A 57671-nucleotide genomic window follows, 5' to 3' on the forward strand; every position below is an offset into this window, starting at 1 on the left:
GCCGGAGGCGTTTGCCTGGTGAGGAGAGGGGCCTTTGAGGACGGCTGCGGTCACCGTCAGCGCAGTTGTTTCGGTGCTGTCGGGTTCGGGAGCACCGGGTCGCCGTAGCCGTCGACGGCCGTACTTGCCGGGTAGCGGGCGCATTCGGCGGCGGCACTGATGACGAGCGGCCCGCCCGCGTAGGACTCGACGTTGATCGTGTCGCCGCTCTCCGGGGACTCCATGGTCAGCGAGAGGTGACCGCCGCCGTACGAGACGGTTCTCCACCCCTGGCGGGTCAGATCCTCGCGTACGCGTTCGGCCGCGGTCACCGCCGCCGCCTGGGAAACCCCTTCCAGGGCCCATTTGTTGTGCACCTGCACCACATGCGGTTCGTAGTGCGGGTAGGTGCTCCAACTGTCCTCCCAGTTCCGCAGGCCCCGGCGGTGGCAGGAGTCCCCGTAGGCCTCGGCGCCCTGCCCGGACCAACCGGTGTCGAGTCTGGCGTGCGGCAGATCCAGGGACTCGTAGACGGTCTGGGTGTGATCGTCCAGGCGCAGGGCCGTGGTGGCCGGATCCGCCTCGGGGTAGGGCTCGCCCACCCAGACCCCCTCGCACCACCGGCCCAACGCCACCACCCCGGCCAGGGCGAGTACGGCGGCCACGGTGACCAGAACTCCCCGAAGCCACCCGGGAATTCGATGGGTCCAGGCAACCGGGGCGGAGGGGAGTAGTTGGCTCATGAACAGCAGCCTGCCCCGCGCACCAGGGGGTGGGCATGAGCATGCGTACTCAACCGGGCAAGCGCATGCGTATGGCGAAGGCATTTCGAGAACCTGCCGCACTGCCTGGACGTCACCGGTGCCACCTTGAGGGCGTGGCCAGGCTCAACTCCTTGTTCACCGCACGCCACAACACCCCCTACTTCGTCGGGCGTTGGTCATCCGTTCATGCTGACAGGTCATCATAAAAGGTACAGGGTAGGATGTTTCATATGCTGAGCGCCTTGAGGCGATGAGGCAGTGGCAGATACGGAAGCCAGACCAACTTTCGTACGAGCGGAAAGACGCATATGAGATTCCTCGGAAAGACGTGCACTACGGCTCTCGCCTGTGCAGTTGTTATCAGCATCGGGGGAACGGGAGTCGCCTCGGCGGCCGTTACGGATCCCAAAATCTCAACTTCATCATCCGATGGAGGAGTTGCCGAAGCGGAACAGGTACTCGCCAAGTACCTAGAGGCGCTCCACACCGGCAGTCTCACTGATGGCGATGGAAACATTGATAATGCAGCCATAGAGGACCAGTTCGGTCCAGAAATAGCCGCGGCAGTTGCGGAAAAGTTGGCAGAGCAAAGTGGCGTCAGTCAGGCCCTGCCGAAAATGAGTGCAGGTGCCGCCAGTGGGGAAAAATCTGCGCAGAAAGGTAAGCTGCCCGACTATGCCAAGTGTGTACTCGCCGAGATCGGCTTGGGTGCGCTCACGGGTGCAAGTGGCACTATGTCGGCCAAGTTTGCCGACCTGATAGCGGACAAGAAATGGACTACGCTCGCGAAGCTTCTTACCAAAGAAGGTCTCAAGGCCGGTATCAAGGTTGGGGCAAAGGGCGGGCTCGCGGGCTTCGTGAGCACGATTACCGTGGCGGCTGTCAGTTGCAAGTTCAAGGGTATTAAGGACATCTTCTCCTGGTAGAGGGGTGCTTATGAATCCCAAGAAGGAGCTTGACTGACTCCTTCACCCGGTGCAACGCTGACGTTTCGGCCCTGGATCGAAACGTCGGCGTTGTGTCATCAACTCTGAATCTGTCTTCCCACCACGGCCTGTAGTTGGGTCAAATAATCGGCGAAGCGTTCCCGCCCGTCGTTCGAAATGCGCACGTGAGTGGCGGCGACTCTTTTCACTCGTAATTTCGCGACGTCCACCAGGCCCTCTTTCTCCAAGATGGCGATCTGGCGCGAAAGTTCGGCTGCGGTCAGTTCCAGGCTTTCGCGCAGGTCTGAGAACGCGACATGTTGAACTCGGTTGAGTATTGCGAGAATAGCCAGACGTGTGGGGGAGTGAATAACGTTGATCAACGCCTCGCGCGGCTGACGAGCATTTTTGTTATCATTCACTGCTTACCGCCTCCAGCGCAGTGCGAGGTAGACGACTCCGGCGGCAGCGGGGAAGGTTGGAGTCAGTAGGTCACCTGTGAGGCCGTCCGAACTTGCACCGAAAATCAAGTAGCCGCCGGGGATTGCCAGCAAGCTTGTCGCAACAGTGTGAGTTGTCTTCTCTGTGCGTGTGTGCGGGTGCCTTCGGGCGAGCTGTATCTGGTGATAGTACAAGGCAATAAGAATTGCGAAACATCCAACGAATACGCCGATTCCGGCGAATCGTGGCAGGTCGAACTCCAGGGCCGCAACAAGACTCATGTACAAGCCGGCTATGGCAGCGAGACCGCCGATGCGTTCCTTGGTCGTAGCAGGTTGAGAAAGGTCAGGGGCGTCGCCCACCAGGTCGAACTGCTCGGCGGTGCTGAGGTGTTGGGAATCCCGAGTCATAGTCGTGATTCTCACATCCAGTTGCGTAAAGTGCAACTGGATGTGATGTTCGCATACTTGCAGCTGGATGCTCGTGGAGCGGTCCCGGGAAGGGCAAGGTGCCTGAACTAGGCGGAGACATCAGGCGCAATCCGCGACGGGCCTCCGAACGGTGAGGCCCCGGCGTCTCCGTGACGGAACGCCGACCCTCTGCCCCGGTGCACGTTCAGTAGGACAGGATCGCCCCATGACCGAGACCCACCTCACCCACATCCCCACCCCCGACGGCCTCGCCCCCGGCAACGGCTACTCCCATGTCGTCATGGGCACCGGCAAGTTCATCGCCCTGTCCGGGCAGGTCGCCCTCGACGCCGACGGCAAGGTGGTCGGCGAGGGCGATCCCGGTGCCCAGGCGCGGCAGGTCTTCGAGAACCTGCGGCGCTGCCTGGACGCCGCCGGTGCCACCTTCGAGGACGTGGTCAAGCTCAACTTCTTCGTCACGGACGTGGCCCATCTGCCCACTGTGCGGCCGGTGCGGGACGCGTACGTCAACACCGCGCGGCCACCTGCCAGTACGGCGGTTCAGGTCTCGGCGCTGTTCCGGCCGGAGCTGTTGCTGGAGGTGGAGGCGTACGCGGTACTGCCGCAGTGGCGGGAGTGAAGGGACGGGAGTGAAGGGCCCGGAGGGAGGGGCTGCCCTTGAGGGGCCGGAGGGCCCGAGGGCGCGGGGCGGCTGTGGGTCGGCAAGGCGAGTCGCCGAGTCGGCAGGTCGGCAGTCCGTCGTCGGATCCGGCCGTTCCGTCGGTTCTGTCGGTTCCGTCGGTCAGACTCCGGGGCGCGTAGCGGCAGCAGCCAGGGATTCGGCAACCAACTTCCCTGCCTGGCAGGCGTGTTCGGCAACCGCAGGGACGCAGCGGTTCTCGGCCGGGTCGTACTCGGTCGTGATCACGCCCGCGTGGTCGGTGTCCGGCTCCTGGAGAGTCACCGTCCGGCCCGCCGCGCGCAGGGCGTTCGCCATGTCGTGCGAGTGCCGGGCGGGCGCGACCGAGTCGCGGCTGCCGTGTACGAGGTGGACCGGCACGAGCGGAGCCAGACCCGCGGCGAGATCGGCCAGCGGAACGGTGCCCGTGGTACGCGCGGGGACGTCGTAGCGGCCTGCCAGACCCACCACGGCCTTCGGCCGCCATCCCGCCGCGACCTCGGGCCGCTGCGTCACCGCGACGGCGGCTCCGGCCCCGGCGGACCACCCGGCCAGTACGCACGAGCGCGCGTCGCCACCGAGTCCGCCCGCCTCCCGCCGGGTGAACGCAAGCGATTCCAGCAGGTGGGACCGGCCGCTGTCGGAGGCGTCCGAGCGCCAGTCCGGAACGAGTACCAGCAGACCGTGCGCCGCCACCGCGCGGGCCAGCGGCTCCAGTACATCCCGCTCGTCCGGCCCGATGCCGTGCCAGAGGAGGACGGTCGGCAGTAGCCGGGAGGTGGTGTACGGGCGGTAGAGGTCCAGCTGTTGGCCGCTCGGTCCGTAGACGAGCCCGTGTTCCGTCCGCAGTGCCGCCTCTGTGCCGGGGGTTCCGGACGTCTCGGAAGTCATGGTGAGACGCTATGGCCTGTCCGGCGGATCGTGCCGGGCAGGCTGCTTGTCCGGCGCCGAATCGCTGGAACCACCCGCCGGACAATGAGCCTGGCGGAGCGGGTTGGTGGCCCGTCGTCGAACCTCAAATACCTCGACACCGGTCGCGGTGATCGGGGACGCTTCGCGCGATGACCAGAATCGAAGACACTCCCTCCGCGTGGGACGAGCGCACCCAGCTCACCACGTTTCTCGACTACGCACGTGACACCGCCCGCGCCAAGTGCGAGGGCGTCTCCGCGGAGAACGCCCGCAAGGCGCTCCTGCCGGGCTCACCGCTGATGACCATGAGCGGACTGATCAACCACCTCCGCTGGGTCGAGTACTACTGGTTCCAGGTGGTCTTCCTCGGCGAGGAGGACCGGGGCCCCTGGACCGAGGAGGACCCCGACCGCGAGATGCGCATCGCCGTCGACTTCCCGCTCACGCAACTGCTCGACGAATACGCGCAGCAGAGCGCCCGCTACCGCGAACTGGTCGCCGGGAACGGCCTGGACAAGCAGGCCCAGCGCGCCGTCCGCGACGGTCTCCGGGTCGACCTGCGCTGGATCCTCCTGCACCTCACCGAGGAGACGGCCCGCCACAACGGCCACCTGGACATCCTGCGCGAGATGCTCGACGGCACGACCGGGGACTAGGTGTATTGATCACGAGCGTTGTTGACAGTCGCCTGGGCTTGATCATGGCGAAGACCTCCGGTGTGGTGGAGCTGTCTCGGAACGCACAGCCCGGAGGTCTTCGTGTCCCACCGTAACGCCGGGCTGACCGTCCACGGCAGGCAACTGCTCGTGTGGTCAAGGCCTTCAACCTCTGCCACGAGGACGTGTGGCGGATGCGGCCGCCACACGTCCTCGACGGACGTCCGCTGGCCGTTCCGGTCTGCGGGGACGACGAGGAATCCCTCGCGCGCGTAACGGAGTTGGTGCGCGACGTGGGCTGCGAACCCGTGCCCGGCGGCGGTCTCGAGGAGGCGTAGGGCAGGCGTAGGGACAAGACCTCAGGTCGGGATTCCGTCGGTGGTCGCGGGCCGCCGTCCCGTATCCCCTCGGCGGTCGCGGGCCGCCGTCCCCGGGTTCACCCTGGAAGGGAGGGGTGCGCCCCGTACTCCGTCGTGCCGTGGGACGTGCCCCCGTGAGGAAGGTGATGTGTCATGACGGCCGCGACAAGAGAACAGACACCCGTCGTCATCGAAGGCGGGGGAGTGGAGTTGCGGAGGCAGTCCATCGGCCCCGACGTCTCCGTGGCCTTCGCCCGTCTGCCCAAGGGCACGGACATGAGGCCCGCGCTCGCGGGACTGCCCGACGACATGTGCCCCTGCCCGCACTGGGGGTACCTGTTCAAGGGGCGCCTGAAGATGCACCGTGCCGACGGCGAGGAGATCTACGAGGCCGGGCAGGCCTTCTACTGGGAGCCCGGCCACGCCCCGGAGGCCCTTGAGGACTGCGAGTACGTCGACTTCTCGCCGACCATGCAGTTCAACGAGGTCATCGATCACGTGAAGGCGCATCTGGCCTGAGAGGCCGTGCTTCTCGGGGCGACCCGTGTTTCTCGGGTCGATTGGGTACGACTTCGTCTCGCGCAGGGCGGACGCAGGGCTGTGTGGAGGCGCCCGCGTCCGCCTCCACGCGCGCTCGTGCCGGCGGCCGTCTGGACGCCCGCTCACGCCCGCTCACGCCCGCTCAGCTCGGACAGCCGGAGATCTGCGCATAGTTGCACGTTCCAAGCTGCAATCAAGCACGAAAATGCACTGACCTCTTGACGCTTCAATCAGGGGCCGGTTTTATCTCCGTACACCCCCCACGGGACCCAGGCCCATGCTTCCGGCCGTTGCCGGACCGGCGGTCTGCGGGGCTGCGGGCCGTGCCCGGGGCGCCGTCGCGTGCGCCTTCGCCCGGCTGCCTTGCTCGTGGTGCGTGTCGATCACTGCGTTTGTGCGTGTGAACAAGATCCTTTGCTGTTGAGCGACTTGGTATCACCGGTGGCGGTTCTGCCGGGTTTCAGGTGGATCGGCCGTCGCCCTCGCATGTGCCTTCCGCTCGGCCCCGGTTCCGACGAAGCGGCCACCGCACATGTACGGCGACCCGCCGGGCCGTCCTACCCGACCGGAATGAGGTACGACGATGACCGCACTGCCCCCTGCCCGCACTCCCGGACAGCTGTCCTCCCTCAGACCCCTGCCTCCCAGACCCTTGTCCCGTCGGTCGCGTTCCCATGGACCGCGTTCCCGTTCCCGCGGACCGCGCTTCCTCGCCCTGGCGAGCGCGGCCGCGCTCTCGCTGTCCGTGGCCACCGTCCTGACCGGGGCCGGGGGCGCGGCGGCCTCCGACACCCCGGGCACGTACACCAACTACGGCTTTCCCGCCGGTACGGGAGGCCTGAACAGCGTCACCTTCCGCACCACGGTGACCAAGGACGCGGGCCCCGCCTCCAACATCTTCTGGAGCCACCAGTTCGGCTTCACGGCGGGCAGCGGTGCCTACACCGGGATGCAGTCCAACGGCCCCGGCCAGACGCGTACCTTCCTGTTCTCCCTCTGGGACGCGACCGAGGCCAAGCCCGGGACCTCCGGCAGCTACTGCGTGGACTTCGGCGGCGAGGGCGTGGGCAAGAGCTGCCGTCTCAAGACCGACTGGAAGGAAGGGCACACCTTCCGTACCCGGGTCGCCCACGAGGGCGACCGGTGGTTCGGGGTCACGGTCACCAACGAGACCACCGGCGCCTCCTTCAAGCTCGGCAGCATCCGCGCCGGATCGACCCAGATCTCGCCCAACGGGATGGTCGACTGGGCCGAGTACTTCGAATGGAACAACCCCAAGGCGTCCTGCAACGACCAGCCGTACTCCCAGGCGAAGTTCGGCCTCCCCGTCGGCAACGACGGCGCGGTCACCGCGCAGGTCTCGGGGACGAGCACCAGCTCCACCTGCTCCAGCTACAGCCGTGTCGAGCAGGTGTCCGGCGGCACCGTTCAGACCAACGCCCTCGGCAACTCGCTGCGCGGCCCGATCACCGGCCTCGGCGGGAAGGTCGTCGACGGCTCCCGGAATGTCAGCGGTGACCCCGCGATCCTCTACGGCCCGACCGGCGGCGCCAACCAGGCGTGGGTGCTCGGCAAGGACGGCGCGGCGCATCTGATGGGCCAGGGCCTGTGCCTGGACGTCCAGGGCGGCGGGACGGCGAACGGCACGCCGGTGATCGTGTACACCTGCGGCGGGGGCGCCAACCAGCAGTGGCGGTACGAGAACGGCGCACTGCGCAACCCGGCGTCCAACCGCTGCCTCGACGTGCCGGGCGGCGACACGGCCAACGGCACCCGGCTCGTCATCTGGGACTGCACCGGCGGCGCCAACCAGAAGTGGAGCGTTCCGGCCCGGCCCTGAACCCGTTCCTACCGCACCAGTTCGGGCGGCGGTTCGGTCGCCAATCCGGTGCCGTAGACGCGTATCTCGCCGTCGGCGGGGTCCCAGTGCTCGTCGAGGACCCGCAGGCTGACGGCGAGATGGCGGCCGTCCGGTGACCAGGCGGTCGCCACGGCCTGGCACAGGCGGCCCTCGCGGTTGCGGTGGTTGGTGACGACGCGGTGGTCGCCGACCCGCCGGATGGTGACCTCCGCGAACTTGCCTATGACGGCGAGCAGTTCACCGTCCGGGCTCACCCGCACGGACTGGATCGTGTCGTGGTGCCGGATCACGTCCAGGGTGCGGCCGTCCGCCGGGTCCAGTACGTACACCCGCTCGCCGCAGGCGACGAACATCCGCGACTCGTCGGCGGTGAAGGTGACTCCGTGGAACTGATCGACGGAGCCGTCGGGGGTGCCCGCACCCTCGCTCCCCGCGCCCAGGGGTATCTCGCGCATCCCGCCGTCCCCGCCGTCCGGTGTCAGCAGGGCGACTCGGGGGCCGGAGGCGTACGTGGTGCGGTAGCGGCCCGTGGCGGAGCGCAGACGGCCCGTCTGGGCGGGGGCCTGGACGCGGGCGCCCGAGCCCGTGTCGTACGCGAGTTGGGGGAGCGCCTCCTCGTAGTGGCGCAGGACGACCACGGGTTCGCCGGGGACCCAGGACAGCCAGGGGCAGACGTAGTCGTCGGGGTTCTCGGCGCTCGCGCGCAGGCACTCGTTCCAGTCGGCAGTGTCGTAGACCGCCAACTCGCCCTGTTCGCTGTGGGATACGGCCAGCCGACGGCCGTCGTCGGAGAAGGCGAGGTGGTGGGACTCGGCGGTGCCGAACGGCTTCAGTACGGCGCGGGGGCGGCGCAGATCGGGGACCCGCGGGGCCTCGCCGGGGAGCGGCATGTCGGCGTGCGTGGGGTAGCTGGCGGTGCGCCACCAGTCGCCCTCGGACAGGTGCCGCATCCAGCGGGCGTCGGTGACCACCACCTCGTAGTCCGCCCCGACGCGCATCTCCTCGGCCTGGACGAGCTCCGCCGCGGCCCCGGGTTTCATGTCCTGGAACCTGACGTCCTCCTCCCAGGGGAACCCGATGTACCCCTCCCAGGGAAGCTCGTCGTCCTCGTCGTACTCCGCTTCCGCTTCCTCGTCTTCCTCGTCGAACTCCTCGTCCTCGTCGAGGAGTTCCTCGGTCCCCGGCCACGGGTGGTTGCGGGTCGCAAGGCGTTCGGCGCGCTCGACGAACCAGCGGGTGTGCAGGTCCACCCACTCCTCGTCGAGGTACTGGTCCCGGGTGGTCACCTCGCACAACGGGGCGTCGTCCCAGGCCGTCTCGCGCAGGATGCGGTAGAAGAAGCTGGGGTCGTCGGTGAGCGGGGCGTGCGAGTCGGTGTCGTAGTAGAGGACGGAGACCCGTATCCGTAAGGTGCGGGCCGCGTGGTCGGCTGCCAGTACCCGGACTCCGTAGAGATCGGTCATGAAGGTGTTCCCCCGTTGTCGCGTCGTGCCGGTGCGTCCTGTTGCCGAGTCCTGCCTGCCGGTACGGATCATGCTTGCACCGCCCTCTGACAACGCACGCTGAGCAGGCGCGATGGCAACGACCATGGCAACGACCACGGACGGGGCCCGCCGACAACGGCCACTGACCGGGCCAGCACTGCCCGGGCCACCATTGACCGGGCCCGCACAGCACAGTGCGCCGGCCCGTCCCGTGGACGTTCCGGCGCACTGTGCTGCCGTATCGCTGCTGTACGGCTGCCGTATCTCTGCCGTGCGCGCGGGACTCAGCCCTTCACGCACACCACCTGCTTGAGCTTCGCGACCACGGCGACGAGGTCCCGCTGCTGGTCGATGACCTGCTCGATCGGCTTGTAGGCGCCCGGGATCTCGTCCACGACGCCCGAGTCCTTACGGCACTCGACGCCCCGGGTCTGGTCCTCCAGGTCCTTCGCCGTGAAGCGGCGCTTCGCGGCGTTCCGGCTCATCCGCCGGCCCGCGCCGTGCGAGGCGGAGTTGAAGGACTTGTCGTTGCCGAGGCCCTTGACGATGTACGAGCCCGTCCCCATCGAGCCGGGGATGATCCCGTAGTCGCCCGAACCGGCCCGGATCGCGCCCTTACGGGTCACGAGCAGGTCCATGCCGTCGTAGCGCTCCTCGGAGACGTAGTTGTGATGGCAGCTGATCTCCTGCTCGAAGACCGGCTTCGCCTTCCCGAACTCCTTGCGGATCACGTTCTTGAGCAGGCCCATCATCAGTGCGCGGTTGTGCTTCGCGTACTCCTGCGCCCAGAACAGGTCGTTGCGGTACGCCGCCATCTGCGGGGTGTCGGCGATGAACACCGCGAGGTCGCGGTCGACCAGGCCCTGGTTGTGCGGCAGACCCTGCGCGACGCCGATGTGGTGCTCGGCGAGTTCCTTGCCGATGTTGCGCGAACCGGAGTGCAGCATCAGCCAGACCGCGCCCTCGGTGTCCGTGCAGACCTCGACGAAGTGGTTGCCGCCGCCCAGCGTGCCCATCTGCTTCCCGGCGCGCTCGGCACGGAACTTCACCGCGTCGGCGATGCCGTCGAAGCGGGACCAGAAGTCGTCCAGGCCCGCCGTCGGGAAACCGTGCAGCTTGGCCGGGTCGACCGGGTCGTCGTGCATACCCCGGCCCACCGGGATGACCTGCTCGATCCGGTTGCGCAGCCGGGACAGGTCGCCGGGCAGGTCGTTCGCGGTGAGGGAGGTACGGACCGCCGACATTCCGCAGCCGATGTCCACGCCGACGGCGGCCGGGCAGACCGCGTCGCGCATGGCGATCACGGATCCGACGGTCGCGCCCTTGCCGTAGTGCACGTCCGGCATCACGGCCAGGCCCTTGATCCAGGGCAGCGTGGCGACATTGCGGAGCTGCTGCATCGCCGCGTCCTCGATCGAGGCAGGATCGGTCCAGATCCGGATCGGTACCTGCGCTCCCTGAACCTCGGTGTACGACATGGCGTCCTCATTCCCCCGTGGCGCGCGGTCCTGCCGCGCGGTTCGTGTGCGTGTGTTTCGTGTGGCGTGTGCGGTGGGTGTCCGTGGCCGGTGGCGCGCGGACGGTGTGCGGCGGTACTGGCCCGTGGCCACGTCTCCGCGGCACAACGGCACCGTAAATACCGGTGTCAAGCAGGTCGAATCAGACAGCGAACCGGCGGTCACCGCAGTGCGTGCGATAGACATTGTGTTCACTGCCCGCCAGGTTGCGGCAATTGATTAAGTAGGCCGGGCCGCCGGTCCGGACGCCTGGGCCGGGCAGGGTCGGGCAGTGAACGACCGGCGATCGACCGGCGATCGACCAGCACGAACCAGCACGACAAGCAGCACACGACAAGCAGCAACAGCAAGCAGCAACGACAATCAGCAATCAGCAACAACGAGGCGGGTCGAGCGGTTCTCGATCCGGACGAGAGGGGTCGGCGCCGTGCGGCGGAGGATGGGTGCAACCGGCGCTGCCGTGCTGCTCGGGGTGCTCCTGTCCGCCTGCTCCGGCGGGTCGGACGACGACGGCGGCCAGGCCAAGCCCGGTCAGCCGGAGACGCCCACCCAGGTGGCCGAGCCCGGCAAGTACGACTCCCTGCCCGAGGCCTGCTCGTCCGTGGACCAGGACGCCCTCGACAGCCTGCTGCCCGGGATCCAGGCGATCACCGACGAGGTGCAGCGCGAGCGCGCCTACGCGGGCGCGGCCACGGCCACGTACGACACGGACCGGCGGGTCGGCTGCCGCTGGAAGGCCGAGTCGGCCCGGGCCACCCACCATCTCTCGGTGGACTTCGAGCGGGTCGTCTCCTACGACGCTGCGGTGAGCGACGACGACCGCGCCGAGGACGTGTACGCCGAGAAGGCCGTCGAGGCCGGGCTCACGCCCGCCGCGCCGAGTGGCGGGGTGTCGGGCGAGGTGGCCGGCAGCAGCGCGTCGCCCGAGGAGCCCGGAGCGTCCGGGGAGTCCGGGGAGTCCGGGGCCGAGGGTGGGTCCGAGGACGGCAAGTCCCGGGACGGCGGATCCAAGGACAAGGGATCCCAGGACGGCGGATCCCAGGACCGCGACTCCGACGACGAACGCGCCAACCGGGGCGGCGTCCAGGAGTCCACGGGCCGTGCGGACGTCGACCCCTCGCCGGAGCCCGGCGGCGACGACACCCCGACCGGTGACGCGAGCCCGCCCGCGGGCGGCGGCGACCCGGGCCAGGGCGGCCAGGAGGGTGCCGAGGGGCTCGCCTCCCGCATCCTGGACGACCTCGGCGACTCGGCCTTCCTGGACGACCAGGTCTCCCAGTCCACCTCGACCTCCCACAACCGCACCGTGACTGTGGTGTTCCGCACGTCCAACGTGATCGTGACGATTCAGTACGACGATCAGCCGATGGGGGCCATGCAGACCCCGGACGGCAAGGAAATGCAGGACAGGGCGCGGCAACTGGCCGACCGTCTGGCCGACAAGCTGGACGGCTGACGGGGGCTTTGTCCTTTTTGGCGCCCTGCGGTCGACGTCGCTCGTCGGGCCGGGGCAGCCGGAATCACAGCCGCCGTGTCCGGGCGCCGCGTACCGTGACCCCTCGGACCGACCGTCCCGGGCCTCCGGGACACGGGCCGTGCGGCCGGGGAGAGCCGTCCGGTCCGGAAGGACCTCGCTTGGCCGTAAGGCCCGAGCGACCGTGATGAGTGAAGGAACCATGCACCGATCTGCACAGCGACTCACCCGCCTCTTCGCCGGTGCGGCGGCCGTACCGGTGATCCTCCTGGCCTCCGCCTGCTCCTCGGACGACTCCGGCTCGAAGGAGGACAGCAAGCCGAGTGCCACGCCCTCGGCCCGTCCCACGGTGGAGAAGGAGCGCTTCGCGACGCTGCCCGACCCGTGCAAGGTCATCAAGAAGAACACCCTCGACGACCTGGTGCCCAAGACCGAGGACGAGTCGGGCAAGGCGGGCGGCTCGGACGACTCCTCGATCCGTGGCACCTGCGCCTGGACCAGCCTGGACAACAAGGGCGTCAAGGGCTCGCAGTTCCGCTGGCTGAACGTCTCGCTGCTGCGCTTCGAGTCTGACCAGGCCCGCGGCAACGGCGACAAGCTGGCGCACACCTACTTCCAGAAGCAGGTCGCGGGCGCGCAGCGCACCCCTGGTGCGAAGGGCGTGCAGACCGCGCCGGTGGCGGGCGCCGGTGAGGAGGCGACCGTCGTGAGCTACGAGCTGAAGAAGAAGGAAGGCACCTTCAAGCAGCAGACCGTGGTCGCCCGTACCGCCAACGTCGTCGTCACCATCGACTACAACGGCGCCGGTCTCGCCGGTGACAAGTCCCCCGACGCCCAGGACCTCGTGTCCGACCTCAAGCGCGCGGCCAAGGACGCGGTGGCCGCCGTCGAGGCCGCCAACTCCGGTTCCTCCGGCGGCGGTTCCACCGACGGCGAGTCCCCGAAGGACGGCGCCGAGTCCCCGAAGGACGGCGCGTCGAAGGACAGCGGCAAGGCCTGAGGCACTGACGGCCCGGCTCGTACCGCCGGTACGGGGCCGGGCCTCAGAGGCCCAGATTCCGGATGCATAACGGCCTGCCGCCCCTCCCACGACCCTCCGGCGCGGGGCAAAGCGGGACCGAGGTGACCCAACAGCCCTGTGGGCGTGGGGAGATGGGACGGCCCGTGGTCGCGGGCGGCCGGATCGGCCGCCGTGGTCCGCGCGTTCCGGCCCCCCGTTCGCCATGTGCGTGTGCCAGTCTGTTGCGCGCATGTGCCGGATGCGCGGGCGCCCCGCTGGGGGTGTGCCCGCCGCGCAGGGCAGCCGTACGTGAACGGAGGGCAGACCGGTGGCCGCGCCACTGCAGCTGACTCGGACGCACCGGATTCTCATCGGCGTGGTGGTGGCCGGTGCGGTGGTGATCGCGGGGATCGGTTTCGCGGGTTCGTACGCGGCGGTGCGTGAACTCGCGGAGAAGAAGGGCTTCGGCGACTTCTCGCTGGTCTTCCCGATCGGTATCGACGCGGGTATCTGTGTGCTCCTCGCGCTCGACCTGCTGCTGACATGGATCCGTATCCCGTTCCCGTTGTTGCGGCAGACGGCGTGGCTGCTGACGGCGGCGACGATCGCGTTCAACGGTGCCGCGGCCTGGCCCGACCCTCTCGGTGTGGGGATGCATGCGGTGATTCCGGTGCTGTTCGTGGTCGCGGTGGAGGCGGCCCGGCACGCGGTCGGGCGGATCGCGGACATCACCGCCGACAAGCACATGGAGGGCGTACGGATCAGCCGCTGGCTGTTGTCCCCGGTGCCGACCTTCCTGTTGTGGCGGCGGATGAAGCTGTGGGAGCTGCGTTCCTACGAGCAGGTGATCAAGCTGGAGCAGGAACGGCTGGTGTATCAGGCGCGGTTGCGTTCGCGGTTCGGGCGGGCGTGGCGGCGCAAGGCGCCGGTCGAGTCGTTGATGCCGCTGCGGCTGGCGAAGTACGGAGTACCGCTCGCCGAGACCGCACCCGACGGACTCGCCGCCGCGGGGATCGAGCCGCGGTTGCTGCCGGGACAGCCCGCCGCGCCTGAGCTGGAGTCCAAGTCCGCCCAGGAGAACCCGGAAACGGCTCCCGAGGAGGCCCCGAGCCAGTGGTTCGCCCCGCCGCAGAAGGTGCGGTACCAGGGCGACTACGACCCGAACTACGAGCCGCCCACGTACACCCCTCCGCAGGAGCACCAGTCCTGGTACGACGGGCAGCCGCAGCAGATACCTGTGCCACAGCCGGGCGCGGCGGAGTCGGGGCAGGAACCGGGGTCGGGGCAGGGATCGGGACCGGCATCGGAGCAGCAGCCGGTCGTGGAGGTGGCGCCCGAGCCGACCATGGACGAACTACCGGCATCAGCACCGGAGTTGGTATCGGAACCGATCCCGGACGAGGAGCCGGAGCCGCGGGTCCAGGTGCCGAACGGGGCGGGCGGTATGCGGCGCCTGGGCGAGGGCGTGCAGGAGGCGGAGCCGTCGGACGAGGACCTGTACCAGGTCTTCCGGTACTCGATAGACGGCGAGGGCATGCCGACGCCCGGTGCCTTCGCCGCCAACGTCGAGGCCACGTACCAGTTGCGCCTCCAGCCGCGCGAACTGAACCAGTACATGGGCCAGTTCACGGCCCGGCTCACCAACGAGCTGCTGGAAGACCACATCGCGTAGGGCTGGGAAATCCGCCCGCGTAGGGCTGGGAAACCCCGCACACATCGCCTGAACACTTCGGGCTGGTCCTCTGAACTCGGCCTGAACGCACGGCAGTTGGGGGACGGTGACTTCCGGCCCCCGCATGCCACGGCCGAAAAGTGATCCCGCTCCCATCGCGTCGCCGTACTCCCTCTGTCCAAGTCGTCCGATTACAGTGCCGGTTGACAGCCGAGGCCGGGCGCGACGGACGCCGGCCCAGGGCATTCCAGGAGTTGAGCCAGTGACCGAGAACCCGGCAACCGCACAGGACCGTGCCGAGCAGGTGCGCAGTCGCATCGACACCAGCCAGCCGCACACCGCGCGGATCTGGAACTACTGGCTCGGCGGCAAGGACAACTACGAGATCGACCGGATCACCGGCGACCAGATCCGTACCCTGCACCCGGGCATCGGCGACTACGCCACGGCCGACCGGCTGTTCCTCGGCCGCGCGATCCGCCACCTCGCGGCCGACCACGGCATCCGTCAGTTCCTGGACATCGGCACCGGCCTGCCCACCGCGGACAACACCCACGAGGTCGCGCAGCGCATCGCGCCCGAGTCGCGCATCGTCTACGTGGACAACGACCCGCTGGTCCTCGCCCACGCCCGCGCCCTGCTGACCAGCACCCCCGAGGGCCGCACCGACTACCTCGACGAGGACCTGCGCAACGTCGACGCGATCCTCGAACACGCCGCCAGGACACTGGACTTGAGCCAGCCGGTCGCGCTCGTACTGCTCGGCGTGGTGATCTTCCTCGGTGACGACGAGGAGGCGCACACCACCGTGCGCCGCCTGATGGACGCCCTCGCCCCCGGCAGCCACCTGGTCCTCTCGCACACCATCACCAGCCCGGCCATGCCGGAGGTGGACGAGGCGGTGGCCTTCTGGAACGAGCACGGCACACCCAAGCTGAAGCAGCGCACCCCGGAGCAGATCACTCGCTTCTTCGACGGCCTCGAACTCGCCGAGCCCGGCGTCGTCTCCTGCTCCAAGTGGCGTCCCGGCGCGGACGAGTTGGAGCCGGAGGAGGTCGCGATGTACGGCGGACTGGCCCGTAAGAACTGAGGCCCCGCGCCTGCCGGTTGGGCCCGTACGCGGACGAAGGCGTACGGGCCCCGGCACCCGCCCCTCAAGAGGGGCGGCACAACAGCGGGTTCTCCAGTTCCGCGCACGGCCGGTGGCCGTGCGAGCGGACGATGTCCTTGCCCACCTCGTTGGCGAGGTAGCGCAGGAAGCCCGCGGCGATGGAACCCGCGGGCGGCTCGCCGTAGGTGTACGCGACCTCGGTCTGCCAGAACGGGTACGCGCCCTGTTCGGCGCCCTGGAGGGTGCTCTCGGCGCCGTCGATCCGGATGAGGGTGAGCCCCTTGTTCGCGCCGGTGGCGCCGACCTCGCTGTAACCGAGCGCCCCCGGGGTGCCGGAGACCGTGTCGAGCAGGGTCGAGGTCTTGCCGACCTCGCAGCGGCCCGGCACGCTCAGGTCCATCGCCTTGCAGTCGTCCTCGGTGGGCGCCAACGGCTTCTTGCCGCGCAGGACTTGGTCGATGAGGGTGGTCCGGCTGCCCGATCCCGGGTAGCGGCCGATCAGCTGGATGGGCAGATTCTGCTCCGCCCCGACCTGGCGCCAGTTGGTGATCCGTCCCGCGTAGATGTCCCGTATCTCCGCGAGGGAGAGGTTCTCCACCTCGACGTCCTCCCGCACGACCAGCGTGAACAGGGACAGCGAAACCGGCCGGGGCAGCAGCCGCGGGTGGCCCTTGCTGCGCGGGCCGTCGGTGAACGTCAGATGGTCGGACAGCCCGCGCACGCCCGGGCCCTTGTCCGCCTTCCCGGCATCGGTAAGGGTGTTGATGCCCTCCACGCTGCCTTTGAAGGTGTTCTCGGTGAGCGGGATCTCGGCGTCGGTGCAGGTACGCACGTACTGCTTCGCCGCCTCCCGTACGACCGGCTCGAAGGCGGTGGACCCGGACAGGTGCAGGGTTCCGGAGGCGCAGTCCAGCGGGGCGGCGTGGTCCTCCTCGCGGAAGATGGTGTCGAAGGACTGGACGCCCACGAGCATGACCAGGACCAGGAGCAGCGCCATCACCGGTTTCGAGGCGAGCGTATGGCTCTTGGTCTCCCTGATGGCCCCGCCCCGGATACCGCCGCGCACGCCCGCCCGTACCTCGGGCTCGGGGAACAACCGCTCCTGGCTCGGGCGGAAGTCGGAGGGTGTGCTCGTGTCGTCGCGTTCCAGGAGGGCGAGGACCTTGTAGTGGGTGCGGCGGTTGAGGGGGACGCGCGGCAGGTTGATGACACACAGCTCGCCGGAGCCGTCCCCGGGCTGCTCGCCGGAGCGGTCCTCGGCGGGAGTGATCGAGAAACTCTCCCGTGATTCGAAGCTGTTGAGCAGGAACGCATGGCTCGGCTCGGTCACCGCCATCGCGATCACCCGGCGGCCGGGGAACAGCACCCGGATACCGATCGTGTCGATGTCGGAGGTCGCGTAGTGGCTGGGCTCGATGTCCGTCCAGCCGCTGTTCTCGATGCGCAGCAGAACGAACGAAGGGTCCTTCAGAGCCCGCCCGTTCTGCTGCATCCGCCGCAGTACGGCGGTGTGCGGAAGGTTGACCGTGTCCTGGTCCCGCACCGCGGTGTCCATCTGTACCCGGTAGCCGAGGCGCTTGCGCCCGACGAGGACGAACTCCCAGACGGCGGCGCCCAACGGGACCACCAGACCCAGTACGGCGATGACCGACTGCCAGGAGAAATCCACGGCTCCCACTCCCGTCCACGACTCTGCTCGGCGGTCCTGCCCGGATCGGTCCGTCCATTGAACAGGCGTGCGGGCGCGCGTGCTTCCCGGCGAACAACAAAGCGGCGTCAACTCTCCCTGTTCGCAGGGGAGTTGACGCCGTTTCCGGTCAAGTTTCCCGGTTGTTCGCCGAGTTGGTGGCGCCGAGCGCTCGGCTCGCTCAGGCCCCGAGCAGCTTGCGCACCCGGTCCTGGCCGACCGCGAGCAGCAGCGTGGGCAGCCGCGGTCCGGTGTCCCGGCCCACCAGGAGCTGGTAGAGCAGGGCGAAGAACGCCCGCTGGGCGACCTTGAGTTCGGGCGTCGGCTTGGCCTCGGCCTCCAGGCCCGCCATCAGCTTGGGCACGCCGTAGACGAGCGTGGTCAGACCGTCCAGGGACCAGTGCGTGTCCAGACCGTCGACGAGCATCCGCAAGCTGGCGCGGTCCTGCTCGCCGAGCGTGGACAGCAGCTCGCCGTTGGGCGCGGCACGCACCACGGTGCGCTGGTCGGCAGGGACGTGGGTGTTGATCCACGCCTCGGCCCGGTCCAGGCGCGGGCGCACCTCGGCCAGCTCGGTGAGCGGGTGCTCCGGGTCCAGCTCGCCGAGGATGCGCAGCGTCTGGTCCTCGGCCCCGGCGGTGATGTCGGCGACCGAGGCGAGGGTGCGGTACGGCAGCGGGCGCGGAGTGCGCGGCAGCTCACCGGCCGCGGTGCCGACGGCACGGCTGTACGCGGCGGCGTCGGCGGGCAGCGCGCTGTCGTCCTCGACCTTCGCGGAGAGCTTGTCCCACTCGTCGTAGAGCCGCTGGATCTCCTGGTCGAAGGCGATCTTGAAGGACTGGTTGGGCTTGCGGCGCGCGTACAGCCAGCGCAGCAGCTGCGGCTCCATGATCCGCAGCGCGTCGCCGGGCGTGGGCACGCCGCCCTTGGACGAGGACATCTTCGCCATGCCGCTGATGCCGACGAAGGCGTACATCGGGCCGATCGGCTGCTTGCCGTCGAAGATCCGCACGATCTGCCCGCCGACCTGGAACGAGGAGCCCGGCGAGGAGTGGTCGACGCCGGACGGCTCGAAGATCACGCCCTCGAACGCCCAGCGCATCGGCCAGTCGACCTTCCACACCAGCTTGCCGCGGTTGAACTCGCTCAGCCGGACCGTCTCGCCGAAGCCGCAGCCCTCGGTGGTGCAGGTGTAGGTCAGCTCGGTGGACTCGTCGTCGTAGGCGGTGACGGTGGTGAAGTCCTTGCCGCAGCGCGCGCAGTAGGGCTTGTAGGGGAAGTAGCCGCCCGCGCCGGTGCTGCCGTCGTCCTCACCGGCCGCCCCGGAACCCTCCGCGGCCTCCAGCTCGGCCTCGTCGACCGGCTTCTGCGACTTCTTCTGCGGCTGCTTCTTGGTCCGGTACTGGGCCAGGATCGCGTCGATGTCGCCGCGGTGCCGCATCGCGTGCAGGACCTGCTCGCGGTAGACGCCCGAGGTGTACTGGGCGGTCTGGCTGATCCCGTCGAACTCCACGCCGAGCGCGTCCAGCGCCTCGGTCATGGCCGCCTTGAAGTGCTCGGCCCAGTTCGGGTACGCCGAGCCCTCGGGCGCGGGCACCGAGGTCAGCGGCTTGCCGATGTGCTCGGCCCAGGACTCGTCGACACCGGGCACCCCGGCCGGGACCTTGCGGTAACGGTCGTAGTCGTCCCAGGAGATGAGGTGGCGCACCTCGTGCCCGCGCCGCCGGACCTCGTCGGCGACCAGGTGCGGGGTCATCACCTCGCGCAGGTTGCCGAGGTGGATCGGGCCGGAGGGGGAGAGCCCGGAGGCGACGACGACCGGTTTGCCCTGGGCACGGCTTTCGGATTCGGCGATGACCTCATCGGCGAAACGGGAGACCCAGTCGGCGGTCTCGTTGCTCTGCGCCACGATCGGTACGTCTCTTTCTTCCGGTGAACTTCAGGCGGACGTGCGGACGGCCCGCGAGCCCGGGGCCGGTGATCCGCCGGGAACGGATCGGGTGGTGGACCAGGTACTGGACCGGGTGAGGGACCAGGTGGTGCGCCCGCCCCGCCGTACGTCCGCCGCGCTCGGCGGGACGGCGCGGGAGGCCGACGCCACCATTGTCCCAGCTGGCCCGCCGAGCGCGAAAATGGCTTTACCCCCCATGGAATACTGGCGAGGTCTGTCTGACCACATCCTCCAGGAGAACGGCTCCCTTTCATGACCTCGGTCACGTCGCTCACGGCCTCCGTCAACCAGCGCCTCGCGGACGCGCTCTCGGCAGCCATGCCGGACGCCGCCTCCGCGGACCCGCTGCTGCGACGCAGTGACCGTGCCGACTTCCAGGCGAACGGGATCCTCGCCCTCGCGAAGAAGGCGAAGGCCAACCCGCGGGAGGTCGCCGAGCGGGTCGTGGGCGGTATCGACAACGGCGCGGTGATCAAGGATGTCGAGGTCTCCGGACCCGGCTTCCTCAACATCACCGTCACCGACCGGGCCATCACCGAGAACCTCGCCGCGCGGCTCGCCGACACCGAGCAGCGGCTCGGCGTGCCCCACAACCCCGGCGCGGGCACCACGGTGGTCGACTACGCCCAGCCGAACGTCGCCAAGGAGATGCACGTCGGCCACCTGCGCTCCGCGGTGATCGGCGACTCGGTCGCGCAGATCCTGCGGTTCACCGGTGAGACCGTCGTGGCGCGGCACCACATCGGCGACTGGGGCACCCAGTTCGGCATGCTCATCCAGTACCTGATCGAGCACCCGCACGAGCTGGACCACAAGGAAGCCGACTCCGCGGCCGCCTCCGGTGAGGAGGCGATGTCCAACCTCAACCGGCTCTACAAGGCCGCGCGTGTCGCCTTCGACTCCGACGAGGAGTTCAAGGGCCGGGCCCGGCGCAGGGTCGTCGCCCTCCAGGCCGGTGACACCGAGACCCTCGCCCGGTGGCAGAAGTTCGTCGACGAGTCGAAGGTCTACTTCTACTCGGTCTTCGACAAGCTCGACATGGTCATCGAGGACGCCGACGTGGTCGGCGAGTCCGGCTACAACGACATGCTCGACGAGACCTGCCGCCTCCTGGAGGAGTCCGGCGTCGCCGTGATCTCCGAGGGCGCGCTGTGCGTCTTCTTCGACGACGTCAAGGGCCCCGACGGCAACCCGGTCCCGCTGATCGTGCGCAAGTCCGACGGCGGGTACGGCTACGCGGCCACCGACCTCTCCGCGATCCGCAACCGGGTCTTCGACCTGAAGGCCTCCACGCTGCTCTACGTGGTCGACGCCCGCCAGTCCCTGCACTTCAAGATGGTCTTCGAGACCGCGCGGCGGGCAGGCTGGCTCAACGACGACGTCACCGCGTCCCAGCTCGCCTTCGGCACCGTGCTCGGCAAGGACGGCAAGCCGTTCAAGACCCGTGAGGGCGAGACGGTCCGGCTCGTCGACCTGCTCGACGAGGCCATCGACCGCGCCTCGGCGGTCGTACGGGAGAAGTCCCAGGACTCCCCGGAGCCGCTCACCGAGGAGGAGATCGCCGAGCGGGGCGCCCAGGTCGGCATCGGCGCGGTCAAGTACGCCGACCTGTCCACCTCCGCCAACCGGGACTACAAGTTCGACCTGGACCAGATGGTCTCGCTCAACGGTGACACCAGCGTGTACCTCCAGTACGCGTACGCCCGGATCAAGTCGATCCTGCGCAGGGCGGGCGATGCCACCCTCGCCGCCCACCCGGAGCTCGAACTCGCCCCCGCCGAGCGGGCGTTGGGCCTGCACCTGGACGGTTTCGCGGAAACCCTCGCGGAAGCGGCCGCCGACCACGCCCCGCACAAGCTGACCGCGTACCTGTACCAACTCGCCTCGTACTACACGGCGTTCTACGACAAGTGCCCGGTCCTCAAGGCCGAAACCCCCGCCCAGGTCGAGAACCGCCTCTTCCTGTGCGAGATCACGGCGCGCACGTTGCATCAGGGGATGGCGCTGCTGGGGATCAGGACGCCTGAGCGGCTCTGAGGCTCCGGGCGGAAGCCTGCGGAACGCGTAAATGGCGCCCCCTTACGCTGAGTTGGCGTAGGGGGGCGCCTTGGTGCTGGACCGTTGGTCGTCGTGGACGGGGCCGGGCCGGTCCGGGGTCGGCAACGGGGTGCGTCAGCTCAGCGGCCGGTGTGCCCTGACCAACTGGTCAGGGAGCGAGACACTCCGTCGGCAACTCGGGGCCGGCGACGTCCGTCACCTCAGTCACTGAGCCAGTCGCGCACCCGACGAGCGAGGCGGGGTCCGGGTCGGCGCTGGCCGGTGCGGCCAGAATCCCGAGGAACGCGAGGGCCCCGAAGGCCACGGCTGCGGTGCGGTACATGCTTTCCCTGCTCTCTTTCGACGTCGGGCTTGCCGTCGAAGAAGAACGCACCCGTCTTCCCGGCGAGAAGCCAGACACTCGCTGACCACCCGAACGGGTGCCGAAGGATCGATCCGGCTGTCGGGTCCCGCCGGTCCGTGGACGCGTACGTCCGATGCGTACGTCCTCCGCCCCGTACCCGCTCGCTTCGGGTACGGGGCGGTGTGTTTGGGGCTGGGCTCTGCGGCGACTCCGGCTTCTGCTCCGCTACTTCGGCTTCCAGAGGGTGAGTTCGGCCGTGTAGCCCGGGACCAGGGTGTTGCCGTTGTCCTTGTCCACGTACTGCTGGACGTTGGTGATCTTCAGCATGGCGAGGTGTTCACCGCTGGTCATGCCGCACAGCAGGTCGCCCTTCTTGAGCAGGGCACCGCCGTCGATCAGATTCGTGGCCTCCAGGGTGCGGGCGAGCGCGTGCTCGGTGATGCCCTGCTCGCACTGGTGCGCAGTGGGGCCTTCGCTCTTGCCGAACTCCCGGTAGTAGAACCGCAGTTTCTCGCCCTTGGGCGGGGCCTGCAGTTCCGGGATCGAGGTGTCGCTGTCCGTCACCGGCAGGTGCTCGTCCAGGTCCACGAACGAGCCGAGGATCTTGCGCTTCGGGTCCATGCCGAAGGTGACCGTCTGCCCCTTGACCACCACCGTGTACTGCCCCGCCGAGGCCGACGGACTCGCGTCCCCGCCCGCCTTGCCGCCGCCCTCGTCCCCGGTCTGCGCGAGCAGGAAACCGCCGCCCCCGAGCAGTACCACCGCCCCCACCACAGCGGCGATCACCGGTCCCTTCGGGCGCCCTGCCGGGGCCCGCCTCGCCGCGGCCGCCGGGGGCCAGGCCCGGGGCGGGTGCGGGGACTGGGGCGGGTACGCGGCCTGGGTGGGTGCGTACGCGTGGGGGCCGGACTGCTGCGGGGTGGGTACGGGGGCGGGGTGCGCCTGCGGGGGTGCGGCCTGGGTGGGGACGTACGTCGCCTGGGGAGGCTGGGCCGCGGAGGGCTTGCTCAGGGTGAAGGGTGCCGAGGCGGCGGGGGCGCCGTCGCCGGGTGCCACGGGCTGCTGGGCGGCCTGCTCGCGGCGGGCGATCTCCTGGGTGACGGGCGCCGGCAGCCAGCCGTCGAATTCCCGCAGGTCGCGCCCCGCGGCCTGGGCACACCAGTCGGCGAGAGCCCCCGGTGCGGGCCGCTGCGCGGGGTCGGCGGCCAGGCAGCTCTCCAGGAGCGGGCGCAGTGGGTCCGGGTAGCCGCTCAGGTCCGGCGGCCGGTGCTCGGTGTTGGCGATGGTCGCGGCGATGGAGAGTCCGGAGCCGTCCCCGTAGGGGTGCCGTCCGGTGGCGACCATGGCCGCGATGAGACCGAGGGCGAAGATGTCGGTGGCCGGGGTGACCTTCTGTCCCAGAGCGTGCTCGGGGGACATGAACTGCGGGGTGCCGATGAACCCGCCGGTCTGCGTCAGCTGCGCGGTGTCCGTGGCCCGGGCGATCCCGAAGTCGATGACCCACGGTCCCCGTGAACTCAGCAGAATATTGCTGGGCTTGAGATCCCGGTGGATGACGGACGCCGCGTGCACGCTCCCCAGCGCATGCGCCACACAGCCGATCAGCTGAAGGGCGGCGGGCATCGGCAGCGGTCCGTGGGCGGTCAGCGCCTCGTCCAGCGGCAGTCCGGCCACGTAAGCACTGGCGATCCACGGCTGCTCGCCGCTCATGTCGTGGTCCACCACCGGCACGATGTGGTAGCCCGACACCCGCCGCGCCGCCTGCACCTCCGCCTCGAAGCGCGCCCGGAAATCCGGGTTCTGCGCGAACTCCCTGCGGATCAGCTTCAACGCCACCGGCTGCCCGCCCCGCGTCCGCGAGAAGTACACGGCACCCATGCCGCCCTCACCGATCTTCGCGGAGAGCAGGTACCCGGAGATCTCCCGAGGGTCCTCGGGGCCAAGTGGCCTGAGAACTTCCGGCAGTTGGGCCTGCGGCATGGTGAATCCCCCTGTGAGTCACGTCGATCGCGTGCGCAGCGTAGCGGCCGGTCCGGCGGCACGCCCCGTGCCCAGGTGCCGGGCCGTGGGGCCGACCGCTGATCGTGAAGGAGGACGAGCCGGGTGGCGGTCCGGTTGCGATGGGGGCGGGCTGGACGGCACCGGTTCGGGCAGGGGCCCGCGGAGGCCAATGCAGTTGGAGGCCCCTGGACACGGCGCAAGCGGGAAAGCCGCACTCCGGAAGATCCGGAGGCGGCTTTCGTGCGTCGGGAGCGGTCGGTCGTACGTTCAGGCGTGCGTTCAGGCGTGCGTTCAGCCGGACTCTCAGGCGTACGTGGGGAGGTGGCCGGTGGTGATCTTCACTCCAAGGCCGGGAATCTCGGCGTCCTCTCCGTAGGAACCGTGCCGACGGCCTTGGTACTCGCCCGCGCGCGGAATCGTGTACAGGGTCCAGCTCCCGTCCCGCGGATCGATCAGCAGGTACGCGGGCACGCCCGCGTCCGCATACCAACCGACCATGTCGCGGGTGTCCTTGGTGCTGTTGCCCTTGGAGACCACCTCGACGGTGAGCTCGACGTCCCCGGGGTCGGCCAGCCAGTCGTCCGATTCGCCGAAGCCCCGGTCGCACACGAGCAGGTCCGGGGTCGCGTAGTCGTCGGGCTCACCCGGCATCGGCATGGAGGCGACCTGGTACGGGCGAAGGTGCGAGGGCAGGGCCGGGCGCAGCTGGTCGTAAAGGTCGTTGATGATCCCGGCGTGCTTTCCGCGCAGGGCCGGAGACATCATCAGGACTCCCCGGATGATCTCGGCCCTGAGGCCACTGGCTGCTTCCGCGGCTTCGGCGGCCCTGCGCATCCGCGTCATTCCGTGCTCTGGGCTGGTGAGAGTCACCTCGTCCTCCCTTCGGTCCCGGGCCGAATCTATCGGGGCGGTTCTGTCCACAGGCCGTCCACGACGATCTGCCACGCTTCCCTCATGTCTGTCCTGCGCTCCGTCCTCCTCTTCGTCCTCGCCGCGCTCCTCGAGATCGGCGGCGCCTGGCTGGTGTGGCAGGGAGTTCGGGAGAGTCGTGGTTGGGCCTGGGTGGGGGCCGGGGTGGTGGCGCTCGGGCTGTACGGATTCGTTGCCACGCTTCAGCCCGACGCCGAGTTCGGCCGCATCCTCGCCGCGTACGGCGGCGTCTTCGTGGCGGGCTCGCTGGCCTGGGGCATGGTGGCCGACGGGTACCGGCCGGATCGGTGGGACGTTGTCGGGGCGCTGGTCTGCCTCGCCGGGATGGCGGTGATCATGTACGCGCCCCGGGGTGGGCGTTGAGGGCGGTCCGTGTCGACGGGCGTTGGTCGCGCAGGACTTTGCGGTTTCCTACTCGTTTGACGCAATCGGTTCCATGTCTGAGACGACGTACAGCATCGGTGAGGGGCCGGCGACCCGAGTCAGCCTGTCTCTGCCGGAGGGGACTGCGGAGGCGGTCCGGGTCCGGGTCGGAAAGCGGGAGTTCTCCGCGTTCATCGCCGCGGCCGTCGAGCGGGAGCTGAGGGGGCAGATTCTGGACGAGTATCTGGCCGACTACGAGACCCGCGAAGGACCCGTGTCCGAGGGGGCGCAACAGCGGGCGCGGCAGGTGTTCGACGAGGTGTTCGCCGAGGAAGACCAGTGGCCCGCCGCAAGCTGACTCACGAGGGAACGCTGGTTCTGGACAGCGAGGGTCTCTCCAAGCTGCTTGCTGATGACGAGACCGCGGTGGCCCTTGTCGCGGAGGCGCGCTCGCGCGGTATGGAGGTGGTGATCTGTGCGCTCACCTCATCGAGGCCGTGCACGCCCGCACCAACAGAGCACGGCTGAGCCGGCTGCTGTCCGGCCTGCGGGTGATCCCGGTGGGGGATGAGGAGGCGAAGGCGGCCTCGGCGCTGCTGATGGCGGCCGGGCTGCATGGCCACAAGTACGCCATCGACGCTGCCGTGGCTGAGGGGGCCCTGCGGCAGCAGCGTCCCGTGGCCATGCTGACGTCCGGCATCGACGACATGGCCAAGCTCTGTGGCGACCGGGTCCGGCTCGTGGCTGTGTGAGCTGAGCCGAGACTTTCCGGGTGGCCGTCGAGCCGTCCGTCCCGCGGACCCTCGGCTCGTGCTGGTGAGGCCGGTGAGGCCGGTGAGGCCGGTGAGGCCGGTGCGGCGGTGTGAGACCGCCCGCACCGACTCCCCACCCGGAGCCGGGTCGCCGCGGCGACCTATCCTGAACGTCGAGCCGGGCCCGTACGACAGTCCGAAGTCCGTACGACAGACAGGCCCGCCGCACGGACGAGGAGCACCGTATGACTCTCGCGCAGGACTCCGCCGCACGTACCGCCGTGGTGACCGGGGCGAGCAGCGGGATCGGTGCCGCGACCGCGCGGCAGCTCGCCGCCGCCGGGTTCCGGGTGGTGCTCACCGCCCGCCGCAAGGACCGGATCGAGGCGCTCGCAGCCGAGCTGACCGCCGCCGGGCACCAGGCCCTCGCGTACCCGCTCGACGTCACCGACCGCGCGGCCGTAGAGACCTTCGCGAGCACCCTCGGCGCCTGCCACGTCCTGGTCAACAACGCGGGCGGTGCCCTCGGCGCGGACCCGGTGGCCTCCGGTGACCCCGCGCAGTGGCTGCGGATGTACGAGACGAACGTGCTCGGCACCCTGCACGTCACCCAGTGCCTGCTCCCCGCCCTGACCGCGAGCGGCGACGGCACCGTCGTCGTGCTCACCTCCACCGCCGGGCACGCCACGTACGAGGGCGGCGCGGGTTATGCCGCCGCCAAGCACGCCGAGCACGTACTCGCCGAGACGCTCCGCCTGGAGATCGTCGGGCAGCCGGTCCGGGTCATCGAGGTCGCGCCGGGCATGGTGAAGACCGAGGAGTTCTCGCTGACCCGCTTCGGCGGCGACGAGGCCAAGGCCGACAAGGTCTACGCGGGCGTCGCCGAGCCGCTGACCGCCGAGGACGTCGCCGAGACGATCACCTGGGCTGTCGCCCGCCCCTCCCACGTGAACATCGACCTGCTCGTCCTGCGCCCGCGCGCCCAGGCTTCCAACACCAAGGTGCACCGGGAGTTGTGAGCACGAGCGAGCGAGTGGACGCGGCGAGCGGGGCCGCGGGGCCGGTGCCCGGTACGGGCGACGGCGACCCGGTCGAGCGGACCGGCCGGCGGGACGAACTGCGGCGCGCGAACGAGAAGCGCAACGAGCGGTACGTGTGGTGGTACCTGGCGTACTTCCTGTTCGGCATCCACCTCGTCGCGTTCGTGATGATCTTCGCTGTGATGCACGGCAAGTGAGGGCAGGCAGGCGCCGGTAAGGGCAAGCAGGGGGTGCCGGGGGAGCGGGTTGGCCGGGCTCGGCAGCCTGACGGCGGAGGCGGCCCGGCAGCCAGGGACGGGGCCGGACGCCGGGGAAGCGGCCGGACACCCCGGGGAAGCGGCGCGGTGTCGCGGTGTCGCGTTTGTTCAAGGCTTCCGGTGCGTCGGCTCGTACCGTCGGGGCATGACTTCCGAGCGGCCCGAGCCGTCCCGTATGCCCTCCTTCAGTGCCCCGAGGCGTGGTCTCTCCGACCTGCTCGCGGCCTCCGCCGGTCAGGCCGTGCCCGTCGTGCGCGGGATCGCCGACGCGGACCTCGGGGCGGCCACGCCCTGCCCCGACTACGACGTGCGCGCCCTGGTCAACCACCTGCTGCACGTGGTGGTGCAGTTCCAGCTCCTCGCCCGTAAGGAGGACTCGGACTTCTCCGCCACACCCGACTACCTCGCCGAGGACCCGGAGTGGCGGGCCCGGTTCGGCAGGGAGTGCGAGGGGCTCGTGGCCGCGTGGTCGGTGCCCGGCGCCGAGGAGGGGACCACGGGTTCGCTGGCGATGCCCGCCCGTACGGTCGGCTGTATGGCGCTGCTCGATCTGTCCGTGCACGGCTGGGATCTCGCCCGCGCCACCGACCAGCGCTACGTTCCGGATCCGGGCGGTCTCGGAGTGGTACGGGAGCTGCGCGCCGCGGTGGCCGACTTCGGGCCGACCGCACGCAGCATGGGCGCCTTCGGACCGGCCGTCTCCGCCCCCGCCAACGCCACCGAGTGGGACGAGCTGCTCGCCGAGACCGGCCGTGACCCGCACTGGAGCCGGACGGGGCGCCGCTGAGGCAGGCTGAGAGGAGGAGAAGAGGACCATGCGGGAGGGGCTGGAATAGGCGGGGGAGCGGCTCGGTTCCAGGGGTATAGTTGAATCGTAAACAACCTGGAGGGTGAGCCGTATGCAGTTCGGGATCTTCACCGTCGGTGACGTCACGCAGGATCCGGCCACCGGGCGCACCGTGAGCGAGCACGAGCGCATCAAGTCCATGGTGGCGATCGCCCAGAAGGCCGAGGAGGTCGGGCTCGACGTCTTCGCGACCGGCGAGCACCACAACCCGCCCTTCGTCCCCTCCTCGCCCACCACCATGCTCGGCTGGATCGCGGCCCGGACCGAGAACCTCATCCTGTCCACCTCCACGACGCTGATCACCACGAACGACCCGGTGAAGATCGCCGAGGACTTCGCGATGCTCCAGCACCTCGCGGACGGCCGGGTGGACGTCATGCTGGGCCGCGGCAACACCGGCCCGGTCTACCCCTGGTTCGGCAAGGACATCCGCGACGGCATCCAGCTCGCCGTCGAGAACTACGCGCTCCTGCACCAGCTGTGGAGGGAGGACGTCGTCACCTGGCAGGGCAAGTTCCGTACGCCGCTCCAGTCGTTCACCTCGACACCGCGCCCGCTCGACGGCGTACCCCCGTTCGTCTGGCACGGCTCCATCCGCTCCCCGGAGATCGCCGAACAGGCCGCCTACTACGGTGACGGCTTCTTCCACAACAACATCTTCTGGCCCAAGGAACACACCGCCCAGATGGTCCGCCTCTACCGGGAGCGCTACGCCCACTACGGCCACGGCACCCCCGAGCAGGCCATCGTCGGCCTCGGCGGCCAGGTCTTCATGCGGCGCAACTCCCAGGAAGCGGTACGGGAGTTCCGGCCCTACTTCGACCGCGCGCCCGTGTACGGCGGTGGCCCCTCCCTGGAGGACTTCTCCGCGCAGACGCCGCTGACCGTCGGCTCGCCGCAGCAGGTCATCGAGAAGACGCTGTCCTTCCGCGACTACGCGGGCGACTACCAGCGCCAGCTCTTCCTCGTGGACCACGCGGGCCTGCCCCTGAAGACCGTCCTGGAACAGCTCGACCTGCTCGGCGAGGAGGTCGTCCCGGTCCTGCGCAAGGAGTTCGCCAAGGACCGCCCCGCCGACGTCCCCGAGGCACCGACGCACGCCGCACTGCTCGACGAGGCCCACCGCAAGCAGGCCACGGCGGGCGCGGCCACGGCCACTGGATCCGACGACAAGCCGACCGGCAGCGAGGGAGTGAGCAGCGCATGACGACCCCCACCCATGGCGGCATCGCCGCGACCCGGATCGTCGTGGTGTCCGCGGGCCTTGGTTCCCCCTCGTCCACGCGGCTGCTCGGTGACCGGCTGGCCGGTGCGGTCGTGGAGCACGGCCAACGGGCAGCAGGGCGGGGCGAGTTCACTGTTGAGGTGATCGAACTGCGTGACCTCGCCGTGGAGATCGCCCACAACCTGCTCACCGGTTTCCCGGGGCCCAAGCTCGCCGCAGCCGTCGAGTCGGTGACGGGAGCGGACGGTCTGATCGCCGTGACCCCTGTGTTCTCCGCCTCCTACAGCGGGCTGTTCAAGTCCTTCTTCGACGTCCTCGACCCGGAGTCCCTCACCGGAAAGCCGGTCCTGATCGCGGCGACCGGCGGGACACCTCGCCACTCCCTGGTACTGGAGCACGCGATGCGCCCGCTCTTCGCACACCTGCGCACCGTCGTCGCGCCCACCGCCGTCTACGCGGCCTCGCAGGACTGGGGCGCCGACGGCCTGGAGGAACGCATCGACCGCGCGGGCCGCGAACTCGCCTCCCTGACCGCGCTGTCGGGGGCCGAGCCCGGACAGCGTGAGCGAGGGGCGGCAGCGGCGACGGGGGTCGTAGCGACGGAAGCCGGAGCACCGTCAGACGGTGCGCGGCCGAGTGGCGCGGCACCCGACGGGGACGTACCCGACATACCCGAGCCGGTGCCTCCGGCGCCGGGACCGGAACAGGCCTTCTTGGGCGAGGTCGTTCCCTTCGCGGAGCAACTGGCCGCATTGCGGGCCGGTTGAGGGACGGCGAAGAGAAAGAGGAAGAGGAAGGGGGAGAGGTGGGCGCTCCCCCGGGGCGTCCACTTCTCGGCTTCCCGACTGTGTCAGGTCAGCACCCCCCGCAGTTGTAATACAGCACGTCCCAGTGGTTGCTCTCCCGGGCGTAGAGGTTGCCCGAGCCGGACTTGTACATCTTGGCGCCGTCGGGGCGGTCGGCGATGGCGGTCGCGGCGGTGGCCGACCGGGAGGATGTCTCCCGGCTCCCGTGGTCGGCTGCCGAGGCGACGGCTGGGGCGACGGCAGGGGCGGCGAGCAGCCCGAGGGCCAGCAAGCCGGTGGACGCCACTGCGGCGTAGGACGTGCGCTTCACGATGTGCTCTCCCCGTTCGAGCGAATGCGGTTCCGTATCCCTGACCGGCTGATCCGGTAATCGAGACCGGCCGATCCGGCAATCGAGACCGGCTGATCCCGTCTCCGGAACCGGCTGATCCCGCCTCCGAGACCGCCGGTCCCGTCATCGGAACCGGTCGGTCCCGACACCCAGAAATCTAGGTGCGCAGTCAGGAGTGCCGCTTCGGCTCAGGGGTGGAACTTTTCTCTCTGCCCACGGGTGGAGCTTGCTCGGCCCACGGGTGCAGCAGTGCCCCGGCCTCCACCGCAGGGTGGAGGCCGGGGCACTGAGCCGGGGCGCGAATCGCCCGCCGGACGGGGCACTCACCCACTCACTGTTCGTCCCGCAGCGTTACTTCTGCCGCGTCGCTTCCGCGGTACTACTTACCGATGCGCCGCCACTGCTGCCCCTGCCCCCAGTTGGGCGTCTGCTGCTCCAGCGTCGCTCCGTTGTTCGTGGCGTCCCCCGTGACACCGAGCGCCTTACCGCTGCGGGCACAGGTGATCGTCACGTAGCCGTCGCCCGCGTCGGCGATGCGCCACTGCTGGTTGGAGGTGTGCTTCGGGGCCCACTGGACGATCTTCGCGCCCTCGGCGCTGTCGCCGCCGCTCACGTCCCAGACGAGCTGGGTGCCGCCGTGGGTGGTCCAGATCTCGTACAGTCCCTCGCCCACCGGGATGAAGCGGAAGCGCTGGTTGACGGCGGAGCTGGGCGTGTACTGGATGAGTCCGGTGCCCTGAGCGGTCGAGGCGTTGGGCACGTCGATCGCCCGGCCCGACTTGCGGTTGAGGAGTTGGAACACGGTGTGCTGCGCGGGAGGTTCGAGGGTCGCCGAGCCGGAGGCGGGGAGGGTGACCTGCTGGCTCCAGTCGCCGTGGACGACGGTCGTCTTGGCACCCGCACGGCCGCGCAGCACGGCGCGGGTGATCCGGCCGTCCTGCCAGGCGAGGTCCAGGGTGAAGCCGCCGCGCAGGCCGAGGCCGGTGACCGAGCCCGACTTGGCCCAGGCGCCCGGCAGAGCGGGCAGCAACTCGACGCGGCCGGGGCGGGATTGGGCGAGCATCTCCAACATGGCTGCGGACGTGCCGTAGTTGGCGTCGATCTGGAAGGTGGAGCGGTTGCCGAAGCTGTACATGTCGAAGAGGTTGGGGGCGCTTCCGTTGCTGAAGTTCACGGACGGCTTCAGCACGTTGAGGACGAGACGGTAGGCCCGGTCCGCGTGCTTCAGGTGGGCCCAGCACAGGGCCCGCCACGCGGTGGCCCAGCCGAAACTGTCCATGCCGCGCGCTTCGAGGAGCCGGGTGGCGCCGGCGATGAGCGTGGCGGGGGAGTCCTGGAGGTTGACGCGGTCGCCGGGGAACAGGCCCATGTGCGCGGAGAGATGGCGGTGGGTGGTCTCGCCGAGGTTGTCGTCGCTCATCCACTCCTCCAGCCAGCCGCTCTTCGCGCTGACCTCGGGCAGGTAGAGCTTCTTCTGCAACCCGGTCACGGTGGTGGCGTACGCGGCGTCCTTGCCCAGAATCCCGGCCGCCGTACGGTAGTTCTGGAAGAGCTGCCAGACGAGCTCCTGTGCGTAGGTGATGCCCCGCGCGTCCTGCGGACCGTGCTCGGGGGACCAGTCGTGGTCGTCGACGAGAACCTCGCGGGTGGCGCCCGAGGCGTCGGTCACCGTCTTGGTGAGCAGCCGCGACTGCCAGAACTCGCAGGCACCCTTCAGGAGCGGGTAGATGCGGTCCAGGTGCGCCTTGTCCTGGCTGAACTCGTAGTGCTCGTAGAGGGAGTTGGCGAGCCAGGCGTTGCCCGCCGGGTGCCACCACCAGCCGTTGCCGCCCCAGATGTTGGTGGAGATGGCCAGTGTCCAGCCCGCCACCTTGCCCGAGGTGTTGCGGAAGCGGTTGCGGCTGTCCTGGAAGAGGTCCCGGGTGGTGGCGGTCCAGCCGGGCAGCTGAGCGAGGCAGTAGTCCGTGAACGAGTCGAAGCACTCCGGCAGGCCCGCGCGGTCGGGCAGCCAGTAGTTCATCTGGACATTGATGTCGGTGTGGTAATCCGCCATCCAGTCCGGGGAGTTGGAGTCCACCCACAGGCCCTGGAGGTTGGTGGGCAGGCTGTCGCGCGAGCCACAGATGGTCAGATAGCGGCCGAAGAGGAGGTACGAGGCCTCCAGTTCCGGGTCGGGGGAGGCGTCGGCGGCGGCGCGGGCGGTGAGCCGGGCCGGGGTGTCCAGGGCGCGCTGCGCGGCGCTGGACTCACCGAGGTCCAGCGTCATGCGCTGCTCGAGGCGCTGGTAGTCGGCGACATGGGTGCCGACGAGACGCTCACCGGAACTCCCGGCCGCGCGGGCCGCCTTGGTACGGGCGACGGTCAGTGGTACGAGCGCCGGGTCCTTGTACTCGGTGGAGTGGTCGGCCTTGTAGTTGGTGCCGCCGGAGAGGATCAGGACGACCTCGGAACACTTGCTGAAGGTGACCTTCGCGCCGGACGCGGACACCTTGCCACCCTTGCCCACGGCCTTCAACAGGGTCGCGTACTTCAGGGAGTTGGGCAGCGCGGCCGCGAACGAGACCTCGGCGGCCCCGGCGTCGGAGGTCACCTGCTCGCTCCTGGTGCCGGACAGCGTCAGCGACCCCGTGTACGTACCGCCGCCGCTCTGCGAGAGCCGCACGACGATCACGTCGTCCGGGTGGCTGGAGAACACCTCACGCCGGTACGTCGCCCCGCCCTTCTTGTACGACGCCGTCACCAGGCCGTTGCTCAGGTCGAGGGTGCGGCGGTAGTCGGAGATCCCCGAGAGGGCGTGGTCGGGTATCTCCAGATGGGCCTTGGCCAGCATGCCGAAGGTGCCGAAGTCCTCAGTTCCGTAAGGGAATTGGCCGTCCGACTGGAGCTTGGCGTTGGCGTGCCCGGTCCACAGCGTCGCATCGGTGAGGATCAGTGCGTCGCGGGCCGGATCGCCGGAGGACAGGGCGCCGAGTCGTCCGTTGCCGATCGGGAGGCCCTCCTCCAGGATCCGGTCCTCCTTGGCCGGCGCGCGGTACCAGAGTGTCGCCGCCTCGCCTTCCGGTACGAGCTCCGCCGGTGCGGGCCGCGCCGCCGCCGCGGCGGTGAACTCCGGCAGCGAGGCGAGCGCGAGAAGGGAGCCGACCGCGGCACCGGCGCGCAGTACGCCGCGCCGGGAGAGGCCGCCGGTGCTGTCGTCGGCCGGGGGGAGCGCGGGGAGGTGGTGGTTCATGACGTGGGCGCCCTTCGGGTGCGGGAGGAGCGGGACGGTGGAGGCGGGGAGTGCCGCAGCGGAGCAAGCCGCGGGGGCGGGTGTGCGAGGTGGGAGGACGTACGGGGCCGGTGAGGCCGGTGCGACCGGGGATTGGCATGTAGTGCAGTCCACTCCTGCGCCTCTGTCAAGAGAAACATCACATGTATGTGGCTGGGGTGTGACGTGACTGATTCGAGAACTGCCACTCTGTGGGGGTGATTTCTCGTATCTGAGCTCTTTCTTCCGAATAGTCCCTGACTTATTCATCGGATCAATTTCGGAAGGTCCGGGCGGGGCTGTCGATCCATGCACCGGGAAGCGGAAGAGTGCAGGTCGCCTGCCCTGTGGGGGCTGGTGAGGGCCCTCTACCATGAGGTGTCAGCCACCGCCTCACGCACAGGAGAACCGATGCCGCAGCCGACGGATGCGGACGCGGCGCCGCTGGTGCCCGGGACCGTGGCGACACACACCGGCTGCCTGCTCCTGAAGCTCGGCCAGGTCGTCTTCCGGATCAGTGACGAACGGCTGTCCTCGCTGGGGCTGCGGGTGCGCCACTACAGCGTGCTCCAGGCGCTCGCCGACAACGGCTCCATGTCCCAGCTCGACCTCGGCGCCTATCTGCGCATCGACGCCGCCACCATGGTCAGCACACTGGACACCCTGGAGAAGGCCGGTTACGCGCGCCGGGTCCGCGATCCGCAGGACCGGCGGCGCTATGTCGTTGAGCTAGCCGACCCGGGCCGTACCGTCGTCGCCAGCGCCAACGAACTCCTGGCCGAGGTGGACGACCTCGCCTTCGCCGAACTCGCCCGCGCCGAGCGCGAAGAGCTGCACACCTCCCTGCGCAAGCTCGCCGACGGTCAGGCGCTGCCGCGCGCGTTCGACGAGGTTCGCGGGGGGTGAGGGTCCGGCCCCGCCGCCCCTTTCAGCTTCCTTCGTCCTCCTTGTCGTTCTCTCGTCTCCCCCTCCTCCCTGCCTCCCCCTCCCTTCTGCCTCTTCCTCCGATCGCTCTTCTGGTCGCTCTTCCGGTTTCCGGCGGGGCGTGCAGATAATGAGTGCTGCAAATTATTTGTCTCGTTAAGTGGCGAACGGCCCTGTTGGTGCTGCCGTACCGGGCAGGGGCGCGTCCGAGTGGTCCGCCGATCGGCGGATGTTTCCGGATGAAGGAGAGCTGAATCTGGGGCCCGGCCCCGACAGGGCGCCTGCCGATCCCCACTCGGAGGAGTTCCCCGTGAAGCGTCATGTTCTTGTACTCGCCGTCGCGACGGCCGCCGCCGTCGCCTCGCTCCCGCTGACGAGCGCGAGCGCTGCCGAGAGAACCGAGAAGGCCGCGGCCGACCGCAACCCGGTGGTCTTCGTGCACGGCTATGGTGGCACCGCCGCCGACATCGGCGCGATCAAGCAGTCCTTCCTGGACGGCGGTTACGCCGAGAGCGACCTGCACTCCCTCGACTTCCCCGACACCCAGAAGAACGAGCAGACCGCGGAGCAGCTCAAGACGGAGGTGGACCGGATTCTCGCCGCGAGCGGAGCGGCCAAGGTCGACCTGGTCGGCTTCTCGATGGGCAGTCTCAGCTCCCGCTACTACCTCAAGAACCTCTCCGGGACCGACAAGGTCGCGCACTTCGCCAGCGTCGCCGGACCCAACCACGGCACCTCGCTGGCCAACTTCTGCTGGCTGACCGGCGACACCACGGTCTGCCCGCAGATGGCGCCCGGCTCCGACTTCCTCAAGAAGCTCAACGAGGGCGACGAGACGCCCGGTTCGACCGACTACGAGACCTGGGCCTCGCACGGTGACACCACGATCACCCCGCCGGAGTCCATCGCGCTGAACGGCGCCGAGAACCACTGGACCAAGGAGGACACCGACCACGTCGGCACCCTCACCAACAAGGAAGTACAGCAGGGCATCATCGCGCAGTTCACCGGCTGACCGAGAGCCTGTCCGGCTGCTCGTCGCGGCACCGCCCGGCCGGGGGGTCCCGGTGTCGCGGCGGGCAGCCGGGCGGCCCGCACCACAGCGGACGGCACGGACCGCGCTACGTGAAGGATTCGGCCGAAGGGCAGGACCGGGAGCGGTGACGGGTGGCTGAGGACCTGGTGGCTGAGGACCTGGTGGGGCGGGTGGCGGAGGTCGACGCCGTCCGCGACGCCGCCCGTTGTGCGGTCGCGGGCCGGGGCGGGTTCGTACTGTTCACCGGGCCGCCCGGCATCGGCAGGACCCGGTTGCTCGACGCGCTGGACGAGGTGGTGGCCGCCGAGGGGCTGCGGGTACTGCGCGGCGCCGGGGCTCCGCTGCACCACGGGCTTTCGCTGGCCACGCTGGCGGGCACGTACGAGACAACTCCCGCTTGTCGGCGGATGGTTGCCGCCGTCGTCGAGCCGATCGCCGATGGATTCGGCCTCCTCGCCGCCGCCACCGCACTCTTCGACACCTGGTGCCAACTCGGGCCCGTCGCCGTGCTGTTGGACGACCTGCACCACGCCGACGACGACTCCCTGCGCGTACTGCACCTGCTCCTGGGCCGTTTCGCCGCGAGTCCCGTACTCCTGGTGGCCACTGCTCGCACCGGTCACGCCCGGCTCGCGCCCGTCCTGGACGGAGCGGGGGCCCGGACGCTCGGTGGGCTTGAGCCGGAGTACGTCGAAGCACTCGGTCGCGCCTGCTCAACGCAGTCACCCAGCACAACAGCAGTGCCTATGACGGCAGTTGAGGCGGTCGCCGACTCCGGCGGTAACCCCCGCTACCTTCTCGCCGCCACCTCCGGAGACCTCCCCGCCTGCGCCCTGCGCCTGGTGCGGCAGTTGCCCGACGCCGGTGCCGCCCTGCTGCGTACGGTGGCGCTGCTCGGCGCCGGTAGTGAGGTGGACGAGCTCGCCGCCGCTCTGGGGCGGACCGAGGCCGAAGTGCTGCGGTGGGCCACCGAGTTGATGGCGCAGGAGTTGCTGGCGCCGCACGGACGGGGCCTCGCGGTGGTGCCGGAGTTGCTCGCGGTCGGGCTCCGGGAGGTGTACGGGCCGCTGTTCGGGCAGCTCAACGCCCTTTCCCTGTCCGCCGGTCCGGCCGGGCCCGCACGCATCGGCGGACTGCTCGACCGGGACCCGGCGCCGCTCGGCGCACCGGCGCGCCGCTGGATCGTCCGTCACGCACGGCTGCTCGCGGCCGCCGATCCGGAAGTCGCCGTACGGCTGCTGACCCGCTCGCCCGTACAGCCCGCGCACACCCTGGACGAGGCCACCTCGGTGCGGGCCGCGCTCGCCGACGCGTTGCTGTGGTCCGGCCGCACCGAGGAGGCCGAGCGCGAGGCGCGCTCGGCGCTACGGGTGCGCGAGGCCGCGGAGTTGCGGATCACGGTGGCCATGGCGCGGGTGACCGTGGCCGATGCCGAGGGTGCCCTCGCCGTACTGGAGCCGCGGCTCGCGTACGACGAACGGCTTCTGGGCCCGGCCGCGTTGTGCCGGACGATGGCGGGTGACCTGTCCGGCGCGGCGGACCTGATCGCGCGCGCGGCGGACAGCGACGATCCGCGGACGCTGGCGCACGCCCTGCACGCGCGTGCCGTCCACAGTTATCTGGAACGCGACGAGCCCGCGGCTGTACGAGAGTTGGCGCAGGCGCGTGATCTGCTGGAGCGCGAGCTGTCCGATCCGGGGCTCACCGTGCTCAACCGCCTGCTGCGACTGGTCTGTTCGGACGCCGAGGCCGACGCGCTCGCTCTGGTCGAGGAGGCCGAGCCGCTCGCCCGGCGGCTCGGCGGACTGTGGCTGTCCTGGTTCGAGATGGAGGCGGCCCTGGTCACCGCCAACTCCGGACAGTGGAACCGTGCGCGTGCCCGGCTCGAAACCGCCCTGGAGCGGCCGGAGTTGTACGGCATGGCCCGTCCGCTGTACGGACTCGCGGCCCAACTCGGCCTGCGCCAGGGCGACCTGGAGTCCTTCCGCCGCCAGACGGCGGCGGCGGACGCGGCGCGCGCCACGCTGCGCGGGGTGGCCGTCTTCTACGAGGGCATCCCCGCCCTCACCGACGCCCTGCTCGCCGAGGCGGACGGCCGCACCGCCGAAGCCCTCACCCTGATCCGCGGACTGCTCGGCGACGGCCGCGACCCACTGCCCCGGCATTCGGTCCCCGCCGTGGCCGCCGCCCTCGTACGGCTGTGCCTGTCCGCCGGTGACCGTGACCTCGCGGGCGTACTCATCCGTACGGCGCGGGAGAACGCGGCGGTGGCCACCGAGGCCGAACGGGCCACCGTCGCGTACTGTCAGGCACTGCTCGACGAGAACCCTGATGAACTACGCGCCGCACAGGCGCAGTTGCTCGCGTCCGGGCTTCACCTCACGGCCGCCTGGGCGGGCGAGGACGCGGCACGGCTGCTCGCGGAACAGGGCAGAATCGACGAGGCCCGCGCCCCGTTCACGGCCGCTCTGGACGGCTACACCCTCCTCGCGGCCTCCGGTGAACTCCGCCGCGCCTCGGCCGCGTTGCGCACCGAGGGACTGCGGACGGGCGTCAAGGGGCCGCGCGGGCGGCCCGTCTCCGGCTGGGACTCCCTCACCCCGACCCAGCGCCGGGTCGCCGAACTCGTCGCGCAGGGATGCACCAACCCGGAGACCGCGCGCCGACTGTTCGTCTCGCCCCGCACCGTGCAGACCCACGTCTCCCAGATCCTGCGCAAGCTCGGGCTCAGCTCGCGCGTCGGGATCGCGGTCGAGGTGGCACGGCGGCGGGACTGACCGCCAGGGCCTTGGGCCCGAGTGTGGTCAACTGTCCAGCGACATCAGGTTCTTGGCGTGCGCGATCGAGGACTCGGGGGCGGGCCCGTCGGGGTTCTCCGTGGCCAGTGCCTGGTTCGCCGTGACGAAGTCGCGCATCCTCCGCTCGTAGCGGGCGTACGCGGCACGGTGATCGCCCGGCGTCGCGGCGAGGCAGTCGGCCAGTACGTAAGCCCCCACCAGGGCCAGGCTGGTGCCCTGTCCGGACAGGGGGGACGGGCAGTAGCCGGCGTCGCCGAGGAGGACCACCCTGCCCCGGGACCAGTGCTGCATGCGGATCTGGGCCATGGCGTCGCAGTAGAAGTCCGGTGCCCGCTCGGCGGCCTTGGCCAGGCGGGCCCCTTCCCAGTTCAGGGCGGCGAGCCTGTCGACGACGCGCTGCCTCAGGGCGCCCTGGGTGCGCAGATCCGGGGCGAGGGGAGCGGACTCGAAACCGAAGGCGATTCTGAGCTCGGAGTTGTCGCGGACCGACATGACGCCGAAGCCCGCGTCGCCGTCGCGCAGCCACAACTGCCAGTCGTCCAGGGCGAGGAAGTTGTCGGCGCTGAACACCGAGAGGTAGCTGCCCAGATGATGGGCGAAGCGGTCCTCGGGGCCGAAGGCAAGGCGCCGGACGGTCGAGTGCAGGCCGTCGGCGCCGATCACGAGGTCGAAGGTGCGGGGCGCGCCGTGCGTGAACTCGACGTGCACGCCGGTGCTGTCCTCGCGGAGCGCGGTCACGCTGTCGCCGAAGAGGTACTCGACGTCCGCGCGGGTGTGCTCGTAGACCATCCGCACCAGGTCCTCGCGCAGCAGCTCGATGTCGTCGCTGTCGAGCCGTCCGCTGCTGAACACCGCCTCCGTGGAGCGGTCGATCTCCCGGCCGTCGGGGGCGAGGACCGACATGCCGCGCATCCGGGTGCGGACGTGGCGTGCCTGATCCAGGAGGCCCATCCGTTCGATGACGGTGAGGGCGACGCCACGGACGTCCACGGCCTGTCCTCCGGGCCGGGGGCCGGGGGCGCGTTCGACGACGGTGGTCCGGAAGCCGTGGCGGTGCAGCCAGTGGGCGAGTGCGGGCCCGGCGATTCCGCCGCCGGAGACGAGAACGGTCTGCATGGGAAGTTCCTCCGATACGCTGTACGTGCAGGGAACGTACGACGTACGCGCAGGTGCCTCAACCAGCGGAAATGAGTTGCTGTACTAGGGCAGTTGGGCACGCATCGGTGTCCTCCCTGCGAGGCCCTGCACTAGTACAGATCGAGAAGGTGGCCGGACGTGACGAAGCCCACGCGAGCAGCCGGGCAGGCGCCCTATCTGCGGATCGTCGCCGAGGTGCGGCGACGCATCGCCGACGGGGAACTCGTCGCGGGGGACAGGGTTCCCTCCACCCGTCGGATCGCCGCGGAGTGGGGGGTCGCGCTCGCCACCGCCACCAAGGCGCTGACCACCCTTCGCCTGGAGGGACTTGTCGAGACCCGCCCCCGGGTCGGCACCGTCGTCGCCGGAACCACCCCCCTCGTCCCGCCGCCCCGCGCGCACACGCCGCCCGCTCCCGCGCAGGAGCCGGAGTCGGAGCTGACCCTCGACCGGATCGTCCGTGCCGCGGTCGCCCTCGCCGATGCCGAAGGGCTTCAGGCACTCTCCATGCGGGGTGTGGCCGCCCGGCTCGGAGTCGCCGCGATGACGCCCTACCGGTACGTCCCCAGCAAGGACGAACTCGTCCTGCTCATGGCCGACGCAGCCTTCGGCGAGGAGACCTACCCCGCCGATCCGCCCGAAGGGTGGCGCGCCCGTGTCGAGTTGGGCGCCAGGACCCAGTGGACCCTGTACCGCAGGCACCCATGGCTGGCCCAACTCGGCTCGCTGACCCGCCCGTTGCTGGTACCCAACCTGATCGTCCACGGCGAGTGGATGCTCGCCGCCCTGGACGGCCACGGCCTCGATCCCACCACGCTCTTCGACCTGCACGTACTGCTCTACAGCCATGTCCAGGGCCTGGCAGTGCACTTGGAGTGGGAGGCGCACGCCGAGGCGGCCACCGGTCAGTCGGAGGAGCAGTGGATGGACAGCCGGGCCCACGCCCTGCGGGACCTGGTGGAGTCCGGCCGCTTCCCGACCTTCACCAAGGTGGTCGCATCCTTCGACGACGGCTACGACCTGCGGCTCGACGCCCTGTTCGCGAAGGGGCTCGCGGCGCTTCTCCACGGCATCGCGCCCCTGGTGGAGGGCGGCCGGGCAGCGGGCGCGTAGCGGGCGGCACACGCGGCCGGTCCCGGACCGCCGGCGTGGGCGGCCCGGGACCGGGTTGAGGGGTGGGCGTGGGCTACTTCCGCAACTCCAGGCGCAGAGCGAGCTGTTGACCCTTCCGTACGGTCACCGGCTCCGTGAACTCCACCGTCGCCGTGGTCCCGGACACCGTCACCCGGGCGCCCTTGACCGCGCCCCCGGACACGGTCGCGGCCAGGCCCGCCCCGCGCGTACCAGAGGGCACCGCCAGAGTGACCTTGCGCAGGGTGAGCGAGCCGTACCGTACCCGCAGGCCGTCCGTCTGCACCGGGTTGGCGCCCGTGGTGCGGTCCTGCGTGAAGGTGCCCCAGGCGTTGCCGGTGGCGAAGAAGGAGCGGTGGCCCTCCGGCTTGAACGTCGGCGCCAGGGACACCGACTGCCGCGGCCCGTTGTACGCAAAGCCCTGCATACCGGTGAGCAGGGACCAGGCGGACAGGGTGCGCCCGTACCACTTGCCGCACTCGTCGTCACCGTACGGACTGCCCGTACCGTCGCCCGTGGTGCAGGGGCTCATCTCGATGAACGGGCCCTTGCGGGCACGGCCGTCGTAGCGGTCGCTCACCGCCTTGACGACCTTCAGGCCCTCCTCGGTCCGGCCGCGCTGGAGCATCAGGGCGGCGGCGCTGTACTCGAAGCCGGACATGACCTCGTCGTAGTAGAGCGGGGTGTTGGAGGGGCGGTCGTTCTTCGGCCAGGCGATCATCTGGAGTCCGGCGTCGGTCTCCAGCGCGTACTGCCGGAACTTGTGCGCGTAGTTGTAGCCGGAGTACGGGGTGTCGCCGAGGAAGTTGTCCCGGTAGTTGCTCTCGAAGAGGGACTGTGCCGCCTTGTCGGTGTGGGCCTTGTCGTAGATGTCGCCGAGGCCGAGCTGGGTGGACCACCACTGGCCGAGCAGCATGTCGATGGCGGAGCCGTTGCCGTACGAGGCCCCCTGGCCGTTGTTGATCTCGGTGTAGTAGTCGCCGTTGAAGTAGCGCTTCTCGCCGGTGGCCCGGCCCTTCTCGTAGATGGCGGCGTACGTCCTGGCCGTGGCGTCGTCGCCGGTGGCCTCGGCCATCTTCGCGGCGGCGTTGACGGAGGCCAGGTACATCGAGCCGAGCCAGGAGCCGTCGCCGGTCTCGCCGCCGTCGAGGGTGGTGTTGAAGGTGCCGGTCAGGATGCCGTCGTGGTCCTTGTCGCCGAGGCCGACGACGTAGTCCATGGCCTTCTTCACCTTCGGCCAGTTGGCGGCCAGCCACTTCGCGTCGGTGGTCTGGTAGGTGCGGTACGCGGACAGGATCACACCGGTCTGGCCGTCCATGGTGAAGGTCGGGTCGCCGTTGAACCGCATCGGGATCAGGCCCTGGTCGTTGGCGTTGTCGAGCCACTGCTCGGTCCAGCGACGGCCGACCTCCGGCCACAGCCAGGCCTGCGCCTGGGCGTAGTGGAAGACGTGCGTGGGCATGCCGGGGCAGCAGCCCCAGCCCTCGCGGGCGCCGAAGAAGCCGTTCTTCGCCCACCAGACGGAGGGCGAGCGCAGCACCGCGGTGGAGGCGGAGACGCGGTCCAGGACGTAGCGCGGCAGGTTCGAGTCGTACAGCGCGTCGTGGTAGGCCTGCGTCTCGCCGAGCAGACGGTCCCAGTTGTTGGTGAGGTAGTTGGCCACCTGGTCGGCGTCGGACCACCAGTTCTCGTACTGTCTGCCGTCGCCGCCGTTGTAGTTCTTGGCGCCGGGGAAGTGCCAGTTGAGGGTGACCGGGATGGTGGTGGTCCGGCCAGGCCCCAGGGTCAGTTCGGTGGACAGGGCGCCGTCGACCGTGGTGCGGTCGGCCGGGCTGGAGGCCTCGCCGGGACCCTTGAGGCTGCCGTCGTCGGCGAGGTCCTCGCTCAGCGAGCCCATCGAGTCCCAGGAGGCGGTGGAACTGACCTTGGGGGCGTAGGCCGTGAGGTTCATGGTGCCGCCGCCCTTGCCCCGCATGTGCAGCGAGGTCCACGGGCCCGTCGCGCCGGTGCCCCGGGTGACGTGGGACCTGTTCTCGCCGTAGCCGTCGACGACCCGGTTGTTCTCGCCGCCGATCGTGTCGTAGCCGTTGAAGCCCACGGCGTTCTGCTGCGAGGCGAGCAGGGAGACCTTCACCGGCTTGTCGGTGGGATTGGTGAGCTTGAAGCGGTAGATCGCGGTGGGGATCGCCGAGTCCTTGGTGTTGCCCGGGATCATCGGGTTCACCACGTCCTCGGAGACCTTCACGGGCAGTTCCTGGTCCGTGAAGTCGTAGCCCACCAGCGGGTATTCACCGCGCTGGGTCAGCGACTTCATCGCCGGGAAGCCCTCGCCCGCCGCCTTGGTCTGCAGCGAGCGGACCACCGGGGCGCGGCCCTCCTGCTGCGCGCGGATGCCGAAGAAGCTGTTCGGCACCCTGCCCTTGGCGAAGGTGTCCGGGGTGTTGTGCCACTTGTTGCCCTGGAGCTCGCCCAGGTTGTTGAAGATCCACCAGGTGGGCCGGGCGGCGGTGCCGTCGTGCACGATTCCGGCCGAGCCGAGCGGGCCGACCGGGAAGCGGGTGTCGCCCAGCGTCTCGCCCTGGTAGGTCGCGGGCTTCCCCTTGGCGGTGAGGTCCGTGTACGGGCGGGCCAGGGTACGTACCGACTCGGACTCGGCGCCACCGGCGTCCAGAGCGGTGATCCGGTAGAAGTACGTCCGGTCCGCTGCCGCCGAAGTGTCCTTCAAAGAAGGCGAGTTGACGGTGGCGAGCGGGGTGTAGGTGCCGTCGAGGGTCTCGGACCTGGCGACGGCGTAGCGGGTGACCGCCGGGTCGGGCGCGGCCTTCCAGCTCAGCGAGACGGCGTCGGCGGTGCGGGTGACCCGGGGGCTGGTCGGCGCCGCCGGGACGTTGGCGCGGAGGGCGTCGAGGGTGAGGTGCCCCCAACTGCCCGTGGCCCGGTCGACCACCTTGAGCACGACGTCCTTGCCGACCGCGGCCGAGCCGTCAAGCGTGCGGTAGGCCATCACCTCGCTGTTCGTGCCGCGCGCGGTGGCGATTTCACTGCCGCAGCCGCCGGGCGCCGCCGCGTCGTAGGCGCACAGGGCGACATAGGTGTCCTTGCCCGCGCCGCCGCCGACGAGCATCGAGAGGCTGGGGCGTTCCAGGCGGAACTTCGGCGAGACGACGGTGCCGGTGTAGCCGTCGTTCGCCTTCTGCTCGGAGGTCTCCAGCGTGGACAGGAACCGCTTCCCCTCCTTCAGGTACGGGCGCTTCTGGTTGTGGAACTCCGCCCGGTCGGTGACCAGTTGGCCGAAGGCCCCGTCGACGATCCGCCAGCCGTCGGGCAGTGTCGCGCCGTCCTCGAAGCCCTCGGTGAAGGGCTCTGCCGCGTCGGCGGCCCCGGCCGGTTCGGCGCCGGTGGCCGCGCCGACGCCGATCAGGGCGCAGACCGTGACCAGAGCGGTCGTCAGGGAGCGGGCACGGGTGCCGCGCCAGGCCTGCTTCGGCTCGAACCTGCCGCTGGGTGAAGGGAGTTCGGGTCCCGTCCCCTGCTGTCTCGTACGTATCGGCTCGTTGCTCACGACTTCATCAGCTCCCGCAGCTCGGCCTCGCGGTCGGCGTCCCAGTACTTGGCGTCCAGCTCGAAGAAGACCGAGGTGTACGGGAGGGTGAGATCGGTCTTGAGGACGATGACCTGGAACTTCTCGCCCGCCTCGTCGAGCTTCTTGATCAGCTCCTCGTGCAGCACCGGCTCGGTCTCCTGGCCCTTCAGGACCTGGTCCAGGCCGTCGCGGTAGGAGGTGATGCCGGGCGCCGACTTCTCGGGGACGTACTTCATCTCCTTGTCGACCTGCACATGCGCCTTGACGTGCTGTTGCTTGCCCAGCTGCGCCACGACCTCCTTGACCACCTCGGTCTGGTCCGCGCCGGTGGTGAGGGTGCGCACTCCGGCGCTGGTCTGCCGCGGGTAGGCGGAGTCGGCGACGACGATCCAGTTGCGGTGGCCGAGCGTGGGCAGCGCCTGCCTCAGTTCCTTCTGCCAACTGACGCTCTTGGGTGCCTTGGACCGGTGGTCCTGGGCCTGGGTGGCCGAACTGCCCGGTGCGAGGGCGAAGGCGCCGAGGGTGACCGCGGCTGCGGTCACCGGGACCAGAGCGTGGCGCGGCCGGAGTTTTGTACGCAGACTCATCAGCGATACCTCCAATGAATATCTTGAGCTTGTGTCCGATTGGTGGAGAGGAAGCGTCATTTGGTCGCGCCGAGTTGGCGGTAACCCTGGAACCGGAGCAACCTGACGGAGCATTCATCGGAGGACTGTAGGGTCGATTGAGTCAGCGAGCTAGATGTGCGGCACGAATCATTTGTCCCGCGCGTGGTTCCGTGCGATGGCTGTCCGGTGTGCGGCGGGACAGTCGCCGGAGCGGTGTGGTTGAGCCGGTGGGGGTAGCTGAGGCGGGAACCCCAAAAGCCCTGTACGGGCGCGGAGTTGAGGTGTCCGGACCTGTTCGGTGCTGTGGCGCGCGAGGCTCAGGCCCCGCCTGCCCGTTCTCTGAGTTCGATCAGTTCCGCCTGGTAACCGCGGTACGCGGCCCGCAGTTCGGCGGCGGGCCACGGGTCGGGCAGCAGCGCTTCCGGGAGGATGGGGTCCGCGGCCAGGTGCCGGACGAGGGCCGCGGCGAGGGTGAAGCGCTCGGCTTGGTCGCGGGTGGCGGCGAAGTGTGTGTGCAGTTCGGTGGCGCGGGTGGCCCATGCCTCCAACTGCCAGAGTGTGCGGGCCAGTCGCACCGGGTCCTCGTCGGGCTCGCCGTGGAACCAGGTCAGTACGCCGTCCCGTTCGGCGGGCCGCGTCCGGCGCAGATTCGCGGGGCGCAGCCACAGGCCCTCGCGCAGTTCGGCAAGGCGCAGCCGGGTGAGCTCGGTGCGCAGTTCGGCGCGGTCGGCGGGGCTGCGGCCGGTCGCCGTCACCGCGGCGATCTCCCAACTCCCCTGCCAGTCAAGGGTGTCGGGGGTGAGCGCGGCGTCCTGGCGGCGCTGGCGTCCGGCGAGCCGTTCGCTCAGCCGGTAGGTGGCATCCGCGCGCAGCAGGTCCCCCGCCGCGACCATCCGGGTCAGCGCCACGCGCAGGGTGGGCTCGCTGATGTCGAACAGGGCGCCGATGCGGACCAGGTCGCGGGCGGGCAGTTCGGGCGGGTGTGCGCCGAGCAGCACGCTGAGGACGACCGAGCGCGCGGTCAGCGGCCGCAGGCCCAGCTCCTCGTTCCCGCCCGCTCTCGCCACGCCCGGTCCGCCTCCACTGTCCGTGTCCGTTGCCTCTGTGCCTCTGTGCCCGCCCGGTCGGGTACCGCGGCACCACGTCCGCGGCAGCGGCGGGCGCCGTCAGGTCCCCGTGGCTATCGGTGCCGGGGGCCTGATCGAGGTTATCGGCCACCTCGTCCCGGTGGCGGGGCGGTCGGCGGGGCCGTGCCCTCGGCCTTGCGATGTCGGCTCCGCACAAGTACTCATTACAGTCTTGCTGCGACCGCAGAGAAGTCGTAATACTCGCCTCATGGACACCATCCCGGAGGTGACGCCCATGCCGTCGACACAGACCGCTCAGCCGTACGCCCAGCCGTACGCCACCCACGAGGTCGACAACCAGCCGCCCCCGCTCGCGCCCTACGACGCCGCCCAGGACCCCGCGCTTCTGGAGGGGCTGAACCGGGAGGGCGCGGGCTGGGCCGAACAGGATGTGCGGCGGTTCGGGCAGCGGGCCGGGAGCCCGGAGGCCCAGGAGTGGGCCGAGCAGGCCAACGTCCACGAGCCCGTGCTGCGCACCCACGACCGCTGGGGCCACCGCATCGACGAGGTCGAGTTCCACCCGAGCTGGCACCACCTGATGCGCACCGCCGTCGCCGAGGGCGGTGGCGGCGCGGCCTGGGCCGACGAGCGGCCGGGGGCACACGTCGCGCGGTACGCGGGGGCGCTCGTATGGGGCCACACCGAGGCCGGGCACGGCTGCCCCTTGGCCATGACGTACGCGGTGGTCCCGGCCCTGCGTGCGGAGCCCCAACTCGCCTCCGTCTACGAGCCGTTGCTGACCAGCCGGGTGTACGACCCGGAGCTGCGGGTGCCCACCGAGAAGCGGGGCATCCTTGCCGGAATGGGCATGACGGAGAAGCAGGGCGGCTCCGATGTGCGCACCAACACCACCGTGGCGACGCCGACCGGCGAGGACGGCCTCTACACGCTGCGCGGGCACAAGTGGTTCACCTCGGCGCCCATGTGCGACGTGTTCCTGGTGCTCGCCCAGGCGCCCGGCGGCCTGAGCTGCTTCCTGGTACCGCGGATCCTCCCCGACGGCACCCGCAACACCTTCCGCATCCAGCGCCTGAAGGACAAGCTGGGCAACCGCTCCAACGCCTCCTCCGAGCCCGAGTTCGACGGCACTCTCGCCTGGCGGGTCGGCCCCGAGGGGCACGGCGTGAAGACCATCATCGAGATGGTCAACTGCACCCGCCTGGACTGTGTTTCCGGATCCGCCTCGCTGATGCGCAAGGCGCTGGTCGAGGCCGGGCACCACGTGGCGTACCGCTCCGCCTTCGGCGCCCGCCTGATCGACCAGCCGCTGATGCGCAACGTCATCGCCGACCTCGCCGTGGAGTCCGAGGCCGCCACCACCCTGACCCTGCGCCTGGCCGGAGCCGCCGACCGCAGCATCCGCGGCGACGAGCGGGAGCGCTCCTTCCGCCGGATCGCCACCGCGCTCGGCAAGTACTGGGTGACCAAGCGCGCCCCCGCCTTCACCGCCGAGGCCCTGGAGTGCCTGGGCGGCAACGGCTACGTCGAGGACTCCGGCATGCCCCGCCTCTACCGCGAGGCCCCGCTCAACTCGGTCTGGGAGGGCTCCGGCAACGTCAACGCCCTGGACGTGCTGCGCGTCCTCGGCAAGGAACCCGCCGCGGCCACCGCCCTGCTCGACGAACTCGCCCTGGCCAAGGGCGCGGACCGGCGCCTGGACGCCGCCGTCGCCCGGATCGGCACCGAGCTGAGCGACCTCGCCGACATCCAGACCCGGGCCCGCTACCTGGTCGAGCTGATGGCCCTGACCCTCCAGGGCTCCCTGCTGGTACGGCACGCACCGGCCGCCGTCGCCGACGCCTTCTGCGCCACCCGCCTCGGTGACGCCGGGGGCCTGGCCTTCGGCACCCTGCCCGCCTCGGCGGACCTGACCGGCATCATCGACCGCTCGCAGGCGGTACCGCGATGAGTGTGCACGTACAACGGCACGGTCCGGTCACCGTCGTCACCCTGGACCGGCCCGAGGTCCGCAACGCCGTCGACTCCACCCACGCCGCCCAACTCACCGCCGCCTTCGAGGAGTTCGACAACGACCCGGACGCCTCGGTGGCGATCCTGTACGGGAGCGGCGGCACCTTCTGCGCCGGGGCCGACCTGAAGGCGGTGGCCCGGGGCGATGTGGTGGTCGGCGCTCCCGGCGAGGGCCCGGCCGGAATGGGACCGACCCGGCTGCTGCTCGGCAAGCCGGTGATCGCGGCCGTCGAGGGCCACGCGGTGGCGGGCGGCCTGGAACTCGCGCTCTGGGCGGACCTGCGGGTTGCCGACCCCGGCGCCGTCTTCGGGGTCTTCTGCCGTCGGTGGGGCGTCCCCCTCATCGACGGCGGTACGGTCCGGCTGCCGCGCCTGATCGGCCAGTCGCACGCCCTGGACATGATCCTCACCGGGCGCCCGGTCGAGGCCGACGAGGCGCTGCGGATGGGCCTGGCCAACCGGATCAGCGCACCCGGCGCCGTACTCGACGAAGCGCTCGCCCTGGCACGGCAGTTGGCGGCCTTCCCGCAGACCTGTATGCGCCGCGACAGGCTCTCGGTCCACGAACAGGACGGCCTCGGACTCGACGAGGCGATCGCCAACGAGTGGCGTCACGGCCTGAGTTCACTGGCCGAGGACACCCTTCCCGGGGCGGCACGGTTCGCCGCCGGGGAGGGACGGCACGGGGCGTTCGCCGAGTCCGCGCCCGCCGCCTCGTCCGTACAGGCAGACTCTTCCGCCCCCGACAACCCGGGAGCAGACCGGTGACCGACAGCGCTGAGCACGACGGCTCTGAACACGACAGCTCTGAACACGGCCAGGAATCAAGGGACTTGCGGGATTCACGGGACTCGGGGGAGACCCCCGGTACCGTACGCGCCGAACGCGACGCCCACCCCGACAAACCCGACCGCCCCGGTGACCGCCCGGCCGCCTGGCGCGAGGGCTGGCGGGACGGTGCCGACTCCCTCTATACGGACCGGCCCCGGCCCGCCGTACGGGACACGTACCGCACCCTCACCTACGAGGTGGACGGACGGATCGCCCGCATCACCTTCAACCGTCCCGAGCGCGGCAACGCCATCACGCCGGACACCCCGCTGGACCTGGCCGCGGCGGTCGAACGCGCCGACCTGGACCCGGCCGTGCACGTGATCGTGGTCTCCGGGCGCGGCAAGGGGTTCTGCGGCGGGTACGACCTGGACCTGTTCGCCGAGCACGCGGACCGGCCGGCGGGAGGGCCGTCCCCGGCCGGTACCGTCCTGGACCCGGTGGTCCAGGCACGCAACCACGACCCGGCGCGGCAGTGGGACCCGATGGCCGACTTCGCCATGATGAGCCGCTTCAACAAGGGCTTCGCGGCCCTGCTGCACGCCGACAAGCCGACCGTGGCCAAGCTGCACGGCTTCTGTGTGGCGGGCGGTACCGACATCGCGCTGTACTGCGATCTCATCGTGGCGGCCGACGACACCAAGATCGGCTACCCGCCGACCCGGGTCTGGGGCGTGCCCGCCGCGGGCATGTGGGCCCACAGGATCGGCGACCAGCGGGCCAAACGGCTGCTGCTGACCGGCGACTGCATCAGCGGGGCCCAGGCCGCCGAGTGGGGTCTCGCCGTGGAGTCCGCGCCCGCCGAGGAGCTGGACGCGGTCACCGAACGGCTCCTGGACAAGATCGCCATGATGCCGGTCAACCAGCTGATGATGGTCAAACTCGCCCTGAACAGTGCCCTGTTGGCCCAGGGAGTCCAGAACTCGGCCACCATCAGCACCGTCTTCGACGGCATCTCCCGGCACACCCGCGAGGGCTACGCCTTCCAGGAGCGCGCCATGACCGCGGGCTTCCGGGAGGCGGTACGCGAACGGGACGAGGCCTTCCGGGACCACCGGCGGACGCAGTTCGAGTCCGGGGGCGGTACCGCGGAGGAGGCGGCCCCGTGACGCATCCGGCCGGACCGGCCACCCCGACCGTCCGCGCGACGGGATCGCCCTCTCCGCGCTGAGCCGGTGTCCCGCAGGCGTCCGCGGAAGCCTGCGGGACCGCCGTGCCAGCGGATCCCCGTGCCAGCGGATCCCCCGTACCAGTGGATCCCCGTACTAGTGGATCTTCGAGCTGATGGCCCGGGACATGACATCCAGGCCTATCAGGTTGAAGGGCTTCCCGAGGGTGCGCATCAGGGAGTCCTCGGACGGACGGAAGATGCCGTTCTCGGCGTACCTGCCGCCCTGGAACGCGCCGATGACTCCTCCGTCCGGTGTGGCGCGGCCCAGGTAGGACGCCCACTTGGCGCCGGCCGGGTCCGTGGTGACGTTCGGCTCGGCGGGCTCCCCGCCGGAGTGGGTGGTGCCGGGGGTGTAGTACTCGTCGGCCAATCCGCCCACGGAGTGGCCGAGTTCGTGGATGGCTATCTGCCCGGCTTGGTCGTTGGCGCCCGCCACGGTGGCAAGACTCGGGTAACCGGCGCCTCCGTACTTGGCGGTGTTGCCGACGGCGACGATCGCGTCCTGGCCGGGGGCCTGACCGGCGTACGACTGCGCCTTCGCCTCGTTGAGGCAGAGCAGCCGTTCCGTGCCGCCGCAGAAGAAGCCCATGTCCAGGGCGGTGTCGCGGTCGATGCCCTCGGAGGGGTCGTTGTCCACGCCGGATTCCGGTGAGACGACGTTGACGAGCCAGACATTGACCGAGTCGCGGTACTGGCTCCATGGCTCGGTGGCCGCGATCTCCTCCCACTTGGCCTCCGCGTGCTGCCGCAGCGTGCCCTGCTCGGAGGCGGTGTAGCCGTCGCCGACGATCACCATGTCGAAGCGGCTGTCCGACGGGCCGGTCTCCTGGATCGGGACCACGTCCGCCGCCTTCGCTGCCCGGAGAGCGCGCGCGTCGGGCGCCGGGTCGGCCTGCTTCGGCACGCGGACCTTGGTGATGGTGCCGTCGGGCGAGAAGACCTCCCGCCACTGGGTCGGCCCGGGTTGTCCGGCGGTGGCCGAACCGCTGTTGGCCGAACCGGCGTTGGTCGAACCGGCGTTGGCCGAACCGGCGTTGGCCGAACTTACGGGAACGGCCGCGAGAGCGGCGGCGAACAGCGTGGCGGCGAGCCATGGCAGGGAACTTCTGCGACGCATCGGTGTCTCCTTACGGCGAAGAGTGGGGGGTGTGGGGGAGCGCCAATCGAGGAGCTGGCCTGGGTAGCCCCGGCCGGTGCCGGTGATCCGGCGGTCGAGGTGTGGTCGGCCGGAGGAGCCCTGCGGCCAGTGGCAGGGGTGAGCGAGTGTGCGGAGTACAGGGGGCCAACCAGCCGTATGTAAGTGATGAGATAAGTCGACGTACGGCGGGAGTTAAGTTAGCGGGCGTGTCAGATCCCTGACAACCGTTTGGGCGGTACTGTGCTCCGCGCGGTGCTCGGGGTGCCGGTACGCCCCGTCAGAAGGGTCTGGCCGGTGCGGGACCCAGGGTCGTCGTGCCGGGTGCCGCCTGGTGGCTGAGGCCGGTGCGGTAGGTGTCCAGTGCCGCTTCGACACGGCCGGTGCGCCGGTAGAGGTCGCCGAGGAGGCGGCAGAGGTCGGCCAGATCGCCCGCCGCCTCCGCGTGTTCGAGCAGGCGGAGGGCGCTCAGATAGTGCTCCTCCGCCCGGCCGTTGTCCTCGTGGCGTTCGGCGATCAGGCCGAGCAGGCGGTGAGCGCCCGCCTCGTGCACCGCGCCGCGTCCGGAGCCGAAGCCGCCGAGCAGGTCACGAAGGAGCGACTCGGCCTGCTCGTCCTTGCCCTGACGGTGGAGCACATCGGCGAGTTCGACGCCGACCTGGTGCGCGTACAGGGCGGCCCGGCGCGAGACGAGCATGCCCTGCGCCGTCCGGTACGCCGCCTCGGCCTCCCCGAGGGTGCCCGCCTGCGCGAGGACGTACCCCCGCATCCAGTGGCAGTGGGCGAGTTCGGTGCGGATCTGCAACTGCTGGTAGTACTCGGATGCCTTCACGAGTGAGGCGTCCGCCTCGGCCGCGCGTCCCTCCGCGATCATCGTGCGGGCGACGCTGCGGTGCATCCGGGCGACCAGGGCGGGATCGGCGACCTCCGGGGCGAGCGCGAGGGCCAGTTCCGCCGCTTGCGCGGCACGGGCATGGGTGCCCAGGTCCATGTACGGACCGATGATGGCGGTGTACAGCTGGACCAGGGCCGCGGGGTCGCGCAATCCCCTGGCGTTGAGTTCCTCGAGCGCCGTCTCCAACAGGTAGCAGGCGTACCGGAGTTCACCGGCGAGCAGATGAGTGAGGGCCCGGCCCCGGATGGCGGGCACCCGCTGGGTGAGCGGTGCCCCGGCCTGCGACAGGACCGATTCCGCCGCCTCGAAGTACTCACGCGCGGGGCCCAGTTCACCGGCCTCTACCGCGCAGTTCCCGAGCCCCACCAGGGCAGCCGCATGTTCGGCGTCCAGGCCGTACTGTGCGGCTTCCTGGTCGAGACGGGCGTAGAGCGCGGCCGCGTCCTCCGGGTCTCCGGTGGCCAGGACCCGCTGTGCCTCGGTGAGCCGCATGCGCAGCTCGGTCGCGGCATGCGCGGGCCGCCCGCTGACCAGTTCCTCGTAACCGACGCCCAGGCGACCTGCGATGTGGCGCAGCGCCTTCTCCGAAGGCTGGACCTTGCCCGCCTCCACGGTGGAGATGTAGGGGGCGGTGTACGAGGGATCGGCGACCTGGCGTTGGGTAAGGCCGCGTTCGACGCGCAGCCGGTACACACGGCGGCCGAGCGTTTCCGAACCGTCGGGGAAGGCGCTGGGGCGGGCGTCGCCCGGCGCGGCCGACGCCTGCGAGGGTGCACGGGACCGCCCGTCGCGCGTTCCCCTGGGCGAGGCGGCCGGTCCGGGTGCCCGCTTCTGGCTCATCAGCGCCTGATCCGCTCCGGTGAACTGTCGTCCGGCCCCGACTCGCTCGGGGTTGGCACAGGCGAGTGGTGACCGAGGCGGCCTTCCCACCTGCGCGGAGAGCCTACGTGCCCTCGCGCCCGTAGGTTAAGTGCCCGGCCGGGCGGATTCAACGTGGCCGTTCGGTGCCTGGTGCTCCAGGGTTCTTCCGCGCACCCGCGGGTCGGCGGCGGTCGGTGGGGGATCAGTGATGGGTGAGGAAGTCCTCGGTGCCCTGGTTGTCGATCAGGGCGTTGAGGGCGTCGGCGAAGAAGGTCTGCTTCATCAGGCCGTGCACCGGGCCGCGCTTGCCGGTGAGCGGACGTACCAACTCCACGGCCAGCGTGCGCAGTTCGCCCTCGGCGGCGGTGGCCTCGGCGATGCCGGAGGCGAGGGCCTCGGGGCCGGTGTAGCGGCGGCCGGTGGTGATGGCCTCCAGGGCGGCGGCCGGGGGCAGCTTGGACTTGATCATGGCGGACATGCCCGGCGTGAAGGGGATGCCGAGGTCGATCTCGGGCAGACAGAACCAGCCCCGGTCGGCACGCATCACACGCCGGTCGTGCGCCAGCGCGAGCACCGCGCCCCCGGCGAAGGCGTGCCCCTGGAGGGCGGCCACGCTCACCATCGGCAGGACGCACAGCCGCGCCAACAGCCTTTGGTACGAAGCGAGATACGCGGCGAACTGCTCGGCCGGGTCGGCGAAGCGCTCACGGTCCAGGCCGTTGGACCAGAACTTGCCGGTGCCGGTGGTGACCAGCGCCGCCGGACCGGTGGACTGCTCGATCTCGTCGAGGAGTTCGTGCATCCGCCGCAGCCACTCGGTGGTGGCGAGGTTCTCGGTGTCGCGCTGTCCGGGCTCACCGAGGTCGAGCACAAAGACGTCGCCGTCGCGTTGCAGATGAGGCATGGCGGATTCCTTGCCGGAGTCGGACGGGCCCGCCGGTGCGTCCGGCGGGCCACAGTGGGTCGTACGAGGGAGGTCGTACGGGGAAGCCGTACGGAGAGGTCGTATGGCGGGGTCGTACGGGAAAGCCGTACGGGAGGTCAGGCGTCCAGGAACAGGTCGAGTTCCAGCTCGCCCTCGGCGTCACCGGCGCGGTATCCGGACAGGTCGGTGACGCCCTCCTCGGCAAGCACCTCGTCGTCGAGGAAGTGGTGACCGGTGCAGGCGGTGGCGTCGCGGGTGAGGATCGCGTACGCGGCGTCGGCGACGATGGCCGAGGAGCGCGAGCGCTCGGCGCCGCCGAGCAGATTGCGGATCGCCGCGGTGTCGATCAGGGTGCGCGGCCACAGAGAGTTGGCGGCGACGCCGTGCGCCGCGAACTCGTGCGCGAAGCCCACGGTGCACAGGCTCATGCCGTACTTGGACAGCGTGTAGGCGAGGTGGCGGCCGGGCCAGTGCGGGGCGGGGTTGAGCGGCGGGGACAGCGTGAGCACGTGTGCGTTGGACGACTCGCGCAGGTGCGGCAGCGCGGTCTTGGTGAGCAGGAAGGTGCCCCGGGCGTTGATGTCCTGCATCAGGTCGTAGCGCTTCATGTCGGCGTCCGCGGTGGGCGACAGGTCGATCGCGCTCGCGTTGTTCACCATGATGTCGATGCCGCCGAAGCGCTCGACCGCGGCGGCGACCGCCCGCTCGACGTCCGCGTCCACCCGTACGTCCCCGACCACGGCCAGGGCCCGGCCCCCGGCCGCCTCGATCTCGGCGGCCGCCGTGTGCACGGTGCCCTCCAGCTTCGGGTGCGGCTCGGCGGTCTTCGCCAGGAGCACCACATTGGCGCCGTCCTTGGCGGCCCGCAGGGCGATGGCCAGGCCGATGCCCCGGCTTCCGCCCGACATCAGGATCGTCCGGCCGGCGAGGGTGCGTTCCATGAGGCGGCTCCACTCCAAGTGTGCAGGGTTGGCTAATAATAAGCAGTACAAATTATTGGTCCTGCACTGTCAAGGTGAGGGAGGAGTGGGGTGGCGCACTGCCGTGGGTCGCCTGTGCCGCCTGTGTGCGGCGTGCTCGGCCGGGCCCGGGTGTGACACTGCTCATGGAGCACTTCCGGTGTGACAGCGGCCTTGACAGACCGAACCAGGTGATCTGGGATTCCGGTGGGATACACGATCAACGATCACCGACGTTCGACCAACGAGGAGAATCTCAATGTCCGTCCTCAACGCCCGTACGGCCGGTGTCGCCGTCGCCGCGACCGGAGCCGCCCACTTCGTGGTGCCCGGCGCCTTCGAAGCCCTGACCGTCCGCCTCTTCCCGACCGACACCCGCACCTGGATCCGCCGCAACGGCACGACCGAGCTCGTGCTCGGCACCGCGGTCGCCGTGCCGCGTACACGTGCCTTCGGGGCGGTCGGGCTGGCCGCGTACGCGGGCTGGCTCGCCTTCCGGGCCGTCAAGCAGCGCTGAGACCTACGGGTTCGGTTCCGGTGAGCGGCCGGTGCGGTGCGTGTGCCGCACCGGCCCCGGTGTCTCAGCCCTCCGGTGAGCCCAACTCCCGCTCTCGCACGGCCGGTTCCCGCTTCTCCGGGGCCGCCGCCCGGGTCAGGCGCGCGGTGTAGTCCCTGCGCTCCGGACGGTCCGGCCGCAGCGCCCGGTCGTCGCGGACCAGGCGCCGGATCAGGTTGAGTGCCGGCTCCGGGGTGAGCCGGGCCAGGTTCGCGAGGACGCCCACGTAGCGCGGAACCGCGAGCTCCGCGGCGCGGGTGCGTACCGAGTCGAGGACCGCGGCGGCGATCGCCTCCGGCTCGACCTTGGGCAGCGGCGCCATGCTGAGGCCGGAGGCGAGCGAGGTGTCGACGGCGGACGGCAGTACGGCGCTGACGCTCACCCCGTGCGGCCGCATCTCCAGCCGGGTCGCGGCGGTCAGCCCGACGACCGCGAACTTGGTGGCGTTGTAGACGGCGAGTCCTTTGACGGGGAACTTGCCCGCGAGTGAGGCGATGTTGACCACATGGCCGCGTCCCCGCTCGGTCATCCCGGGCAGCGCGAGCCGCATGCCGTTCCGTACGCCGTGCAGATTCACCTCCACCGTCAGGCGGTCGACCGCGTCGTCGAGCTCCAGGAAGTGGCCGTTGGGCATCACTCCGGCGTTGTTGACGAGGATGTCGAGCTCGCCGTGCGCCGCGGCCGCCTCGGCGAGGAAGGCCGCGTAGGACGCCTTGTCCGTGACGTCCACCCGGTGGCCGGTGGCGTGCGGGCCGAGTCCGGCGGCCTCCCGGGCGGCGAGTTCGCCGTCGAGGTCGCCCAGGGCGACATGCGCGCCACGGGCGGCGAAGGCCCGCGCGGTGGCCAGGCCGATGCCACGCGCGGCGCCGGTGATCACGACGTTGGCGCCGATCGGGTTGATGCCCGGATACCTCATACGTCGCTCTCCTGTCGTGCGCGGGAGGGGGTCAGGGTGAAGTCGCGGGAGTCGAACCGGCCCACCCGGCTGCGGAGTTGGCCCGTGGACCACGGCCAGCTGAAGCTGTTGCGGCCGTTGGCGTCGAGGTAATAGCTGCGGCAGCCGCCGGAGTTGTAGACGGTGCCGGCCAGAGCGGCCTGAAGTTCCTTGTTGAAGGCGGCTTGTACCTCGGCGCGCACCTCGATCGTGGCCGAGCCACTGGAGCGCGCGGTACGAAGGGCGCCGAGCACGAGCTCCAACTGCGCCTCCAGGATGGCGAACGCGGAGGAGTGGCCGGTGCCGAGGCCGGGTCCGAGGAGCAGGAAGGCGTTGGGGAAGCCCGCCGTGACCGTACCGAGGTACGCCTCGGGCGAGCCCTGCCAGTGGTCGGCCAGCGTGCGGCCCGCTCCGTCGTGGACGTGGTCGGCCAGCGGCATGTCGAGGATGTGGAAGCCGGTGCCGAGGATGATGGCGTCCACCTCGGCGCGGCTGCCGTCGGCGCCGACCACCGTACTTCCCTCGACCGCGCGTACCGCCGAGGCGTGCACCTCTACATTCGGCCTGGTCAGCGCCGGGTAGTAGTAGTTGGAGAACAGGATCCGCTTGCAGCCGATGGTGTAGTCGGGGGTGAGTTTGCGGCGCAGTTCGCGGTCGCGGACCGTGGCTCGCAGATGCGCCCGGGCCACCGCCTGTACGCCGCGCATCAAGCCCGGCTTGCGGAAGCCGCGGCCCAGGGTTTCCATGGCCCGGTACTCCACCGCCGCCAACCCGGCCCGCGCGCCGGGCAGTTGGCGCATCGCCCACCGCTCGGCCTTGGGTATGTGGTGGTCCAGCTTGGGCAGCACCCACTGGGCGGTCCGCTGGAAAAGATGCAGCCGGTCGACCCGGGGCGCGATGGCCGGGACGAACTGGACGGCCGAGGCTCCGGTGCCGAGGACGGCGACCCGCTTGCCGCTGAGGTCGTAGTCGTGGTTCCAGCGCGCGGAGTGGAACACCTCGCCGGGGAACGACTCCAGGCCCGGGATCTCGGGCGTCAGCGGCTCGTTCCACGGCCCGGCCCCGGCGATCAGGAACCGCGCGGTGAACTCGCCCGCGGTGGTCCGGACCAGCCAGCGGCCCTGCGCGGGCTGCCAGTGCGCCTCGGTCATCCGTACCCCGAACCGGGTGTGCTCGCGCAGCCGGTGGCGGTCCGCGACCTGCCGTACGTAGGCGAGGATCTCCGGCTGGTTCGCGTACACCCGCGTCCACTCGGGGTTCGGCGCGAACGAGTAGCTGTACAGGCGCGAGGGCACGTCGCACTGGCAGCCCGGATAGGTGTTGGCCCGCCAGGTGCCGCCGAAGTCCTCGGCCGCCTCGATGATCAGGAAGTCACGGATCCCGGCCTCCCGCAGCCGAACTCCCGCGCCCACACCGGAGATTCCGGCGCCGATGACGAGGACCTCGAACTCGGTCGGGGCGCTCGG

At 70.2% G+C, this 57671-nt stretch carries 48 protein-coding genes and 2 pseudogenes (2 of these 50 cut by a window edge); 29 read left to right on the forward strand and 21 right to left on the reverse strand.

The window, feature by feature from the left end:
* Nucleotides 1-22, forward strand: partial view of an aldo/keto reductase gene (locus tag HUT18_RS20370; RefSeq protein WP_176102031.1) — the 3' end only. 986 nt of this gene lie to the left of the window's left edge; the window shows 22 of its 1008 coding nt (coding positions 987-1008); its start codon lies off the left edge, out of view; it ends in the stop codon at nt 20-22.
* Between the two features lie 34 nt (nt 23-56).
* Here the strand turns inward: HUT18_RS20370 and HUT18_RS20375 are convergent, their stop codons facing one another.
* Entirely contained in the window at nt 57-722 is a 666-nt protein-coding gene (locus HUT18_RS20375; protein WP_176102032.1) for a hypothetical protein, read from the reverse strand.
* 329 nt (nt 723-1051) lie between these two features.
* Here HUT18_RS20375 and HUT18_RS20380 point away from each other — a divergent pair, with 329 nt between their 5' ends.
* Nucleotides 1052-1669: a hypothetical protein gene (locus HUT18_RS20380; protein WP_176102033.1), complete on the forward strand. Its 618-nt coding sequence runs from the start codon at nt 1052-1054 to the stop codon at nt 1667-1669.
* 98 nt (nt 1670-1767) lie between these two features.
* Here the strand turns inward: HUT18_RS20380 and HUT18_RS20385 are convergent, their stop codons facing one another.
* Nucleotides 1768-2091 (reverse strand): transcriptional regulator, encoded by a 324-nt coding sequence (locus HUT18_RS20385; RefSeq protein ID WP_176102034.1) that lies wholly within the window; start codon nt 2089-2091, stop codon nt 1768-1770.
* 177 nt (nt 2092-2268) lie between these two features.
* On the opposite strand from HUT18_RS20385, the gene HUT18_RS20390 reads away from it, so the two are divergent.
* Nucleotides 2269-2631: a hypothetical protein gene (locus tag HUT18_RS20390; protein WP_176102035.1), complete on the forward strand. Its 363-nt coding sequence runs from the start codon at nt 2269-2271 to the stop codon at nt 2629-2631.
* A gap of 115 nt (nt 2632-2746) precedes the next feature.
* The gene (locus HUT18_RS20395) at nt 2747-3160 is read left to right on the forward strand and encodes a RidA family protein (RefSeq protein ID WP_176102036.1); all 414 of its coding nucleotides are present in this window, start codon (nt 2747-2749) and stop codon (nt 3158-3160) included.
* Nucleotides 3161-3322: 162 nt separating this feature from the next.
* Here the strand turns inward: HUT18_RS20395 and HUT18_RS20400 are convergent, their stop codons facing one another.
* A complete protein-coding gene (locus HUT18_RS20400; protein WP_254878721.1) occupies nt 3323-4090 on the reverse strand; it encodes an alpha/beta hydrolase in 768 nt (255 codons plus the stop codon).
* Between the two features lie 170 nt (nt 4091-4260).
* On the opposite strand from HUT18_RS20400, the gene HUT18_RS20405 reads away from it, so the two are divergent.
* From HUT18_RS20405 to HUT18_RS20420, 4 genes and pseudogenes are all read left to right on the forward strand, one after another.
* On the forward strand, nt 4261-4767 hold the full coding sequence (locus HUT18_RS20405; protein WP_176102037.1) for a DinB family protein: 507 nt from the start codon (nt 4261-4263) through the stop codon (nt 4765-4767).
* Between the two features lie 152 nt (nt 4768-4919).
* A pseudogene (locus HUT18_RS20410) lies at nt 4920-5102 on the forward strand (NADP oxidoreductase); the annotation flags it as partial.
* A gap of 177 nt (nt 5103-5279) precedes the next feature.
* A complete protein-coding gene (locus tag HUT18_RS20415; protein ID WP_176102038.1) occupies nt 5280-5645 on the forward strand; it encodes a hypothetical protein in 366 nt (121 codons plus the stop codon).
* A gap of 766 nt (nt 5646-6411) precedes the next feature.
* Nucleotides 6412-7506 (forward strand): ricin-type beta-trefoil lectin domain protein, encoded by a 1095-nt coding sequence (locus HUT18_RS20420; protein ID WP_254878722.1) that lies wholly within the window; start codon nt 6412-6414, stop codon nt 7504-7506.
* Nucleotides 7507-7514: 8 nt separating this feature from the next.
* On the opposite strand, the gene HUT18_RS20425 is transcribed toward HUT18_RS20420, so the two are convergent.
* Both HUT18_RS20425 and HUT18_RS20430 read right to left on the reverse strand, forming a co-directional pair.
* A complete protein-coding gene (locus tag HUT18_RS20425; protein WP_176102040.1) occupies nt 7515-8990 on the reverse strand; it encodes a WD40 repeat domain-containing protein in 1476 nt (491 codons plus the stop codon).
* Between the two features lie 305 nt (nt 8991-9295).
* Nucleotides 9296-10489: an RtcB family protein gene (locus tag HUT18_RS20430; protein WP_176102041.1), complete on the reverse strand. Its 1194-nt coding sequence runs from the start codon at nt 10487-10489 to the stop codon at nt 9296-9298.
* A gap of 478 nt (nt 10490-10967) precedes the next feature.
* On the opposite strand from HUT18_RS20430, the gene HUT18_RS20435 reads away from it, so the two are divergent.
* From HUT18_RS20435 to HUT18_RS20450, 4 genes are all read left to right on the forward strand, one after another.
* A complete protein-coding gene (locus HUT18_RS20435; RefSeq protein ID WP_176102042.1) occupies nt 10968-11984 on the forward strand; it encodes a DUF3558 domain-containing protein in 1017 nt (338 codons plus the stop codon).
* A gap of 220 nt (nt 11985-12204) precedes the next feature.
* A complete protein-coding gene (locus tag HUT18_RS20440) occupies nt 12205-13002 on the forward strand; it encodes a DUF3558 domain-containing protein (protein ID WP_254878723.1) in 798 nt (265 codons plus the stop codon).
* 328 nt (nt 13003-13330) lie between these two features.
* Entirely contained in the window at nt 13331-14674 is a 1344-nt protein-coding gene (locus HUT18_RS20445) for a DUF2637 domain-containing protein (protein WP_176102044.1), read from the forward strand.
* A gap of 262 nt (nt 14675-14936) precedes the next feature.
* Entirely contained in the window at nt 14937-15764 is an 828-nt protein-coding gene (locus tag HUT18_RS20450) for an SAM-dependent methyltransferase (RefSeq protein ID WP_176102045.1), read from the forward strand.
* A 64-nt stretch (nt 15765-15828) separates the two neighbouring features.
* Here the strand turns inward: HUT18_RS20450 and HUT18_RS20455 are convergent, their stop codons facing one another.
* On the reverse strand, nt 15829-17454 hold the full coding sequence (locus HUT18_RS20455; protein ID WP_176102046.1) for a PstS family phosphate ABC transporter substrate-binding protein: 1626 nt from the start codon (nt 17452-17454) through the stop codon (nt 15829-15831).
* 199 nt (nt 17455-17653) lie between these two features.
* Nucleotides 17654-19381, reverse strand: a complete 1728-nt coding sequence (gene lysS, locus HUT18_RS20460) for a lysine--tRNA ligase (RefSeq protein ID WP_176102047.1) — start codon at nt 19379-19381, stop codon at nt 17654-17656.
* Between the two features lie 294 nt (nt 19382-19675).
* Here lysS and argS point away from each other — a divergent pair, with 294 nt between their 5' ends.
* Nucleotides 19676-21460 (forward strand): arginine--tRNA ligase, encoded by a 1785-nt coding sequence (argS, locus tag HUT18_RS20465; protein WP_176102048.1) that lies wholly within the window; start codon nt 19676-19678, stop codon nt 21458-21460.
* A gap of 589 nt (nt 21461-22049) precedes the next feature.
* On the opposite strand, the gene HUT18_RS20470 is transcribed toward argS, so the two are convergent.
* Both HUT18_RS20470 and HUT18_RS20475 read right to left on the reverse strand, forming a co-directional pair.
* Entirely contained in the window at nt 22050-23804 is a 1755-nt protein-coding gene (locus tag HUT18_RS20470; RefSeq protein WP_176102049.1) for a serine/threonine-protein kinase, read from the reverse strand.
* 324 nt (nt 23805-24128) lie between these two features.
* Nucleotides 24129-24695 (reverse strand): Uma2 family endonuclease, encoded by a 567-nt coding sequence (locus HUT18_RS20475; RefSeq protein WP_254878724.1) that lies wholly within the window; start codon nt 24693-24695, stop codon nt 24129-24131.
* Between the two features lie 84 nt (nt 24696-24779).
* On the opposite strand from HUT18_RS20475, the gene HUT18_RS20480 reads away from it, so the two are divergent.
* The 8 genes and pseudogenes from HUT18_RS20480 (at nt 24780) to HUT18_RS20515 (ending at nt 30006) form a co-directional block, all read left to right on the forward strand.
* A complete protein-coding gene (locus HUT18_RS20480; protein WP_176102050.1) occupies nt 24780-25118 on the forward strand; it encodes a YnfA family protein in 339 nt (112 codons plus the stop codon).
* A gap of 73 nt (nt 25119-25191) precedes the next feature.
* Complete coding sequence (locus HUT18_RS20485) at nt 25192-25476, forward strand: hypothetical protein (protein WP_176102051.1); 285 nt, start codon at nt 25192-25194, stop codon at nt 25474-25476.
* A pseudogene (locus HUT18_RS20490) lies at nt 25458-25870 on the forward strand (DNA-binding protein). The gene HUT18_RS20485 and the pseudogene HUT18_RS20490 overlap by 19 nt, the downstream one beginning before the upstream one ends.
* Before the next feature lie 245 nt (nt 25871-26115).
* Nucleotides 26116-26889 (forward strand): SDR family NAD(P)-dependent oxidoreductase, encoded by a 774-nt coding sequence (locus tag HUT18_RS20495; RefSeq protein ID WP_176102052.1) that lies wholly within the window; start codon nt 26116-26118, stop codon nt 26887-26889.
* Nucleotides 26886-27107, forward strand: coding sequence for a hypothetical protein (locus HUT18_RS20500; protein ID WP_176096585.1), 222 nt, complete (start codon nt 26886-26888; stop codon nt 27105-27107). The genes HUT18_RS20495 and HUT18_RS20500 overlap by 4 nt, the downstream gene beginning before the upstream one ends.
* A gap of 205 nt (nt 27108-27312) precedes the next feature.
* The gene (locus HUT18_RS20505; RefSeq protein WP_254878725.1) at nt 27313-27954 is read left to right on the forward strand and encodes a TIGR03086 family metal-binding protein; all 642 of its coding nucleotides are present in this window, start codon (nt 27313-27315) and stop codon (nt 27952-27954) included.
* A 112-nt stretch (nt 27955-28066) separates the two neighbouring features.
* Nucleotides 28067-29221: an LLM class flavin-dependent oxidoreductase gene (locus tag HUT18_RS20510; protein ID WP_176102053.1), complete on the forward strand. Its 1155-nt coding sequence runs from the start codon at nt 28067-28069 to the stop codon at nt 29219-29221.
* The gene (locus HUT18_RS20515) at nt 29218-30006 is read left to right on the forward strand and encodes an FMN reductase (RefSeq protein WP_176102054.1); all 789 of its coding nucleotides are present in this window, start codon (nt 29218-29220) and stop codon (nt 30004-30006) included. The genes HUT18_RS20510 and HUT18_RS20515 overlap by 4 nt, the downstream gene beginning before the upstream one ends.
* An 88-nt stretch (nt 30007-30094) precedes the next feature.
* On the opposite strand, the gene HUT18_RS20520 is transcribed toward HUT18_RS20515, so the two are convergent.
* Both HUT18_RS20520 and HUT18_RS20525 read right to left on the reverse strand, forming a co-directional pair.
* Nucleotides 30095-30355, reverse strand: coding sequence for a hypothetical protein (locus HUT18_RS20520; protein WP_176096587.1), 261 nt, complete (start codon nt 30353-30355; stop codon nt 30095-30097).
* A 400-nt stretch (nt 30356-30755) separates the two neighbouring features.
* A complete protein-coding gene (locus HUT18_RS20525; protein ID WP_176102055.1) occupies nt 30756-33605 on the reverse strand; it encodes a glycoside hydrolase N-terminal domain-containing protein in 2850 nt (949 codons plus the stop codon).
* Between the two features lie 429 nt (nt 33606-34034).
* Between HUT18_RS20525 and HUT18_RS20530 the strand changes: the two genes are divergently transcribed.
* The 3 genes from HUT18_RS20530 to HUT18_RS20540 all read left to right on the forward strand — a co-directional run bounded on the left by HUT18_RS20530 (nt 34035) and on the right by HUT18_RS20540 (nt 38360).
* Nucleotides 34035-34529 (forward strand): MarR family winged helix-turn-helix transcriptional regulator, encoded by a 495-nt coding sequence (locus HUT18_RS20530; RefSeq protein ID WP_176102056.1) that lies wholly within the window; start codon nt 34035-34037, stop codon nt 34527-34529.
* Between the two features lie 328 nt (nt 34530-34857).
* The gene (locus HUT18_RS20535) at nt 34858-35562 is read left to right on the forward strand and encodes a triacylglycerol lipase (RefSeq protein ID WP_176102057.1); all 705 of its coding nucleotides are present in this window, start codon (nt 34858-34860) and stop codon (nt 35560-35562) included.
* A gap of 152 nt (nt 35563-35714) precedes the next feature.
* On the forward strand, nt 35715-38360 hold the full coding sequence (locus HUT18_RS20540) for a LuxR family transcriptional regulator (protein ID WP_176102058.1): 2646 nt from the start codon (nt 35715-35717) through the stop codon (nt 38358-38360).
* A gap of 27 nt (nt 38361-38387) precedes the next feature.
* On the opposite strand, the gene HUT18_RS20545 is transcribed toward HUT18_RS20540, so the two are convergent.
* On the reverse strand, nt 38388-39497 hold the full coding sequence (locus HUT18_RS20545; protein ID WP_176102059.1) for an FAD-dependent monooxygenase: 1110 nt from the start codon (nt 39495-39497) through the stop codon (nt 38388-38390).
* 159 nt (nt 39498-39656) lie between these two features.
* On the opposite strand from HUT18_RS20545, the gene HUT18_RS20550 reads away from it, so the two are divergent.
* Entirely contained in the window at nt 39657-40631 is a 975-nt protein-coding gene (locus HUT18_RS20550) for a GntR family transcriptional regulator (RefSeq protein ID WP_176102060.1), read from the forward strand.
* 73 nt (nt 40632-40704) lie between these two features.
* Here HUT18_RS20550 and HUT18_RS20555 read toward each other — a convergent pair whose 3' ends face one another.
* The 3 genes from HUT18_RS20555 to HUT18_RS20565 form a co-directional block, all read right to left on the reverse strand.
* On the reverse strand, nt 40705-44211 hold the full coding sequence (locus tag HUT18_RS20555; protein WP_176102061.1) for a GH116 family glycosyl-hydrolase: 3507 nt from the start codon (nt 44209-44211) through the stop codon (nt 40705-40707).
* Nucleotides 44208-44819 (reverse strand): RbsD/FucU domain-containing protein, encoded by a 612-nt coding sequence (locus HUT18_RS20560; RefSeq protein ID WP_176102062.1) that lies wholly within the window; start codon nt 44817-44819, stop codon nt 44208-44210. Before HUT18_RS20560 ends, HUT18_RS20555 begins: the two co-directional genes overlap by 4 nt.
* A gap of 338 nt (nt 44820-45157) precedes the next feature.
* Nucleotides 45158-45907: a PaaX family transcriptional regulator C-terminal domain-containing protein gene (locus tag HUT18_RS20565; RefSeq protein WP_254878726.1), complete on the reverse strand. Its 750-nt coding sequence runs from the start codon at nt 45905-45907 to the stop codon at nt 45158-45160.
* A 295-nt stretch (nt 45908-46202) separates the two neighbouring features.
* Here HUT18_RS20565 and HUT18_RS20570 point away from each other — a divergent pair, with 295 nt between their 5' ends.
* The 3 genes from HUT18_RS20570 to HUT18_RS20580 all read left to right on the forward strand — a co-directional run bounded on the left by HUT18_RS20570 (nt 46203) and on the right by HUT18_RS20580 (nt 49878).
* Entirely contained in the window at nt 46203-47876 is a 1674-nt protein-coding gene (locus HUT18_RS20570; RefSeq protein ID WP_254879060.1) for an acyl-CoA dehydrogenase family protein, read from the forward strand.
* Complete coding sequence (locus tag HUT18_RS20575; protein WP_176102064.1) at nt 47873-48706, forward strand: crotonase/enoyl-CoA hydratase family protein; 834 nt, start codon at nt 47873-47875, stop codon at nt 48704-48706. The genes HUT18_RS20570 and HUT18_RS20575 overlap by 4 nt, the downstream gene beginning before the upstream one ends.
* A gap of 65 nt (nt 48707-48771) precedes the next feature.
* Nucleotides 48772-49878, forward strand: a complete 1107-nt coding sequence (locus HUT18_RS20580) for a crotonase/enoyl-CoA hydratase family protein (protein ID WP_176102065.1) — start codon at nt 48772-48774, stop codon at nt 49876-49878.
* A 156-nt stretch (nt 49879-50034) separates the two neighbouring features.
* Here the strand turns inward: HUT18_RS20580 and HUT18_RS20585 are convergent, their stop codons facing one another.
* From HUT18_RS20585 to HUT18_RS20600, 4 genes are all read right to left on the reverse strand, one after another.
* Complete coding sequence (locus tag HUT18_RS20585; RefSeq protein ID WP_176102066.1) at nt 50035-51057, reverse strand: M64 family metallopeptidase; 1023 nt, start codon at nt 51055-51057, stop codon at nt 50035-50037.
* Nucleotides 51058-51355: 298 nt separating this feature from the next.
* The gene (locus tag HUT18_RS20590) at nt 51356-52810 is read right to left on the reverse strand and encodes a tetratricopeptide repeat protein (protein WP_176102067.1); all 1455 of its coding nucleotides are present in this window, start codon (nt 52808-52810) and stop codon (nt 51356-51358) included.
* 223 nt (nt 52811-53033) lie between these two features.
* Nucleotides 53034-53735: an enoyl-CoA hydratase/isomerase family protein gene (locus tag HUT18_RS20595; RefSeq protein WP_176102068.1), complete on the reverse strand. Its 702-nt coding sequence runs from the start codon at nt 53733-53735 to the stop codon at nt 53034-53036.
* A gap of 137 nt (nt 53736-53872) precedes the next feature.
* Nucleotides 53873-54697, reverse strand: a complete 825-nt coding sequence (locus HUT18_RS20600) for an NAD(P)-dependent oxidoreductase (RefSeq protein ID WP_176102069.1) — start codon at nt 54695-54697, stop codon at nt 53873-53875.
* A 277-nt stretch (nt 54698-54974) separates the two neighbouring features.
* Between HUT18_RS20600 and HUT18_RS20605 the strand changes: the two genes are divergently transcribed.
* Nucleotides 54975-55232, forward strand: coding sequence for a hypothetical protein (locus tag HUT18_RS20605; RefSeq protein ID WP_176102070.1), 258 nt, complete (start codon nt 54975-54977; stop codon nt 55230-55232).
* A 64-nt stretch (nt 55233-55296) separates the two neighbouring features.
* Here the strand turns inward: HUT18_RS20605 and HUT18_RS20610 are convergent, their stop codons facing one another.
* Nucleotides 55297-56187 (reverse strand): SDR family oxidoreductase, encoded by an 891-nt coding sequence (locus HUT18_RS20610; RefSeq protein WP_176102071.1) that lies wholly within the window; start codon nt 56185-56187, stop codon nt 55297-55299.
* On the reverse strand, nt 56184-57671 hold the 3' portion of the coding sequence (locus HUT18_RS20615; protein WP_176102072.1) for an NAD(P)/FAD-dependent oxidoreductase. 36 nt of this gene lie beyond the right edge of the window; 1488 of the gene's 1524 nt are visible here — the last part of the coding sequence; its start codon lies off the right edge, out of view — the gene reads right to left on this strand; the stop codon is at nt 56184-56186. Before HUT18_RS20615 ends, HUT18_RS20610 begins: the two co-directional genes overlap by 4 nt.

This window comes from Streptomyces sp. NA04227, assembly GCF_013364195.1.
Lineage (GTDB): Bacteria > Actinomycetota > Actinomycetes > Streptomycetales > Streptomycetaceae > Streptomyces.

Coding starts and splice junctions, on each gene's coding strand:
- HUT18_RS20375 (WP_176102032.1), bottom strand. CDS start 722: ATGAGCCAACTACTCCCCTCCGCCCCGGTTGCCTGGACCCATCGAATT.
- HUT18_RS20380 (WP_176102033.1), top strand. CDS start 1,052: ATGAGATTCCTCGGAAAGACGTGCACTACGGCTCTCGCCTGTGCAGTT.
- HUT18_RS20395 (WP_176102036.1), top strand. CDS start 2,747: ATGACCGAGACCCACCTCACCCACATCCCCACCCCCGACGGCCTCGCC.
- HUT18_RS20400 (WP_254878721.1), bottom strand. CDS start 4,090: ATGACTTCCGAGACGTCCGGAACCCCCGGCACAGAGGCGGCACTGCGG.
- HUT18_RS20405 (WP_176102037.1), top strand. CDS start 4,261: ATGACCAGAATCGAAGACACTCCCTCCGCGTGGGACGAGCGCACCCAG.
- HUT18_RS20415 (WP_176102038.1), top strand. CDS start 5,280: ATGACGGCCGCGACAAGAGAACAGACACCCGTCGTCATCGAAGGCGGG.
- HUT18_RS20425 (WP_176102040.1), bottom strand. CDS start 8,990: ATGACCGATCTCTACGGAGTCCGGGTACTGGCAGCCGACCACGCGGCC.
- HUT18_RS20430 (WP_176102041.1), bottom strand. CDS start 10,489: ATGTCGTACACCGAGGTTCAGGGAGCGCAGGTACCGATCCGGATCTGG.
- HUT18_RS20435 (WP_176102042.1), top strand. CDS start 10,968: ATGGGTGCAACCGGCGCTGCCGTGCTGCTCGGGGTGCTCCTGTCCGCC.
- HUT18_RS20440 (WP_254878723.1), top strand. CDS start 12,205: ATGCACCGATCTGCACAGCGACTCACCCGCCTCTTCGCCGGTGCGGCG.
- argS (WP_176102048.1), top strand. CDS start 19,676: ATGACCTCGGTCACGTCGCTCACGGCCTCCGTCAACCAGCGCCTCGCG.
- HUT18_RS20470 (WP_176102049.1), bottom strand. CDS start 23,804: ATGCCGCAGGCCCAACTGCCGGAAGTTCTCAGGCCACTTGGCCCCGAG.
- HUT18_RS20480 (WP_176102050.1), top strand. CDS start 24,780: ATGTCTGTCCTGCGCTCCGTCCTCCTCTTCGTCCTCGCCGCGCTCCTC.
- HUT18_RS20485 (WP_176102051.1), top strand. CDS start 25,192: ATGTCTGAGACGACGTACAGCATCGGTGAGGGGCCGGCGACCCGAGTC.
- HUT18_RS20495 (WP_176102052.1), top strand. CDS start 26,116: ATGACTCTCGCGCAGGACTCCGCCGCACGTACCGCCGTGGTGACCGGG.
- HUT18_RS20505 (WP_254878725.1), top strand. CDS start 27,313: ATGACTTCCGAGCGGCCCGAGCCGTCCCGTATGCCCTCCTTCAGTGCC.
- HUT18_RS20510 (WP_176102053.1), top strand. CDS start 28,067: ATGCAGTTCGGGATCTTCACCGTCGGTGACGTCACGCAGGATCCGGCC.
- HUT18_RS20515 (WP_176102054.1), top strand. CDS start 29,218: ATGACGACCCCCACCCATGGCGGCATCGCCGCGACCCGGATCGTCGTG.
- HUT18_RS20525 (WP_176102055.1), bottom strand. CDS start 33,605: ATGAACCACCACCTCCCCGCGCTCCCCCCGGCCGACGACAGCACCGGC.
- HUT18_RS20530 (WP_176102056.1), top strand. CDS start 34,035: ATGCCGCAGCCGACGGATGCGGACGCGGCGCCGCTGGTGCCCGGGACC.
- HUT18_RS20545 (WP_176102059.1), bottom strand. CDS start 39,497: ATGCAGACCGTTCTCGTCTCCGGCGGCGGAATCGCCGGGCCCGCACTC.
- HUT18_RS20560 (WP_176102062.1), bottom strand. CDS start 44,819: ATGAGTCTGCGTACAAAACTCCGGCCGCGCCACGCTCTGGTCCCGGTG.
- HUT18_RS20570 (WP_254879060.1), top strand. CDS start 46,203: ATGCCGTCGACACAGACCGCTCAGCCGTACGCCCAGCCGTACGCCACC.
- HUT18_RS20575 (WP_176102064.1), top strand. CDS start 47,873: ATGAGTGTGCACGTACAACGGCACGGTCCGGTCACCGTCGTCACCCTG.
- HUT18_RS20585 (WP_176102066.1), bottom strand. CDS start 51,057: ATGCGTCGCAGAAGTTCCCTGCCATGGCTCGCCGCCACGCTGTTCGCC.
- HUT18_RS20590 (WP_176102067.1), bottom strand. CDS start 52,810: ATGAGCCAGAAGCGGGCACCCGGACCGGCCGCCTCGCCCAGGGGAACG.
- HUT18_RS20595 (WP_176102068.1), bottom strand. CDS start 53,735: ATGCCTCATCTGCAACGCGACGGCGACGTCTTTGTGCTCGACCTCGGT.
- HUT18_RS20600 (WP_176102069.1), bottom strand. CDS start 54,697: ATGGAACGCACCCTCGCCGGCCGGACGATCCTGATGTCGGGCGGAAGC.
- HUT18_RS20605 (WP_176102070.1), top strand. CDS start 54,975: ATGTCCGTCCTCAACGCCCGTACGGCCGGTGTCGCCGTCGCCGCGACC.
- HUT18_RS20610 (WP_176102071.1), bottom strand. CDS start 56,187: ATGAGGTATCCGGGCATCAACCCGATCGGCGCCAACGTCGTGATCACC.